49 protein-coding genes, 3 tRNA genes and 1 riboswitch (2 of these 53 running past the window's edge) are annotated in these 57,671 nt (G+C 61.1%); of the genes, 14 read left to right on the top strand and 38 right to left on the bottom strand.

Going from position 1 to position 57,671, the window contains the following annotated elements:
* The 5 genes from rnr to rpmG form a co-directional block, all read left to right on the top strand.
* Window positions 1-272 carry the end of a ribonuclease R gene (gene rnr / locus BC363_RS23355; RefSeq protein WP_065787112.1) on the top strand. It extends 2,098 nt beyond the left edge of the window, so the window shows 272 of its 2,370 coding nt (coding positions 2,099-2,370); its start codon lies beyond the left edge, outside the window; its stop codon occupies window positions 270-272.
* 37 nt (window positions 273-309) lie between these two features.
* Window positions 310-771: a DUF983 domain-containing protein gene (locus BC363_RS23350; RefSeq protein WP_139109987.1), complete on the top strand. Its 462-nt coding sequence runs from the start codon at window positions 310-312 to the stop codon at window positions 769-771.
* 77 nt (window positions 772-848) lie between these two features.
* Window positions 849-1,472: an NUDIX domain-containing protein gene (locus tag BC363_RS23345; protein ID WP_244519937.1), complete on the top strand. Its 624-nt coding sequence runs from the start codon at window positions 849-851 to the stop codon at window positions 1,470-1,472.
* A gap of 13 nt (window positions 1,473-1,485) precedes the next feature.
* Window positions 1,486-2,670, top strand: a complete 1,185-nt coding sequence (locus tag BC363_RS23340; protein WP_065787115.1) for an MFS transporter — start codon at window positions 1,486-1,488, stop codon at window positions 2,668-2,670.
* Window positions 2,671-2,763: 93 nt separating this feature from the next.
* Complete coding sequence (rpmG, locus tag BC363_RS23335; protein WP_003547442.1) at window positions 2,764-2,931, top strand: 50S ribosomal protein L33; 168 nt, start codon at window positions 2,764-2,766, stop codon at window positions 2,929-2,931.
* Window positions 2,932-3,590: 659 nt separating this feature from the next.
* Here the strand turns inward: rpmG and BC363_RS23325 are convergent.
* Together BC363_RS23325 and BC363_RS23320 are read right to left on the bottom strand one after the other, a co-directional pair.
* Window positions 3,591-4,958 carry a PleD family two-component system response regulator gene (locus BC363_RS23325; RefSeq protein WP_065787117.1) on the bottom strand — a complete coding sequence of 456 codons (1,368 nt, stop codon included), beginning with the start codon at window positions 4,956-4,958 and terminating at the stop codon, window positions 3,591-3,593.
* Between the two features lie 17 nt (window positions 4,959-4,975).
* Window positions 4,976-5,347, bottom strand: coding sequence for a response regulator (locus BC363_RS23320; protein WP_025426610.1), 372 nt, complete (start codon window positions 5,345-5,347; stop codon window positions 4,976-4,978).
* Window positions 5,348-5,503: 156 nt separating this feature from the next.
* Between BC363_RS23320 and BC363_RS23315 the strand changes: the two genes are divergently transcribed.
* From BC363_RS23315 to BC363_RS23300, 4 genes are all read left to right on the top strand, one after another.
* Window positions 5,504-5,776, top strand: a complete 273-nt coding sequence (locus BC363_RS23315) for a DUF3572 domain-containing protein (RefSeq protein WP_065787118.1) — start codon at window positions 5,504-5,506, stop codon at window positions 5,774-5,776.
* A 2-nt stretch (window positions 5,777-5,778) separates the two neighbouring features.
* Window positions 5,779-6,420, top strand: a complete 642-nt coding sequence (locus BC363_RS23310; RefSeq protein ID WP_141690401.1) for a hypothetical protein — start codon at window positions 5,779-5,781, stop codon at window positions 6,418-6,420.
* 162 nt (window positions 6,421-6,582) lie between these two features.
* Window positions 6,583-7,875 carry a DNA polymerase IV gene (locus BC363_RS23305; protein ID WP_065787120.1) on the top strand — a complete coding sequence of 431 codons (1,293 nt, stop codon included), beginning with the start codon at window positions 6,583-6,585 and terminating at the stop codon, window positions 7,873-7,875.
* A gap of 209 nt (window positions 7,876-8,084) precedes the next feature.
* Complete coding sequence (locus BC363_RS23300) at window positions 8,085-9,323, top strand: L,D-transpeptidase family protein (protein ID WP_065787121.1); 1,239 nt, start codon at window positions 8,085-8,087, stop codon at window positions 9,321-9,323.
* 103 nt (window positions 9,324-9,426) lie between these two features.
* Here BC363_RS23300 and dnaE read toward each other — a convergent pair whose 3' ends face one another.
* The gene (dnaE, locus tag BC363_RS23295; RefSeq protein ID WP_065787122.1) at window positions 9,427-12,924 is read right to left on the bottom strand and encodes a DNA polymerase III subunit alpha; all 3,498 of its coding nucleotides are present in this window, start codon (window positions 12,922-12,924) and stop codon (window positions 9,427-9,429) included.
* A gap of 446 nt (window positions 12,925-13,370) precedes the next feature.
* On the opposite strand from dnaE, the gene BC363_RS23285 reads away from it, so the two are divergent.
* Window positions 13,371-13,943 carry a hypothetical protein gene (locus BC363_RS23285; protein WP_065787124.1) on the top strand — a complete coding sequence of 191 codons (573 nt, stop codon included), beginning with the start codon at window positions 13,371-13,373 and terminating at the stop codon, window positions 13,941-13,943.
* A gap of 80 nt (window positions 13,944-14,023) precedes the next feature.
* Complete coding sequence (locus BC363_RS23280) at window positions 14,024-14,491, top strand: DUF5680 domain-containing protein (RefSeq protein WP_065787330.1); 468 nt, start codon at window positions 14,024-14,026, stop codon at window positions 14,489-14,491.
* A gap of 57 nt (window positions 14,492-14,548) precedes the next feature.
* On the opposite strand, the gene BC363_RS23275 is transcribed toward BC363_RS23280, so the two are convergent.
* The 25 genes from BC363_RS23275 to BC363_RS23155 all read right to left on the bottom strand — a co-directional run bounded on the left by BC363_RS23275 (window position 14,549) and on the right by BC363_RS23155 (window position 38,523).
* A complete protein-coding gene (locus tag BC363_RS23275; protein WP_025426602.1) occupies window positions 14,549-15,235 on the bottom strand; it encodes an ABC transporter ATP-binding protein in 687 nt (228 codons plus the stop codon).
* Between the two features lie 16 nt (window positions 15,236-15,251).
* Entirely contained in the window at window positions 15,252-16,562 is a 1,311-nt protein-coding gene (locus tag BC363_RS23270; RefSeq protein ID WP_065787125.1) for a lipoprotein-releasing ABC transporter permease subunit, read from the bottom strand.
* A 20-nt stretch (window positions 16,563-16,582) separates the two neighbouring features.
* Window positions 16,583-17,911, bottom strand: a complete 1,329-nt coding sequence (proS, locus tag BC363_RS23265) for a proline--tRNA ligase (protein ID WP_065787126.1) — start codon at window positions 17,909-17,911, stop codon at window positions 16,583-16,585.
* A 780-nt stretch (window positions 17,912-18,691) separates the two neighbouring features.
* Window positions 18,692-18,961, bottom strand: coding sequence for a DUF1467 family protein (locus tag BC363_RS23260; RefSeq protein ID WP_065787127.1), 270 nt, complete (start codon window positions 18,959-18,961; stop codon window positions 18,692-18,694).
* 128 nt (window positions 18,962-19,089) lie between these two features.
* Window positions 19,090-19,494, bottom strand: a complete 405-nt coding sequence (mce, locus tag BC363_RS23255) for a methylmalonyl-CoA epimerase (protein ID WP_065787128.1) — start codon at window positions 19,492-19,494, stop codon at window positions 19,090-19,092.
* Between the two features lie 66 nt (window positions 19,495-19,560).
* On the bottom strand, window positions 19,561-21,228 hold the full coding sequence (locus tag BC363_RS23250; protein ID WP_065787129.1) for a ribonuclease J: 1,668 nt from the start codon (window positions 21,226-21,228) through the stop codon (window positions 19,561-19,563).
* A gap of 23 nt (window positions 21,229-21,251) precedes the next feature.
* A complete protein-coding gene (locus BC363_RS23245) occupies window positions 21,252-22,016 on the bottom strand; it encodes a biotin--[acetyl-CoA-carboxylase] ligase (RefSeq protein ID WP_161952485.1) in 765 nt (254 codons plus the stop codon).
* Window positions 22,016-23,461 (bottom strand): NADH-quinone oxidoreductase subunit NuoN, encoded by a 1,446-nt coding sequence (gene nuoN, locus BC363_RS23240; RefSeq protein ID WP_065787131.1) that lies wholly within the window; start codon window positions 23,459-23,461, stop codon window positions 22,016-22,018. Before nuoN ends, BC363_RS23245 begins: the two co-directional genes overlap by 1 nt.
* Window positions 23,462-23,480: 19 nt before the next feature.
* Window positions 23,481-24,992, bottom strand: a complete 1,512-nt coding sequence (locus BC363_RS23235) for an NADH-quinone oxidoreductase subunit M (protein ID WP_065787132.1) — start codon at window positions 24,990-24,992, stop codon at window positions 23,481-23,483.
* A complete protein-coding gene (gene nuoL, locus BC363_RS23230) occupies window positions 24,992-26,986 on the bottom strand; it encodes an NADH-quinone oxidoreductase subunit L (protein ID WP_065787133.1) in 1,995 nt (664 codons plus the stop codon). The genes BC363_RS23235 and nuoL overlap by 1 nt, the downstream gene beginning before the upstream one ends.
* 7 nt (window positions 26,987-26,993) lie before the next feature.
* A complete protein-coding gene (gene nuoK, locus BC363_RS23225) occupies window positions 26,994-27,302 on the bottom strand; it encodes an NADH-quinone oxidoreductase subunit NuoK (protein ID WP_025426592.1) in 309 nt (102 codons plus the stop codon).
* Between the two features lie 28 nt (window positions 27,303-27,330).
* The gene (locus BC363_RS23220; protein WP_053247047.1) at window positions 27,331-27,945 is read right to left on the bottom strand and encodes an NADH-quinone oxidoreductase subunit J; all 615 of its coding nucleotides are present in this window, start codon (window positions 27,943-27,945) and stop codon (window positions 27,331-27,333) included.
* A 135-nt stretch (window positions 27,946-28,080) separates the two neighbouring features.
* Window positions 28,081-28,572 (bottom strand): NADH-quinone oxidoreductase subunit NuoI, encoded by a 492-nt coding sequence (nuoI, locus tag BC363_RS23215; protein WP_025426590.1) that lies wholly within the window; start codon window positions 28,570-28,572, stop codon window positions 28,081-28,083.
* Window positions 28,573-28,636: 64 nt separating this feature from the next.
* Window positions 28,637-29,680, bottom strand: coding sequence for an NADH-quinone oxidoreductase subunit NuoH (gene nuoH / locus BC363_RS23210; protein ID WP_053247046.1), 1,044 nt, complete (start codon window positions 29,678-29,680; stop codon window positions 28,637-28,639).
* Between the two features lie 20 nt (window positions 29,681-29,700).
* Window positions 29,701-31,782, bottom strand: coding sequence for an NADH-quinone oxidoreductase subunit NuoG (gene nuoG, locus BC363_RS23205; RefSeq protein ID WP_065787134.1), 2,082 nt, complete (start codon window positions 31,780-31,782; stop codon window positions 29,701-29,703).
* Between the two features lie 103 nt (window positions 31,783-31,885).
* Complete coding sequence (locus BC363_RS23200) at window positions 31,886-32,545, bottom strand: NADH:ubiquinone oxidoreductase (RefSeq protein ID WP_065787135.1); 660 nt, start codon at window positions 32,543-32,545, stop codon at window positions 31,886-31,888.
* A gap of 6 nt (window positions 32,546-32,551) precedes the next feature.
* Window positions 32,552-33,856, bottom strand: coding sequence for an NADH-quinone oxidoreductase subunit NuoF (nuoF, locus tag BC363_RS23195; protein ID WP_053247043.1), 1,305 nt, complete (start codon window positions 33,854-33,856; stop codon window positions 32,552-32,554).
* 11 nt (window positions 33,857-33,867) lie between these two features.
* Window positions 33,868-34,920 carry an NADH-quinone oxidoreductase subunit NuoE gene (gene nuoE / locus BC363_RS23190; RefSeq protein WP_065787136.1) on the bottom strand — a complete coding sequence of 351 codons (1,053 nt, stop codon included), beginning with the start codon at window positions 34,918-34,920 and terminating at the stop codon, window positions 33,868-33,870.
* A gap of 16 nt (window positions 34,921-34,936) precedes the next feature.
* The gene (locus tag BC363_RS23185; RefSeq protein WP_065787137.1) at window positions 34,937-35,194 is read right to left on the bottom strand and encodes a hypothetical protein; all 258 of its coding nucleotides are present in this window, start codon (window positions 35,192-35,194) and stop codon (window positions 34,937-34,939) included.
* Window positions 35,194-36,384: an NADH-quinone oxidoreductase subunit D gene (locus tag BC363_RS23180; protein WP_065787138.1), complete on the bottom strand. Its 1,191-nt coding sequence runs from the start codon at window positions 36,382-36,384 to the stop codon at window positions 35,194-35,196. The genes BC363_RS23185 and BC363_RS23180 overlap by 1 nt, the downstream gene beginning before the upstream one ends.
* Before the next feature lie 57 nt (window positions 36,385-36,441).
* Window positions 36,442-37,047 carry an NADH-quinone oxidoreductase subunit C gene (locus BC363_RS23175; RefSeq protein ID WP_065787139.1) on the bottom strand — a complete coding sequence of 202 codons (606 nt, stop codon included), beginning with the start codon at window positions 37,045-37,047 and terminating at the stop codon, window positions 36,442-36,444.
* 18 nt (window positions 37,048-37,065) lie between these two features.
* A complete protein-coding gene (locus BC363_RS23170) occupies window positions 37,066-37,644 on the bottom strand; it encodes an NADH-quinone oxidoreductase subunit B (protein WP_065787140.1) in 579 nt (192 codons plus the stop codon).
* Window positions 37,635-38,000: an NADH-quinone oxidoreductase subunit A gene (locus tag BC363_RS23165; RefSeq protein ID WP_065787141.1), complete on the bottom strand. Its 366-nt coding sequence runs from the start codon at window positions 37,998-38,000 to the stop codon at window positions 37,635-37,637. Before BC363_RS23165 ends, BC363_RS23170 begins: the two co-directional genes overlap by 10 nt.
* Before the next feature lie 295 nt (window positions 38,001-38,295).
* Window positions 38,296-38,372 (bottom strand) — tRNA-Asp (locus tag BC363_RS23160).
* Window positions 38,373-38,446: 74 nt separating this feature from the next.
* Window positions 38,447-38,523, bottom strand: a tRNA-Asp gene (locus BC363_RS23155).
* A 471-nt stretch (window positions 38,524-38,994) separates the two neighbouring features.
* Here BC363_RS23155 and BC363_RS23150 point away from each other — a divergent pair.
* Window positions 38,995-39,070: transfer RNA gene (locus tag BC363_RS23150), tRNA-Val, on the top strand.
* 312 nt (window positions 39,071-39,382) lie between these two features.
* On the opposite strand, the gene BC363_RS23145 is transcribed toward BC363_RS23150, so the two are convergent.
* From BC363_RS23145 to BC363_RS23135, 3 genes are all read right to left on the bottom strand, one after another.
* Window positions 39,383-39,781 carry a cupin domain-containing protein gene (locus BC363_RS23145; protein WP_065787142.1) on the bottom strand — a complete coding sequence of 133 codons (399 nt, stop codon included), beginning with the start codon at window positions 39,779-39,781 and terminating at the stop codon, window positions 39,383-39,385.
* Window positions 39,782-39,844: 63 nt separating this feature from the next.
* Entirely contained in the window at window positions 39,845-43,306 is a 3,462-nt protein-coding gene (locus tag BC363_RS23140; RefSeq protein WP_065787143.1) for an AAA family ATPase, read from the bottom strand.
* Window positions 43,306-44,583: an exonuclease SbcCD subunit D gene (locus tag BC363_RS23135; protein WP_065787144.1), complete on the bottom strand. Its 1,278-nt coding sequence runs from the start codon at window positions 44,581-44,583 to the stop codon at window positions 43,306-43,308. The genes BC363_RS23140 and BC363_RS23135 overlap by 1 nt, the downstream gene beginning before the upstream one ends.
* 377 nt (window positions 44,584-44,960) lie before the next feature.
* Between BC363_RS23135 and BC363_RS23130 the strand changes: the two genes are divergently transcribed.
* Both BC363_RS23130 and BC363_RS23125 read left to right on the top strand, forming a co-directional pair.
* Complete coding sequence (locus BC363_RS23130) at window positions 44,961-46,799, top strand: HAMP domain-containing methyl-accepting chemotaxis protein (protein ID WP_065787145.1); 1,839 nt, start codon at window positions 44,961-44,963, stop codon at window positions 46,797-46,799.
* A gap of 183 nt (window positions 46,800-46,982) precedes the next feature.
* On the top strand, window positions 46,983-47,456 hold the full coding sequence (locus BC363_RS23125) for a MarR family transcriptional regulator (protein WP_065787331.1): 474 nt from the start codon (window positions 46,983-46,985) through the stop codon (window positions 47,454-47,456).
* Between the two features lie 89 nt (window positions 47,457-47,545).
* Here BC363_RS23125 and BC363_RS23120 read toward each other — a convergent pair whose 3' ends face one another.
* From BC363_RS23120 to BC363_RS23090, 7 genes are all read right to left on the bottom strand, one after another.
* Window positions 47,546-49,753, bottom strand: coding sequence for an esterase-like activity of phytase family protein (locus BC363_RS23120; RefSeq protein WP_161952484.1), 2,208 nt, complete (start codon window positions 49,751-49,753; stop codon window positions 47,546-47,548).
* 84 nt (window positions 49,754-49,837) lie between these two features.
* On the bottom strand, window positions 49,838-50,737 hold the full coding sequence (locus BC363_RS23115) for a DMT family transporter (protein WP_065787146.1): 900 nt from the start codon (window positions 50,735-50,737) through the stop codon (window positions 49,838-49,840).
* Window positions 50,738-50,824: 87 nt separating this feature from the next.
* A riboswitch (FMN riboswitch) is annotated at window positions 50,825-51,078 on the bottom strand.
* A 121-nt stretch (window positions 51,079-51,199) separates the two neighbouring features.
* Window positions 51,200-51,475: a DNA-binding protein HupB gene (gene hupB, locus BC363_RS23110; protein WP_034803616.1), complete on the bottom strand. Its 276-nt coding sequence runs from the start codon at window positions 51,473-51,475 to the stop codon at window positions 51,200-51,202.
* A gap of 222 nt (window positions 51,476-51,697) precedes the next feature.
* Entirely contained in the window at window positions 51,698-54,118 is a 2,421-nt protein-coding gene (gene lon / locus BC363_RS23105) for an endopeptidase La (protein WP_065787147.1), read from the bottom strand.
* A 376-nt stretch (window positions 54,119-54,494) separates the two neighbouring features.
* Entirely contained in the window at window positions 54,495-55,772 is a 1,278-nt protein-coding gene (gene clpX / locus BC363_RS23100; RefSeq protein WP_065787148.1) for an ATP-dependent Clp protease ATP-binding subunit ClpX, read from the bottom strand.
* A gap of 294 nt (window positions 55,773-56,066) precedes the next feature.
* A complete protein-coding gene (gene clpP / locus BC363_RS23095; protein ID WP_065787149.1) occupies window positions 56,067-56,699 on the bottom strand; it encodes an ATP-dependent Clp endopeptidase proteolytic subunit ClpP in 633 nt (210 codons plus the stop codon).
* A 292-nt stretch (window positions 56,700-56,991) separates the two neighbouring features.
* Window positions 56,992-57,671, bottom strand: the 3' end of a protein-coding gene (locus BC363_RS23090) for a phospholipase D family protein (protein ID WP_065787150.1). The gene runs 880 nt beyond the window's last position; 680 of the gene's 1,560 nt are visible here — the last part of the coding sequence; the start codon falls outside the window, past its right edge — the gene reads right to left on this strand; its stop codon occupies window positions 56,992-56,994.

Here is a 57,671-nt window from a genome sequence, read left to right as displayed (position 1 = left end):
CTATATCTACGCTCGGACGAGACTACTTCATCTTTGATGAGGCGCATCAGGCCCTTTCCGGCGAAAAGACCGGCCTCGGCTTTCGTCTCGGCGATTCGGTGCAGGTCAAATTGGTCGAAGCCGTGCCGCTTGCCGGCGCGCTTCGCTTCGAGATGATCAGCGACGGGCGTAAGATGCCGACCGCTACGCGCTCCTTCCACAAGTCGGGGCGTCGTGATCGCTCGGGCCCGCGCAAGAAGCCGGGAACACGACCGCCGCGCGGAAAGCGCTAGGCCACAAGCAGCGGCCGGCGGCTTCGACAAGGAGAGAATGCACATGACGGCAACGGACAAGGAAACGCTTCACCTCGGTGGTCATGCCGCCGACGAACGTCCGGTCGGTCGGTCCATGCGCCGCGGCTTTCTCGGCACCTGCCCGGCCTGCGGCAGCGGCAAGCTGTTCCGCAGCTACGTCAAATCCGTCGATGCCTGCGCGGCCTGCGGCGAGCGCATGGACCATCAGCGTGCCGATGACTTCCCGCCCTACATCGTCGTCACCATCGTCGGCCATTTGGTGCTCGGCGGCTACATGATGACCGATATGATCCTGCCCTTGACGACCTGGCAGCACCTCGCCGTCTGGACGCCGATCACGCTGGTGAGCTCGCTCGGCTTGCTGCAGCCAATCAAGGGTGCGGTCATCGGCCTGCAATGGGCGCTGAAGATGCACGGTTTCGGCGGCCATGAGGACACGCCCGAGGACGTTCTGCCTGCGCGAGACCCCTCCGCATGACGTCAGGGCGCGAGAGCGTCGCCCGGGCCTCCGGCATCCCCGTAGGACGTGCAAGACCGCGTGACGCAGCGTCGATCATGCTGCTTGACCGTTCCGAAGGCCACGTGCGCGTGCTGATGGGCCGGCGCAGCAGCGCGCATATCTTCATGCCCGATCTCTACGTCTTTCCCGGTGGGCGCCGGGATCCGACGGACCATCGCCTCGCCTTCTCCAGCGACCTCAACCCCGCCGTTCTCCAGGCGCTGAAGAGCGTCGATGGCCAACCCGTCAGCGATGCTCGCGCCAGGGCGCTGGCCCTGGCGGCACTGAGGGAGCTCTATGAGGAAGCGGGCGTTCCGCTGGGCATGCCCCGCGCCGAGACGGAAGCGCCACTGCCCTTTCTTCCAGATCTCGCAAACTTGCGCTATATGGCTCGGGCCATTACTCCTCCGGGACACTCGAGGCGGTTCGATACGCGCTTCTTCGCGATCTTCGCGGACGAAGCCGAAGTCGATACATCGCGGGTTCTGGAAAGCCGGGAGCTCCAGGATTTGCAGTGGATCGATGTCAACGACCTCCCCTCGTTCCGGATACCGGAGATAACCGCCATCATCCTTTCGGATCTGAGAAGCGGCCTTAACGCGGACCCATCGCTCCCCTATGAGCGCTCCGTGCCTTTCTATTTCACGCGCCGTGGGCGGTTCATCCGCACGCTTCTCTAAGGACCACAGTCGCATGTCACAGCCGACGCCCGAGTGCCCCGCACCGGTTGAGGAAATTCACTGGCCGTCGTTGATCGCGGCGGTCTCCGCCATCAGCGCCGTCGGCATCGCGATCGGCCTCGGCCTGCCGCTGCTTTCGAGCATCATGGAGAAGCGCGGCATCTCGTCGACGCTGATTGGTCTCAATTCGGCCATGGCCGGCGTGGCCTCCATGGTCGCAGCTTCCTTCACGACCAAGTTCGCACATCGCCACGGTGTAGCGCCGACGATGCTCTGGGCCGTCCTGCTCGCCGCAATCAGCGCTTTCGGCTTCTACTACATTACCAACTTCTGGCTCTGGTTTCCGCTGCGCGTGGTCTTCCATGGTGCCATTACCGTACTCTTCATCCTCTCCGAGTTCTGGATCAATGCCACCGCGCCGCCAGCGAAACGGGGCTTCGTGCTCGGCATCTACGGCACGGTTCTATCCCTCGGCTTCCTGAGCGGGCCGCTGCTCTTCTCGATCCTCGGCAGCGAGGGCGTCTTGCCCTTCGTGGTCGGTGCCGGCGTCATTCTGCTCGCCGCCGTGCCGATCTTCATCGCACGGGACGAGAGCCCGGTGATCGACGAAAAGCCAGACCGCCACTTCATGCGCTATATCTTCCTGGTGCCGACGGCGACGGCCGCCGTCTTCATCTTCGGCGCGGTCGAATCGGGCGGGTTGTCGCTCTTTACGGTCTATGGGACACGATCGGGCTTCACCGAATCACAGGCGGCGCTGCTGCTGACCGTGATGGGTGTCGGCAATTTCATCTTCCAGATTCCGCTCGGCATGTTGTCAGACCAGATTAAGGACAAGCGCACATTGCTGTCGGCCATGACCGTCATCGGCCTTATCGGTGCCCTTTGTCTGCCGATGCTGGTGGAAAGCTGGTTCCTGATGGCGATCGTGCTGTTGTTCTGGGGCGGCTGCGTCTCCGGCCTCTATACCGTCGGCCTCAGTCATCTCGGCTCGCGCCTTCAAGGCTCCGATCTTGCCGCCGCCAATGCCGCGTTCGTCTTCTCCTATGCGGTCGGCACTGTCGCCGGGCCACAGGTGATCGGCGCGTCGATGGATGTGGCCGGCAACAACGGTTTTGCCTGGGCGATTGCCGGGTTTTTCGGTCTATACGTCGCGCTTTCGGTTGTAAGGATCGTTTTGAATCCAAAACGGCCTTGACTTTTCGGCCGCGATTTGTAGTTTCGCGCCAACCTTGCCCGTGGCCCGCAACCGGTTGTCCACGGCTTTCAATTTCATAAAGGCAGGACGACCATGGCAAAAGCCACCACCATCAAGATCAAGTTGCTGTCGACAGCCGACACGGGTTTCTTCTACGTCACGACCAAGAACAGCCGTACGATGACGGACAAGATGACCAAGACCAAGTACGACCCGGTCGCCAAGAAGCACGTCGAGTTCAAGGAAACCAAGATCAAGTAAGATCTGACGTTTCTCGGGATCAAGGGGCGCCAACCGCGAGGTTTGGCGCCCCTTTCCGTTACTGCATGTTTCCTTAAATCGCATGCGATTCAAGGAAACATGCAGCAGTTTAAAGCGCTACGGTGACCTTTGCGCGCCTGATAAGACGCGCGGCGCTGTAGTACGCCGTGAAGCGGGCCGAAGACAGGTCGGCGACCCGCCCCTTTTCATGCCTCCCGCGACTGTGCATGCGCACAGGCACGAATCAAAAAGCGCCGCCCCTTCCGGAACAGCGCTTTGAATGGGGGTCGGCTGGCTTCTAACCGCGGCACGAGGATTCCGCAGGTGTCAAAAGCCAACCGACCGACCCCACGACCCAGGAGATGCGGCGGACCTGAGCATCATGGGGTAACCGAAACTGGTGGAGGCTATCTCCCCGTGTTTATCAGCATCACCTGAAAATAGAAAAAAATCAACGAATTCTTAATGCGCGAAGCGGTGTTGCTCGGCACATGGTTAATTCTGTATCGTCCTAGGACATGGAAATACATGGCCATCGCGGCCACCAAACCCCTCGGTAGCATCGACGCGACGAAGAATACAACTTTAAAGGCATGCCGCAAGAGGGGGCCTGGATTTTCGTCAAGCCGCCAGCGGATGACGTGGCTCAGATGCCCCCGTCAGGCTGCAGCCGCCACCACTCTGTTGCGACCTTCGTTCTTAGCCTGGTAGAGCGCCATATCTGCGCGCTTCAACAGAGCTTCCGCCATGTCGCCTTCCAGCTTCATGCCGGCAATACCCATCGACGCGGTGATGACCAGCGCGCCGTCCGCATGCGGTATGGAAAACGGCTGACTCTCGATGATATGGCGCAACCGCTCCGCAACGGCAGCCGCCATCTCCGGCGGCGTGTCGGGCATGACCACGACGAACTCTTCACCGCCGAAGCGGCAGGCAAGATCGGCGCCGCGCACGGTCGAGCGGATGCGGCTGGCAAACTCGCGCAGCACCTCGTCGCCGACGTCATGGCCGTAGGTATCGTTAACCTGCTTGAACCGGTCGATGTCGGTCATGCAGATCGACAACGGGCGTTCGCGCGCTGCGGCGCGATCCATCAGCAGCTTCAGGTGATTGTCGAGGTAGCGGCGATTGTGCAGGCCTGTGAGGCCATCTGTGACCGCCAACTCGATCGTCTGCTGCACGCTCTTCCTCAGCATGTCGTTGCAGTGCTTACGCCTGATCTGCGTCAACGAGCGGGCAACAAGCTCATTAGGATCGACCGGCCGGATGATATAGTCGGTAACGCCCAGATCGAGGGCGCGCACGATCATCTCGTCATTGCCCTGCTCGGTGATCAGCAGGATCGGAATGAAGCGCGTGCGCTCCAGCGACCGCAACTGCGAGCAAAGCCGCAACGGATCGTAGTCGTCGAAATTGGCGTTGACGATGACGAGATCGAAATTGTTCTCGGCCGCTTCGAACAGCGCCGCCTGCGGGTCGGAGATAACAGAGACATCGGCAATCGGCTTGAGCGTGCGCTGCAGCCGCTCCTGGGAGGAGCCGCGGCCATCGACCAAGAGGACGTTGCCCGGCTCGTCCGGACGATCCTGGCGGGCCAGTTCCTGAAGGCCGATGGTCTGCGCCGTCTGGGCACGCAGCCGCAACTCGTCACTGACATTCTTCAGGCGCACGAGGCTTTTCACCCGCGACATCAACTGCAGATCGTTGACCGGTTTTGTCAGGAAATCGTCGGCACCGGCCTTCAATCCGCGGACCCGGTCGGAAGGCTGGTCAAGTGCGGTCACCATGACCACGGGAATATGTGCGGTGCGGGGATTGGCCTTCAGCCGCTCGCAGACCTCGAAGCCGTCGATGCCGGGCATCATGATGTCGAGAAGCACCAGGTCGACCGGCGTCGTCTCACAGAGCGACAGGGCCGTATGGCCATCGCCCGCAGTCAGCACATCGAAATACTCGGCGAGCAGACGCGCTTCGAGAAGCTTAACGTTGGCAGGCACGTCATCGACAACAAGAATGCGCGCAGTCATATCAATTTTCCCGCCGTTCAGGCATCGCCAAGGTAGGTTTTGATCGTCTCAATGAACTTTGGCACAGAAATCGGTTTTGAAACATAGGCTTCGCATCCACCCTGGCGGATGCGTTCCTCGTCGCCCTTCATCGCGAAAGCGGTCACCGCAATGACCGGGATGACGTGTAATTCATCGTCTTCCTTCAGCCACTTCGTGACCTCGAGCCCGGAAACCTCCGGCAGCTGAATGTCCATCAAAATGAGATCGGGACGATACTTGCGCGCCAGCTCGAGCGCCTCCATACCGTTGCGCGTCTGGATCGTCGCGTAGCCGGAAGCCTCAATCAGGTCTCGGAAGAGCTTCATGTTCAGCTCGTTATCCTCAACAATCATTACCTGTTTGGGCATGTCGATCCCTTGCTGTCCGTCGTCTTCTTGCAAGTCTTCTCAAGACATCTAAGTTGCAAAGCCAACGACTCGACCCATTTCCTCGAGTTCAACGATAATCCTATTTGGTTGAAAAATAGGTAATTCCGGGCGTAAAAACAGTAGGAGGCCAAGACATTGAAGAGCGCCGACGAAATCGCCATCGACATTCTTTCCTGGCTTGCCGGCGAGCCGGACCTGCTGTCCCGATTTCTGGCGCTGACGGGGACGGATCCGTCCTCCCTGCGCAATGCGATCGGCGAGCCGGGCTTCATGGGCGGGCTCGTCGCCTTTCTCATGGACCACGAACCGACGCTGATCGCTTTCTGCGAGGCGACCGGGACGCCCCCCCAGGATGTCGTGCGCGCGCACGAGAAGCTTTCCGGCGCCGCCGACCTGCAGGACAGCTGAACTTGAACAATACTGTCCGCGACGATGAAATCCGCCTCAGCAACCGTCCGCTGATCGTCAGCGACGTCGACGAAGTCGTGCTCGAATTCCTGGGCCCCTTCCGGGCCTTTCTCGAAAGCCGCGACCATGTCCTCCTGCCGCGCTCCTTCCGGCTGACTGGCAACATCATCCATCGCGCAACGGAACAGCCGGCGACCGAGGCCGACGTCAAAGACATGCTCGACGCTTTCTACGCCGCGCAGGATCGCTGGCAGACGCCGGCTGTCGGCGTTGTCGAGGCTCTTCACGAACTGTCCGCTCTGGCAGACATCGTCTTCCTGACGGCCATGCCGCCACGGCATGCGGCCGCGCGTCGCGCTCTGCTCGACCGGCTCGATCTTCCCTATCCGCTGCTCGCTTCCGAGGACCCCAAAGGGCCTATCGTTCAACGCCTGCATGCCGGACGGGCGCTTCCCGTTGCTTTCATCGACGACATCGCGCGCAACCTGCAATCGGTGCAGGCGCACGCGCCGTCCTGCCTGCTGATCAATCTGATGGCGAACGCCGAGTTTCGCGCGCTCGCGCCTGCGCCGGATGGGTGTGTTCACATTGCCGCCGACTGGACCGATGCCGCCAGCGCCATTCGCGCGCATTTCCAACGGTAGCACCGCCCGCTCCGACGGTGCGAGTGCCGCGCGGAGTAGCTCAAAATCCGACCTGCGGCTTGGCGTCGGCAATCTCACGTGCAAGGCAATTTCCAACGCAGCCTCCCTTGAGACTCGCTAGCGTAGAGCGTAAAATCGCGATGTTCAACATTTGTTCCAGATATGCTCGACAGTGGTTCTCAAACTCCAGGCTTCTGCCGTGATTGCCTTAGGGAACAGACCGCGACGGCGCGACGCTGCCTTGGCTGCGGCAGTCCGCGCCTCCTGCGTCATGCCGAGCTCTACGATCTGACCCTCGCCCATATCGATTGCGACGCGTTTTATGCTTCCGTCGAGAAGCGGGACAATCCGGAGCTTGCCGACAAGCCGGTGATTATCGGCGGCGGCAAGCGCGGCGTCGTTTCGACAGCATGCTACATCGCCCGCATCCACGGCGTACGCTCGGCCATGCCGATGTTCAAGGCGCTCGAAGCCTGCCCGCAAGCGGTCGTCATCAAGCCCAATATGGAAAAATACGTGCACGTCGGCCGCGAAGTTCGCGCGCTGATGCAGGAGTTGACACCGCTGGTGCAACCTCTCTCGATCGACGAAGCCTTCCTGGAACTGAACGGTACCCAGCGGCTGCACCACGATCCCCCTGCCCGCACGCTCGCCCGCTTTGCCCGCCGCGTCGAACAGGAGATCGGCATCACGGTCTCCGTCGGGCTTTCCTACTGCAAGTTCCTCGCCAAGGTTGCATCAGACCTGCAGAAGCCTCGCGGCTTCTCGGTGATCGGCCAGGCCGAGGCGCTCGAATTCCTAAGAGAAAGGCCGGTGACCTTGATCTGGGGCGTCGGCAAGGCGTTCGCCGCCACGCTGGAGCGCGACGGCATTCGCACGATCGGCCAGCTTCAGACGATGGAGGAAGCCGACCTCATGCGCCGCTACGGCACCATGGGCCAGAGGCTCTACCGCCTGTCGCGTGGCCTCGACGAGAGAACCGTCGAAATCGACGGCGAGGCGAAGAGCGTGTCGTCCGAGACGACGTTCAACGACGATCTCGCCCGCTACGACGATCTGGTCACACATCTGCGCCGGCTGAGCGAACAGGTCGCGCACCGCCTGCGCAAATCCGAACTCGCCGGCCAGACCGTGGTTTTGAAGCTGAAGACTGCCGACTTCAAGATCAGGACCCGCAACCGCCGCCTCGACAGCCCAACGCGGCTCGCCGACCGGATCTTCCGCACAGGACTGCAGCTGCTTGAGAAGGAAGTCGACGGCACGAAATATCGACTGATCGGCATCGGCGTCAGCGATCTTTCCAGCCCCGATCTCGCCGATCCCCCTGATCTTGTCGACCCAGCAGCGACCCGTCGCGCTGCTGCCGAAGATGCCATCAACAAGCTGCGCGACAAGTTCGGCAAGGCAAGCGTCGAAACCGGCTACACTTTCGGCAGCCGCAAGCGCGATCACTAAAGCGCGTCGCGATCTTTCAGATTCGCTCGCTGCGCTTTTAAGCTCTTGTCTTTGCGCATGTCGTCATCGCAAAACCGTTAACCACTTTTGCGCGACATGCTTTGGCGCGTTATCGGCAGCGGCTTGACGTTTCCTCGGTCCGATCCGGACGAATTCTTTAAAGATTACAGTCTAGTCTCGTCGGCCAGTTTACGTGTTGGGATGAGTGTATGGTATCGCGTTTCGCTCTCACGGCCAGCGTCGTCGTCTTGCTGTTTTCGCCCTCAGCCGGTTTTGCCGGCAGCAGCGCACCGCTGCAGATCATCGTCTCAAAGGACCAGCAATCCCTCGTCGTCTATGACGGCGACGCGGTGATCGCAACGTCGGCGGTCTCCACCGGCAAGGCCGGTCATTCGACACCGACGGGCATCTTCTCGATCCTCGAAAAGCGGCGTCATCACAAATCCAACATCTATTCGAATGCGCCGATGCCGTTCATGCAGCGGCTGACCTGGTCCGGCATCGCGCTGCACGGGTCCAATCATGTGCCGGCCTACCCCGCCTCGCACGGATGTGTGCGCCTGCCGAGCAAGTTCGCCGCCAGTCTCTTCAAGATGACGTCGCGCGGCATGCATGTCCTGATAACGGACCGGCAGGTCAGCCCCACCGAAGTGTCGAGCGCCATGCTCTTTCAGCGCGAGCCGGCGCCAGGCGAGAACCCCGCGCCACTGTCGGATGTTCCGCTTCGTCCGGCGATCAGCCAGGCCGAGAACGTGCCGGTCGAAGTGGCGATGACAGAGGCCTCGACCGCGACGGCCGCCATCGTCGCAGAAGACCGCGAGCCGATCCGCATGCTGATCACCAGACGCGGCGAACGTGATATCAGGCGTGAAGTACAGTCCGCGCTGAACCAACTTGGCTATGTCGCCGGCGTGCCGGACGGCCACATCGGCCCGGACACAATCGCCGCCATCAACGCGTTCCAGACCGCCGAGGGATCGACCGTCGACGGCAAGCTGACGCCGGAACTAACCGACGCCATTTTCAAGAAGGCGGGCCGCGACACTCTCACCAATGGGGTGATCCTTGTCCGCCAGGGTTTCAAGCCGATTTTCGAGGCAGGCATCACAATCGACAGGCCGGAGCAGGCGCTCGGTACCCATTTCCTGCAATTTCAGGAGATTGACAGCGAAAAGGCCGAAGGAAAATGGTTCGGCGTTTCGCTCGAAAACCATTTGCCGTCATCGGCGAAAAAGCGCCTCAGCATCACCACCGACGCCGACCCATCCGCCGTCAACGCCGTGCAGCGCACGCTTGGCCGCGTGACGGTCCCCGACGATGTCCGCAAGCGGATTGGCGGCCTGCTTGCCGACGGCTCGTCGCTGTCGATTTCCGATATGGAAAGCGGACTTGAAACCGGCGACGGTACCGATTTCATCACCATCACCCGCGCATCACCACGGGGCTAACGCCCCGCTTAACCGATACGACACGCAAAACAATGCTGCGATCGCGGCTAACGTGCCGTGCCGTCCCTGAAGCGACGTTTATTCAAGCAATCATGCGGCGCGGTCAGACGAGTTCGACGTCGACCACACCCGGGGCCGAACGAAGTGCTGCGGCGATCTCCGGCGAAATCCGGAACTTCTCGCTGAGCTCGACCTCGATCTCGCGCTGACCGTTGTCCTTGATGACGATGAAGGAGACGAGGCCCTCACCCCGCGCATTCAAATGGGCGGCGATGGACTTCAGCGGCCCGGCATCGCGCACATAGACGCGCAGCGCCTTCTGCATCTGCAGCGATTCTTCCTCAAGCGAGCGCAGGGTCTGGATGCGAAGGCCGATACCTTCCGGGCGTTCCTCCGCCTGCACGGTCATCACCAGCGATTTGCCGGGCTCGAGCAGGTCACGATACTGGTGCAGCATCTCAGAAAACAGCACGGCCTCGAACTGGCCGGATGAATCGGAGAAGGCGATGATGCCCATCTTGTTGCCGGTTCGGGTCTTGCGCTCCTGCTTGGAGGTAACGGTGCCGGCGAGGCGGCCTGCCGTTGCCCCCTTCTTCACCGCACCGGCGAAATCGCCAAAGGTCTGGACGCGCATCTTGGCGAGCAGCGGATTGTAGGTATCGAGTGGGTGGGCCGAGAGATAGAAGCCCAGCACCTGGAATTCGCGGTGCAGCTTTTCCGAGGCGAGCCAAGGCGTGTAGGTGGGAAGCGCGATCCGTTCCGGTCCGGTCGCTGCCCCTGCCCCGAACATATCGCTCTGTCCGCTTGTCTTGTTTTCCTGCGCGCGCTGGGCAAAGCCCAGAATGCGATCGAGACCGCCGACCAGTTCGGCCCGATCGTAGCCGAAGCAATCGAAGGCGCCGGCGGCGATCAAGCTTTCGAACACACGCCGGTTGAGCAGCTTCGGATCGATCCTCAGGCAGAAATCCTCAAGGCTTGCAAACTCGCGGTCGCCGCGAACGGCAACGATGTGCTCGACCGCCGATTCGCCGACGCCCTTGATGGCCGCCAATGAATAATAGATGCGCTTGTCGCCGGTCTGGAAGTGCCGGAAGGACGACTGGACCGATGGCGCGATCACCTGGATCCCCAAGCGCCCAGCATCCTGACGGAAGTCGTTGACCTTTTCCGTGTTGGCCATGTCGAGCGTCATCGACGCCGCCAGGAACTCGACCGGATAGTGCGCCTTCATATAGGCCGTCTGGTAGGAGACGATGGCGTAGGCAGCAGCGTGCGACTTGTTGAAGCCGTAGTTGGCGAACTTGGCAAGAAGATCGAAGATCAGGTCCGCCTGCGGCTTCGACACCTCGTTCTTGACCGCGCCGTCGACGAAACGGGCGCGCTGCTTGTCCATCTCCTCCTTGATCTTCTTACCCATGGCGCGACGCAGAAGGTCGGCTTCGCCGAGCGAGTAGCCCGAAAGAACCTGGGCGATCTGCATCACCTGTTCCTGGTAGACGATAACACCCTGGGTTTCCTTGAGCAGATGGTCGATCTTGGGATGGATCGATTCGATCTCTTCTTCGCCGTGCTTGCGGGCGTTGTAGACCGGGATGTTTTCCATCGGGCCCGGGCGATAAAGCGCCACCAGCGCGATGATGTCCTCGATGCAGTCAGGCCGCATGCCGATCAGCGCCTTGCGCATGCCGGCACTTTCCACCTGGAACACGCCGACCGTTTCGCCCCGCGACAGCATCTCGTAGGTCTTTTCGTCATCGAGCGGAATGCTGGCGAGATCGACCTCTATGCCGCGGGTCTTGACGAAATCGACCGCGACCTTCAGCACCGTCAATGTCTTCAGGCCGAGGAAGTCGAACTTCACGAGGCCAGCCTGCTCGACCCACTTCATGTTGAACTGGGTGACCGGCATGTCGGAGCGTGGATCTCGATACATCGGCACGAGTTTCGACAGCGGCCGATCGCCGATCACGATACCGGCGGCGTGGGTCGAGGCGTGGCGATAAAGGCCTTCGATCTTCTGCGCGATATCAAGAAGACGGGCGACGACCGGCTCCTTTTCCGCCTCCTCCTGCAGGCGCGGTTCTTCCTCGATCGCCTTTGATAGGGGCGTCGGGTTGGCCGGGTTGTTGGGTACGAGTTTGCAGATCTTGTCGACCTGGCCGTAGGGCATCTCAAGCACGCGGCCGACGTCGCGCAGCGCCGCGCGCGCCTGCAGCGAACCGAAGGTGATGATCTGGGCGACCTGCTCGCGGCCGTATTTCGCCTGGACGTAACGAATGACTTCTTCGCGCCGGTCCTGGCAGAAGTCGATATCGAAGTCGGGCATCGACACGCGTTCAGGATTGAGGAAGCGTTCGAACAGCAGCGAGAACCGCATCGGATCGACGTCGGTGATCGTCAGCGCATAGGCGACGAGCGAACCTGCGCCGGAACCGCGGCCCGGGCCGACGGGAATGTCGTGCTGCTTGGCCCATTTGATGAAGTCGGCAACGATCAGGAAGTAGCCGGGGAACTTCATGCGCTCGATGACACTGAGTTCGAACGCCAACCGTTCGCGGTACTCTTCCTCGGTATAGCCGGGGGCCATGCCAAGCTTGCGCAAACGATCGTCGAGCCCCTCTTCCGCCTGTCGGCGCAGTTCGCTGGACTCGGCGCGCTCGGCCTCCTCCGGATCGTCGGAGGCGCCGGTGAAGCGCGGCAGAATGGGCCCGCGCGTCTTCAGCATGAACGAGCAACGCCGCGCGATCTCGATGGTGTTTTCAAGCGCTTCGGGCAGATCGGCGAAAAGCGCCGCCATCTCCTTCCGGCTCTTGAGGTAATGATCCGGCGTCAAGCGGAAGCGGCTGTCGTCGGAAACCATGGCGTTATGGGCAACAGCCATCAACGCGTCGTGCGCTTCGTAGTCGGATGGCGAGGGAAAGAACGCCTCGTTCGTCGCAACCAGCGGCACATCGAACTTGTACGCCAGGTCGATCATCCGGCTTTCATGCCGGAGGTCGAAGTTGCCATGCCGCTGCAGTTCGATATAGAGCCGATCGCCGAAGAGATCCTTCAAGGCCTCAAGACGCGCCTCGGCCAGGGCCGTCGAGCCGGACTTCACCGCCATGTCGATCGGGCCGCCGCCGGCACCTGAAAGCGCGATCAACCCATCGGTACCAGCCTCTGCAAGCCACGACCGCGTGATCCTCGTGACCTGACTGCCTTCCCCGCCGAGATAGGCGCGGCTCACCAGATCGACCAATCGCGTGTAGCCGTCGTCGGTCGCTGCGATCAGGACGATGGCCGGCAGCTTGGCAAGCTGCTGGGCGTGGCCGCGACGATCACTGTCGACCTCGTCTTCCATGTCGATCGACAGTTGACAACCGGTAAGAGGCTGCAAGCCGTCTTCGGCCGCCTTCTGGGAGAATTCGAGAGCCGCGAAAAGATTGTTGGTGTCGGCGATGCCGATCGCCGGCTGGGCGTCAGCTACAGCCTTGCCGATCACCTTCTTCAGAGGCAGTGCCCCTTCGAGCAACGAAAAAGCCGAGTGAACACGCAGATGCACGAACTGCGGATCCGCAGCCGTCTGATCGTTCCGTTCCACGCTGCCTTGATCCGCCATTTCGACACCCTGATTCCTGCCAGTGTGTCAGGATATCCCGCTTATCACCCGCCATGTCCAGTTTTGCATCGTGGGCCGGCGTTCTTTTCAACGGTGCGCTGCCGGGATGGTATCGAGCGACCCCGAATCGGGATCGCGCCGCTTCGAAAATATGCCCTCAGATCAAAGCCCGAGAGCGATGAAGGCAACGCTGGCGACGAACAGGCCCATCGATGTGAAGGCGGCGAGGTCACGAACAAAATCAGTCATAACATGGCTCCTTTTCCGTTATGTTTTTACTTTGTTCTATTTTTGTTCTCTCGTCAACCACCGTCGGGCACAGCGCCCGCTTTCCACCGCGCATGGTTAACTGCGTCGGCCATGACCGCTCGAGACCATTAACCGAAACCTTGAGTGCTCCGTGCATTGCGCCTATGACGAGAGCAACCACACGGAGCACCAGCGACATGAATGCACGCCTGACCCTGCCCCTCGTTTTCCTGCTTCCTTCGCTGGCCATTGCCGCCGAGGCGATCGACCCCGGCCGCATCGTTTCGGCGGCGACCGGCGACTGGGACAAAGACGGTGCAAGCGACCTGGCGCTGCTGGTGAAACCTGGCGACGGGACTGACGAGGACAACGCCGTCTATATCTACCTCGCCGGGGAAGACGGCCCGCTGGCTCTCAAGTCAGCCATTCCGAACAAGGTCTGGGGTCAATACGGCCTTGTCGGCCAGGCCCCGTCCATCACCGCGCTCCCGAATGGCTCTCTGCTGATTACCACGCACAACGATTCGGTCGGCCGCGACCGCTGGGAGCAGAAGCTGACGGTCGCCTACCGTAATTTCGACTTCGTCGTCGCCGGTTACACCTATTCGTCCTACGACACGCTCGATCCCAACAACACCTCGCAATGCGATCTGAATGTCCTGACCGGCAAGGGCAAATCGAATGACAAGCCCGTCAGCGTCAAAGGCGAACTTGTGCTTCTCAAGGATTGGACCGACAACCGCGGGCAGCACGCCTGCGGCATCTACTGATCGAGCCGTATGTTCCCTTTTTGTTCTTTACATCGATGCGATGTCGCGCCATGCTGCCACCGAACAAACAGGGTGTTCTCATGGCCAGCATCGAGCAGCTCAAAGACTTCATCGTGGAAGCCAAATCGAAGACATATGTCGGCGGTGGCATAGCGCGTGCTCCGTCGCGCGCGGGATCCCGCGATATCGGCTATCAGCGCGATCAGTGGCGGTATCTCGACAGTTACTTCGGTGGAACCGACTTTGCCGGACAGGAGACGGTGTGGCTCGAGGACGATACCCGTTGGGCCATGAATTACTTCGGCCGCGTCATCCGGCCCGACCTGATCGATGCGGAAAGAGCTGGCATCGTCATCAAGGCCGCGCTCGAAACCATGTATCGTGAGAAGCAGCACTTCCTCGGCGGAATGGAATATCGGCACGCCTATGGCTATTACATCGACAGCAGCCGTGGCGACACAGGGCACTTTTCCGGACGCGAGGTCATTTTTGTCGACGGCGACGAAGCCTACGAGCTCGACTATCGCGGCGGCCTCATCGTGCCGTAAGCCAAGGGACCGAGCGTGATGGCGCCGTTTCGTCGAAACTGGGCGTTGCCGCGAGCGTTACTTCAGCTCGACAACCTTGCCATCTTCGATCGTCACCCGTCGGTCCATCAGCGACGCCAGTTCGTGATTGTGCGTAGCGATCAGCGCTGCGAGGCCTGACTGGCGAGCCAATGCCTCGAGCGCCTCGAAGACGTAGCCGGCGGTTTCCGGATCAAGATTGCCGGTCGGCTCGTCGGCCAGCAACACCAGCGGGGCATTGGCAACCGCACGGGCGATCGCCACGCGCTGCTGCTCGCCGCCCGATAGCTCCGACGGGCGGTGGTCGGCTCGGTGGCCGATGCGCATATAGTCGAGCAGCGCCCTCGCCCGTTCAGCGGCCTCGGCCTTGCCGAGACCGGCGATCAGCTGCGGCATCATGATGTTTTCGAGAGCGGTGAACTCCGGAAGCAGATGATGGAACTGGTAGACGAAGCCGATCTCGTTGCGACGGATCGCGGTGCGCCTGTCGTCGTTGAGACCGTCGCAGGTCACGCCGTTGACCACGACCTTTCCGCCATCAGGGCGCTCGAGCAGGCCGGCGACGTGCAGCAGCGTCGACTTGCCGGTGCCCGACGGCGCCACAAGCGCAACGGTCTCGCCGCTTTTCAGCGTGAAGTCCGCCCCCTTGAGGATCGAGAGAAAAGTGTCCCCCTGCCCGTAATTACGCTCGATGCCCGAAAGCTGCAGTGCCACGCGCGCATTCATTCAGATGATGTCCTTGTCATTCGTACCGCAGGGCCTGCACGGGATCGAGACGCGAGGCGCGCCATGCCGGAAAGATCGTGGCGAGGAACGACAGGCTGAGGGCCATGACGACGACGAGGATCGTCTCGTCGGCGTTCATGTCTGCCGGCAGCTGGCTCAGGAAATAGAGCTCGGGGCTGAACAGCGTCGTACCTGATATCCAGGAGAAGAACTGGCGAATGGACTCGATGTTCAGGCAAACGACGACACCAAGCAGTACGCCGGCAACGGTTCCGGCCACGCCGATCGCGGCCCCGGTCATGAAGAAGATGCGCATGACCGATCCGGAGGTCGCGCCCATGGTGCGGAGGATGGCGATATCGCTGCCCTTGTCCTTCACCAGCATGATCAGCCCGGAGATGATGTTCAGCGCCGCGACCAGAACGATCAGAGTCAGGATCATGAACATCACGTTGCGCTCGACTTCGAGTGCGGAAAAGAACGTCTTGTTGCGGTCGCGCCAGTCGGTGATGAAGATCTGCCGTTCCGCAACGTCCTCGACCGGCTTGCGCAGCTCGTCGACCATATCAGGGTGCTCGACGAAGATCTCGATCTGCTGCGCCAAACCTTCCGCATTGAAGAAAAGCTGGGATTCCTCGAGCGGCATGAAGATGATCGACGCGTCGTATTCCGACATGCCGATCTCGAAGATTGCCGAGACCGTATAGGCCTTGACCCGCGGGTTCATGCCCATGGGCGTCACGTCGCCGTTCGGCGATGTCAGCGTGATGATGCCGCCCACCTGGATACCGAGCTGCTCGGCCATGCGTGAGCCGATCGCCACGCCGCTGCCGGAGGCGAAGCCGACGAGATCGCCGGATTGAATATGGTCGGAGACCGACTTCATCTTGCCGAGGTCGTCGGCGCGAATGCCGCGCACGAGCGCGCCGGTCGAGGCATCGCCAACGCCCTGGGCCAGAACCTGACCCTCGACAAGCGGGATCGCCATGGTCACGCCCTTCACACCGGAAAAACGCGTGGCGAGATCGGCGTAGTTGTTGAGCGGACCGTCGATCGGTTGCACGATCATATGGCCGTTGATGCCGAGAATGCGCGAGATGAGTTCGGTGCGAAAGCCGTTCATCACCGCCATGACGATGATCAGCGTCGCGACGCCGAGCATGATGCCGATGAAGGAGAAGCCGGCGATCACCGAAATGAAGGCTTCCTTGCGCCGCGAACGCAGATAGCGCCAGGCGACCATGCGCTCAAAGGCGGAAAAGGGGCGGCTGGCGGACTTTGCAGACTGGCCAGCAGCCTGCACCTGATCTTCCGTCACGGCGGTCATCCTGCCTCCCCTTGCCTCACTTACTTCGTCGCGATCAGCTTGTTGAGGGCCGCCTCGACAGTCATGGTCTCGCGCTCACCGGTCTTGCGATCCTTGAGCTCGACTTCGCCGTTGGCGATCGAACGTGGCCCGACGATGATCTGGACCGGCACACCGATGAGATCGGCGGACGCGAACTTGGCGCCAGCGCGGTCGTCCGTATCGTCGAGCAGCGCGTCGAATCCCGCCGCGCCCAGCTTCGAGTAGAGCGTCTCGCAAGCTGCGTCGCAAGCTGCATCGCCCGTTTTCATGTTGATGATCACGCCATCGAACGGCGAGATCGACTTCGGCCAGATGATGCCGTTGTCGTCATGCGACGCCTCGATGATCGCCGGAACCAACCGCGTCGGACCGATGCCGTAGGAGCCCATATGGACCGTATGTTCCTTGCCGTCCGGGCCGAGAACCTTCGCGCCCATTGCCTCGGAATACTTGGTCCCGAAGTAGAAGATGTGGCCGACTTCGATGCCACGCGCCGAAAGACGATCGCCTTCGGCGACTTCGTTGAAGGCAGCCTCGTCGTGCATTTCGGAGGTGGCAGCGTAGCGCGACGTCCACTTGTCGAAGATCGTCTTCAAACCCGCGACATCGTCGAAATTGGTGTCTTCGCCGGGAATGTCGAAACCGAGGAAGTCCTTGTGGCAGAACACTTCGGATTCGCCGGTTTCGGCAAGAATGATGAATTCATGGCTGAGATTGCCGCCGATCGGGCCGGTGTCGGCGCGCATCGGAATGGCGCGCAGCCCCATGCGCGAGAAGGTGCGCAGGTAGGCGGCGAACATCTTGTTATAGGCGTGCTCGGCACCTTCGCGGTCGAGATCGAACGAGTAGGCATCCTTCATCAGGAACTCGCGCGAGCGCATGGTGCCGAAGCGAGGACGGATCTCGTCGCGGAACTTCAGCTGGATGTGATAGAGATTGAGCGGCAGATCACGATAGGACTTCACGTAGGAACGGAAAACGTCCGTGATCATTTCCTCATTGGTCGGACCGTAAAGCATCGGCCGATCCTGCCGATCCTTGATGCGCAGCATTTCCTTGCCGTAGGCATCATAACGACCGCTTTCCTGCCAGAGTTCTGCGGATTGCAGCGTCGGCATCAGCAGCTCGATTGCGCCGGAGCGGTTCTGCTCTTCGCGAACGATCGCATTGACCTTGTCGAGAACCCGCTTTCCGAGCGGCAGCCAGGTATAGATACCCGAGGATTGCTGCCGGATCATGCCCGTCCGGAGCATAAGGCGGTGGGAAACGATTTCCGCTTCCTTCGGATTTTCCTTCAAGATGGGCATGAAAAAGCGGGACAGGCGCATGACGGGTTCCAGAACTTGATGAACGTCGCACTATCGACGGATTCGGGCGAAATGACGTTGAGCTCAGGCACGCCGGTCTCACCGAAAACTGGCAAAGGCGACCATTGCTTCTTGGGGTCGGCTCTCAAATTTCCGTCACCGACAAATCGGCCGGAACCTTTCCGAGCCCTGCGTTCATAGCCGCTTCGCGCCCGGATGAAAACCCTGCTTGCGGCGGGAACAGTACAGAGCGGATCGAGAGATTCGGAGGAGAAACCGCGGGCCGAGACCTGCGTCAAAAGAGCACGCTAGTAACAGGATTGCGACGATGCTTGTCAACGGGGAAATTTTATCCAACTGTAGCAAAAATGCAAAAAAACAGAGTGACATCGCCCAATGTTTGGGCTAATTTCGGCTCACAAAACAGGCAAGAAGTCTAAATTCTTGCCGACTTTCGCGGTCAAGTCTTGGGAGGATAAGATCTTAGGCGCGCTTCGTCGCTGCCGCCGGAAACGGATTAAAGATCACGCGATACTTGAAAAACAAGGCTTTTAGCCTTGTTTTTTTTTGCCTTTCGCCAAGCGAAATCTTCGCGAAGCACCCGCGCACTCTTCAACTATGTCAATTTCTGGGCGGTCAATCGTAGGATTGCCCTGGTTTCTGGCGTACTGCCTTCCGGTAGCCCGTGCACGGAGCTCCGCACCAAAAATCGGGAATACTTAACTGGGGATTTGTCAGTCAGCGAACGTCTTCGCCCGATATCCGTCGGCGCACGGCGTCCACGTACGCCCGGTGACCGTCTCAGTAAAACTTCGGATAGAAGCGCGGAATGCTGTCGATGCCGTAGCCGAGCCGCACCGATACAATATACCAGGCGAACTGGATGACCGCCGCGATCGCCGTCGTCAGCAGAATGACGCGCTTGGCACGGAACCGCGCCGGCGCACTCTCGACGGTGCCGGGCACGACCTCGTTCTCCTCCGCCTGCGTGCGCACGCCGAGCGGCAGAACGGCAAACAGCGTCAGCCACCAGATAATGAAGTAGATGGCAAAGGTGGAAAAAAGCGGCATTTCAGGCTCCCGATGAAGACCTGCCCCGACATGGCCTCCGGCCATCGACGGAACGATCCTCGCGACATTCCGGCCGACTTATAACGCCACGGGCGCGATCACACAAATCCGCATCGCGCGATCAACTGTCACACCTGTTCAAGCTCGATCAAAGTGCCTTGAAAATCCTTCGGGTGCAGAAAGAGCACCGGCTTGCCGTGAGCGCCGATCTTCGGCTCGCCGTCCCCGAGAACACGCGCGCCGGATGCCTTCAAGGTGTCACGGGCTGCGATGATGTCCTCGACCTCGTAGCAGATGTGATGCATGCCGCCGGACGGATTCTTGGCAAGAAACGCTGCGATCGGCGAGGTGTCGCCAAGCGGCTCCAGCAGTTCGACCTTGGTGTTGGGAAGCGTAACGAAGACGACGGTGACACCGTGCTCGGGCAAGACCTGCGGCTCGGTAACGGACGCGCCGAGTGTTGCCCGGTAACTCTGCGCCGCGGATGCCAGGTCCGGTACGGCAATTGCCACATGGTTCACACGTCCGAGCATCGCGATCCTCCAACCTTCCTGATTTCATGCCCCCGGACATCTACAACGCCGGGGGCATGAAGAAAATCAGACTTTGGTGACGAACACGGTCACCACGGGCTTCTTGCCCCATATCTGGTTTACGGTGCTGCGCACAGCGCGGCGCACTGCCTCCTGCAGCATGGCCAGATCCTTGCGCTTGGCGCGCGGAATGCTTTCCACAGCGCCGAGCACGGCGTCATAGAGCGTGTCCTCCATGTCCTCGCCCTCGTCGTCGAACTCGGGCAGGCCGATGGCAACGAGGTCCGGATCACCGAGGAAGTCGTAGCGATTGTCGAGCACGACATTGACGGAGACATGTCCAGCAAAGGAGAGCTTGCGCCGCTCGCCGATACCCATCTCCTCGAAGTCGCCGATCAGCGAGCCATCCTTGTAGATGCGGCCATGCGGCGCCGTGTCGATGACCTCGGCCGGCCCCGGTGCCAGCCGCAGCATCTCGCCGTTTCGAAGACGCGGGACGCTGGCGATACCCGACTGCAGGCCGAGTTCTGCATGCGCCGTCAGGTGCGCCGCTTCACCATGCACCGGAACGAGGATCTGCGGACGGACCCATTGGTACATCTGCTGCAGTTCGCTGCGCCGCGGGTGCCCCGACACATGTACCAGCGCTTCACTGTCGGTGATGATGTGAATGCCCTGTTCGATCAGGCCGTTCTTGATGTCGTTGATCGCCTTCTCGTTGCCGGGAATGGTGCGCGACGAAAAGACGACCGTGTCGCCGGCGGAGAAGGCGACGTTGCGCATCTCATCGCGGGCGATCTTGGCAAGCGCTGCGCGCGGCTCGCCCTGGCTGCCGGTGAGGATCACGACGACCTTGTCGCGCGGCACGTAGCCGAATTCGTCTTCGGCGAGGAAAGGTTTGATGCCTTCCATCAGGCCGAGGTCGCGGGCGACGGCCACGACGCGCTTCATCGAACTGCCGAGAAGCAGCACGTCCCTGCCCGCCTCCTCCGCAGCTTCGGCGATCGAGCGGATACGCCCGACATTCGAGGAGAAGGTGGTGATCGCCACGCGACCTTCAGCCTTGGAGATGATCTCAGTCAGGCTGGCGGAAACCTCCTGTTCCGACGGTGAGACACCGTCGCGCAGGGCATTGGTCGAATCGCAGACAAGCGCCAGCACGCCTTCGTCGCCGATCTTGCGGAAGCGCTGCTCGTCGGTGAGCGGCCCGAGCGACGGCTGAAGGTCGATTTTCCAGTCACCGGTATGCACGACCGCGCCAAGCGGCGTGCGGATGATCAGCGACATCGGCTCGGGGATCGAGTGGTTGACGCCGACCGCTTCGATTTCGAACGGGCCGACATTGATGCGATCACCCTGTTTGAAGATCGTCACCGGAATTTCGCCGCGGCTCTTTTCGAAGTCGCGCTTGGCTTCCAGCATGCCCGCGGTAAACGGCGAGGCATAGACCGGGACATTCAGGCCCGGCCAGAGATCGTTGAGGCCACCATAGTGATCCTCATGGGCATGGGTAATGATGATGCCCTTGAGATTGCGGCGCTCTTCTGCCAGGAAGCCGATATCGGGCAGAACCAAATCCACCCCCGGAAGCTCCGGGCCTGGGAAAGTGACGCCGCAATCGACCATTATCCACTGTCGCTGACCGGGTTTGCCGTAGCCATAGAGGCCAAGGTTCATCCCGATTTCGCCGACGCCGCCGAGCGGCAAGAACACCAGTTCTTCTTCTTGCGCCATGTTTTGATGCGCCCTTGTTTTGATTATCCAAAAAATACGTCGCCGGCGGCGATCGTCTGCATCGTGTGCGAGCCCGTGTCGAGCATCAACCGGCCGTCCTGATCAATACCGGCAAAGCGGCCGGAAAGCGACCGATCCGGCAGGTTCACCGTAATGGTCTCGCCGATGCCGCGCGCTGCCGCCCGCCATTGGTCTATGATGTGTGCCACACCCCTGCCCCGGTCCCAAACGGCAAGCGTTTCGGCCATGGTCAGGAACAGATGGGCAAACAGTTCGTCCGGCGATACCGACGCCCCTTCGTTGCGAAGCGAAGTCACCGGGTAGAGCGCCTCGTCGGGCTGGACGGCAATGTTGATGCCGCAGCCGATGACCAGTGCGCGACGGCCGTCCGCCAGACTCTCGCCTTCAAGCAGGATGCCGCAGGTCTTCTTGCCGTCGATGAGGATATCGTTCGGCCATTTGATCTCGACCGGAGCGCCGGCAGGCGGCATCACCTGCCGAATGGCCCTGTGAACCGCCACGGCCACGGCCAGCGGCAGAGAATGCAGCAGCTCGATCGGGGCCGGCTCGATCAGCAGGAGCGAAGCATAGAGATTGCCGGGCTCTGAAAACCAGGCCCGGCCGCGTCGGCCGCGTCCGCCCGTCTGGCGGGCGGCGGTGATCCAGAGATTTCCCCTGTCTCCCTCGCGCGCCCGCACCAGGCATTCGCTGTTGGTGGAACCGACCTCATTGAGCGCGACGTGCCGGAAATCGTCGAGCGAAACCCGGCCGCCGCCTTCAAGGCCGATCAAAAGAAGGTCCGCGCCGCGACTTCAGCAGCGTTGCCGAGCGGACCGCCGATCAGGACATATCCGGCCACGAACAGGCCCGAGAGACCGAAGACCAGGCGAAGCTCGCCGGCGGTGCGGGCAAACTCACCCTTGGCATCGTCGAACCACATCACCTTGATGACGCGCAGGTAATAGTAGGCGCCAACGACCGATGCGAGCACGCCGATGATGGCGAGCGCGTAGAGATGCGCTTCGATCGCCGCCATGAACACGAAGTACTTCCCGAAGAAGCCTGCCATCGGCGGAATACCGGCGAGCGAGAACATCAGGATGGTGAGGACCGTGGCCATGAAGGGGTTGGTCTGCGACAGGCCCGCGAGGTCGTCGATGCTTTCGACGTTCTCGCCGTCCTTGCGGCGCATGGCGAGGATGCAGGCGAAGGTGCCGAGCGTCATGACCATGTAGATGAGCATGTAGAGCAGAACGCCGCGAACGCCCGCCATCGAGCCGGCGGCAAGACCGACAAGCGCGTAGCCCATGTGGCCGATCGAGGAATAGGCCATCAGGCGCTTGATGTTCTTCTGACCGATCGCAGCAAAGGCGCCGAGCAGCATCGACGCGATCGAGATGAAGACGACGATCTGCTGCCACTGGACAACGACGGGCTCGAACGCGTTGATGACGACGCGAACGAAGATGGCCATGGCGGCAACCTTCGGTGCAGCAGCAAAGAACGCCGTCACCGGCGTCGGCGCGCCTTCATAGACATCAGGCGTCCACATGTGGAACGGCACGGCAGAGATCTTGAAAGCGAGACCGGCAAGAATGAAGACCAGGCCGAAGATGAGGCCGAGCGACGGCGTGCCCGTCGTTGTCAGTGCAGTGGCAATCTCGTCAAAGCCGGTGTGGCCGGTGAAGCCATAGACCAGCGACATGCCATAGAGCAGCATGCCCGAAGACAGCGCGCCGAGGACGAAGTACTTCAGGCCGGCTTCGGTCGAGCGGATGCTGTCGCGGTTGATAGCGGCAACGACGTAAAGCGCCAGAGACTGCAGCTCGAGCGACAGGTACAGCGACATCAGGTCGTTGGCCGAGATCATCAGCAGCATGCCGAGGGTGGCGAGCAACAGCAGCACCGGAAACTCGAAACGGTCGATCTGCGCCGAACGGGCATGGCCCACCGTCATTACCATGGCGGTGATGGAGCCGATCAGAGCCAGCACCTTCATGAACTTGGCGAAGGGATCGGACAGGAAGGCGCCGCCATAAGCTTCGCCCTCGCCCGTCTTCAGGACGAGCCAGAGACCGGCGATGATCAGAACGGCAACCGCAAGGCCGGTGACGGTCGAGGTCGACTTTTCACCGGCGAACACGCCGATCATCAAGAGCGCCATCGCGCCGACCGCGAGGATCAACTCGGGGATCGAGAGCTGCAGGCTAGCGAGGAGGGTTTCAGCAGTCATGTCCAATCACGTCCTGTGGTCATTGCACCGAAAGCGCAACGTTTTGCGCTGCCTGCAGGGCTGCGGAGTAGTTGTTGACGAGCAGATCCACGGAGGCTGCGGTCGCATCGAAGATCGGCGCCGGATAGACACCGAAGAAGATCGTCAGGATCACCAGCGGGTAGAGGATCGCCTTCTCACGTCCCGAAAGATCGAGCAGAGCCTTCAGGCTTTCCTTTTCCAGCGCACCGAAGATCACTCGGCGATAGAGCCAGAGCGCGTAGGCAGCCGAGAGAATGACGCCGCTCGTTGCAAAGAACGCAACCCAGGTATTGACGCGGAAGACGCCGACGAGGGTCAGCACTTCGCCGACGAAGCCGGACGTACCGGGAAGACCGACGTTGGCCATGGTGAACACCATGAAGGCGACGGCATATTTCGGCATGTTGTTGACGAGACCGCCATAGGCCGAGATCTCGCGGGTATGCAGACGGTCATAGACAACGCCGACGCAAAGGAAGAGCGCGCCGGAGACAATGCCGTGCGACAGCATCTGGAAAATCGCCCCCTGGACACCCTGCGTGTTGGCCGCGAAGATACCCATCGTCACATAGCCCATGTGCGCGACGGACGAATAGGCGATCAGTTTCTTGATGTCGGACTGCATCATCGCCACCAGCGAGGTGTAAATGATTGCAATGACCGACAGCGTGAAGACGAAGGGCGCGAAATAGTCGGATGCCAGCGGGAACATCGGCAGCGAGAAGCGCACGAAACCGTAGCCGCCAAGCTTCAGGAGGATGGCGGCCAGGATGACCGAACCCGCCGTCGGCGCCTGAACGTGCGCGTCGGGAAGCCAGGTGTGCACCGGCCACATCGGCATCTTCACCGCGAAGGACGCGAAGAAGGCAAGCCATAACCACGTCTGCATCTCACGCGGGAAGTTGTAGGCGAGCAGTTCGGTGATGTCGGTGGTACCGGCCTGCCAGTACATCGCCATGACGGCGAGCAGCATCAGCACCGAGCCGAGCAGCGTGTAGAGGAAGAACTTGTAGCTCGCGTAGACGCGATCCTTGCCGCCCCAGACACCGATGATGAGGAACATCGGAATGAGGCCGGCTTCGAAGAACACGTAGAACAGCACGATGTCGAGCGACACGAACACGCCGATCATGAACGTTTCCAGGATCAGGAACGCGATCATGTATTCCTTCAGCCGCTTTTCGACCGACAACCAGCTTGCGAGTACGCAGAACGGCATCAGGAAGGCGGAGAGGACGACGAAGAGCACCGAGATGCCGTCGATGCCGAGATGATAGGAAATCCCGGTGCCGAGCCATTCGTGCTTCTCGGTCATCTGGAAACCCGGGTTCGAGCTGTCGAACTGGTACCAAATATAGACCGACACGGCGAAGGTGAAGATCGTCGTCAGCAGCGATACGTTGAGGATGTTGCGGCGGCCGTAGGCGCTGTCTTCTCTTGTCAGCAAGAGAAGCAGGACGCCGACGAGCGGCATGAAGGTGACCGCGGAAAGTACGGGCCAATCGGTCATCAGAAGGAACTCCCGAGCATCATCCATGTAACGAGCGCTGCAATGCCGATCAGCATGGCGAACGCGTAGTGATAGAGGTAACCGGTCTGCAGCCGGACAACACGATCGGTGACATCAAGCACGCGTGCCGCAATCCCGTTCGGACCGAGGCCGTCGATGACCCGACCGTCGCCTTCCTTCCACAGGAAGACGCCGAGGCGCTTGGCGGAGCGCACGAACAGGAAGTCGTACAGCTCGTCGAAGTACCACTTGTTGAGCAGGAACTGGTAGAGGCCGCGATGCTGCTCCGCCAGGTACTTCGGCAGCTCCGGCCGGCGGATGTACATGTACCAGGCCGTGAAGAGACCGAGCGCCATGGCGCAGAACGGGCTCCACTTAACCCACAGCGGAACATGGTGGTATTCCTCGAGGATTTCGTTCTCGGCGGACGTGAACAACGCACCCTGCCAGAATTCGGCATAGTGGTGGCCGAAGAAGTAGTCGTGGAACAGGAAGCCTGCGACCAGCGCGCCGGCCGCCAGGATGTAGAGCGGCACCAGCATGACCTGGGGCGATTCATGGACGTGATGCATGACATCCGAGGAAGCGCGCGGCCTGCCGTGGAAGGTCATGAAGGTCAGACGCCAGGAATAGAAGCTGGTGAACAGCGCGGCGATGACCAGCATCGCGAAGGCGAAACCCGAGACGACGCTGTGCGAAGCGAACGTCGATTCGATGATGGCATCCTTCGAGAAGAAGCCGGCAGTACCGATGACGGTGCCGGGGATGCCGACGCCGGTCAGCGCGATCGTGCCGATGAACATCAGCCAGTAGGTGACCGGAATGTGCTTACGCAAGCCACCCATGTAGCGCATGTCCTGTTCGCCATCGACGGCGTGGATGACCGAACCTGCACCCAAGAACAGCAGAGCCTTGAAGAAGGCGTGCGTGAACAGGTGGAAGATGGCCGCGCCATAGGCGCCGACGCCGAGTGCCACGAACATGTAGCCGAGCTGCGAACAGGTCGAATAGGCGATGACGCGCTTGATGTCGTTCTGGACGAGGCCGACGGTCGCTGCAAAGAACGCCGTGATCGCGCCGATCAGCGTGACGACGGTGAGCGCATCCGGCGACAGTTCAAACAGCGGCGACATGCGGGCGACGAGGAAGACGCCGGCGGTAACCATGGTTGCGGCGTGAATGAGGGCCGAAACCGGCGTCGGGCCTTCCATCGCGTCCGGAAGCCAGGTGTGGAGCAGGAACTGCGCCGACTTGCCCATCGCGCCCATGAAGAGCAACAGGCAGGCAGCCGTGATGGCATCAGCCTTGTCGAGGTGCATGCCGAACAGCGTGACGACCGCCTCCCCTGCTGCGGCACCTTCGGCCGGCAGGTAGGTCTGGGCTGCTGCGAAGATCGTTTCGAGATTGACCGATCCGAACAGGACGAAGACGAGGAAGATGCCGAGCGAGAAGCCGAAGTCGCCAACGCGGTTGACGATGAACGCCTTTATCGCGGCGGCGTTCGCCGACGGCTTCTTATACCAGAAGCCGATCAGCAGGTAGGATGCCAGACCCACGCCTTCCCAGCCGAAGAACATCTGCAGCAGGTTGTCGGACGTGATCAGCATCAACATCGCAAAGGTGAAGAGCGAGAGATAGGCAAAGAAGCGCGGACGGTGCGGATCGTGGTGCATGTAGCCAATCGAATAGACATGCACGAGCGTCGACACCGTGTTGACGACCACGAACATGACTGCTGTCAGCGTATCGACGCGGAACGCCCATTCGACGTCGAAGCTGCCGGACTGGATCCAGCGCAGCACCGAAACCTTGATCAGTTCCTGTTCGCCCATCGCGACGTCGAAGAAGACGTACCACGACAGCGCGGCGGCGATGATCATCAGTCCGCAGGTGACATATTCAGAAGCCTTGGCGCCGATCGAAGTGCCGAAAAGGCCGGCGACCAGAAAGCCGATCAAAGGCAGGAAGACGATAGCCTTGATGATGGTATCCATAGCCCAATCAGCCCTTCATCATGTTGACGTCTTCAACAGCGATCGAGCCGCGGTTGCGGTAGAAGACGACGAGAATTGCAAGCCCGATGGCGGCTTCCGCAGCCGCGACGGTCAGAATGAACAGAGCGAAGACCTGGCCCGTGATGTCGTTCAGGAACGACGAGAAGGCGACCATGTTGATGTTGACCGCAAGCAGGATCAGTTCGACCGACATCAGGATGACGATGACGTTCTTCCGGTTCAGGAAGATGCCGAAGACACCAAGCGTGAACAGGATGGCGCTGACGGTGAGATAGTGGGAAATTCCGATTTCCATTTTTTAGTTCCTCGACCTCGCGTCCGAATTAAATGCCCTGCCCGGGCTTGACCGTGATCACCTCGACAGCGGTCTCGGGCGTGCGGGCAACCTGCTGCGGAATGCTCTGGCGCTTGATGTTCACGCGGTGACGCAGCGTGAGGACGATGGCGCCGATCATGGCGACCAGCAGCACGAGGCCCGCGATCTGGAAGAAATAGACATAGTGGGTATAGAGCACGTCGCCGAGGGCGGCCGTGTTCGTCCGGTCGGCAACCGCCGGGATCGGCATCGAGATACCCTTGGCAATCTCCGGCGAGAAGGTCGCGCCGCCGACGACGATGATCAGTTCGGCAGCCAGGATCAGACCGATCAGCGCACCAACCGGCGCGTATTCAAGCACGCCCGCGCGCAGTTCCGCGAAGTCGATATCGAGCATCATGACGACGAACAGGAAGAGCACCGCAACCGCGCCGACATAGACCACAAGCAGGATCATCGCCAGGAACTCGGCGCCAGCCAGCAGGAACAGGCCCGCCGAATTGAAGAAGGTCAGGATCAGGAACAGCACCGAATAAACGGGGTTCCTGGCCGCAATGACCATAAATGCCGATGCCACCGCGATGAAGGCAAAGAGATAGAAAAAAAGAACCTGCAGACCCATGATCGGTGCCTTTTTCGTCTTGCACGGCGTGAGGCTCTTGCAGCCCCACTCCACTGGCAAAGCCGGACGCGTGTCCGGCCTTTGCCCCAAACTGTTTCACATGTGCCGCCTTAAGGGCGGCACCACGCCTTGGTCTCAGCGATAGGGCGAGTCCATTGCGATGTTACGTGCGATTTCCCGTTCCCAACGGTCGCCATTGGCGAGGAGCTTGTCCTTGTCGTAGTACAGCTCTTCACGCGTCTCGGTGGCGAATTCGAAGTTCGGTCCCTCGACGATGGCGTCAACCGGACAGGCTTCCTGGCAGAAACCGCAATAGATGCACTTCACCATGTCGATGTCGTAGCGCACCGTGCGGCGGGTGCCGTCGTTGCGGCGCGGGCCAGCCTCGATGGTGATGGCCTGGGCAGGACAGATCGCCTCGCAGAGCTTGCAGGCGATGCAGCGCTCTTCGCCGTTCGGATAACGACGCAGGGCGTGTTCGCCGCGGAAGCGCGGGCTGACCGGACCCTTTTCGAAGGGATAGTTCAATGTCGCCTTCGGCTTGAAGAAGTAGCGCATCGACAAAAAGAATGCGCCGACGAATTCCTTGAGGAACAGCGAGCTGACGGCTTGCGAAAGACCGGCCATCATTTACCTCCAGACTTGCCGGCCTCAGAGCGGCCAGCGGTATGCAACCGAGCGAAAGCCAACATCATGCGGCTCCCGTCAGCTTGAGAACGAATGCAGTGATCACGACCATTGCGAGAGAGATCGGCAGGAAGACCTTCCAGCCAAGACGCATCAGCTGGTCGTAGCGGTAGCGCGGAACGAAAGCCTTCACCATCGCGAACATGAAGAACACGAAGGATGCCTTGAGAACGAACCAGATGATGCCCGGGACCCAGTTCAGGAACCAGACGTCAACCGGAGGCAGCCAGCCGCCGAGGAAGAGAATGGTCGTCAGCGCGCACATCAGGCAGATGGCCGCATACTCGCCGAGCATGAACATCATGTAAGGCGTGGAGCCGTATTCGACCATGAAGCCGGCGACGAGTTCGGATTCCGCTTCCGGCAGATCGAAGGGCGGGCGGTTGGTTTCAGCCAGCGCCGAAATGAAGAACACGATGAACATCGGGAACAGTGCCAGCCAGTGCCAATCAAGGAACGATGCGGGCAGGCCCAAGTTCGTACCGATGCCATTGCTCTGCGCATTGACGATGTCGGTCAGGTTCAACGAGCCGACGCACAAGAGGACGGTGACGATGACGAAGCCGATCGAGACTTCGTAGGACACCATCTGCGCGGCAGACCGAAGCGCGCCGAGGAAGGGATATTTCGAGTTCGACGCCCAGCCGCCCATGATGATGCCATAAACTTCAAGAGAGGATATGGCGAACACGAAGAGGATGCCGACGTTGATATTCGCGATCACCCAGCCGGCGTTAAGCGGGATAACAGCCCAGGCAGCCAGCGCCAGCGTCACGGAGACGAGCGGTGCCAAGAGGAAGATTGCCTTGTTGGCGCCAGCCGGAATCACCGGCTCCTTGAAGACGAACTTCAAAAGGTCGGCGAAGGACTGGAAAAGCCCCCAGGGGCCTACCACATTCGGACCACGGCGGAGCTGGACTGCCGCCCAGATCTTGCGGTCGGCCAGCAGAATGTAGGCGATGAAAAGCAGCAGCGCGACCAGCAGCAGCAGCGACTGGGCGACCATGATGATCGCAGGCCAGACATAGGTCGAAACGAAAGCGTCCATGATACTCTATTCCCTCGCGCTCATTCCGCCGCAGCTTTGAAGTTGTTGCGTGCCAAAGCCGAGCATTCGGCCATGACGGCGGATGCGCGCGCTATCGGGTTCGTCAAATAGAAGTCTTTGACCGGAGACGCAAACACGGATTTGCCCATCTCACCGGCTTTTTGAGCAATTGCGGCAATTTCGTCGCCACTGCCGACGGCAATCGCGTCGACATCGGCGAAATGCGGGTGCGCGGCATAGAGCCTCGAGCGCAATTCGCCAAGCGAATCAAAGGGCAGCTTCTTGCCGAGAACGTCGGAAAGCGCACGGATGATCGCCCAGTCTTCGCGGGCGTCGCCCGGAGCGAAGCCGGCGCGGTTGCCGATCTGCACGCGGCCTTCGGTGTTGACCCAGGTGCCGGACTTTTCGGTGTAGGTGGCGGCCGGCAGGATGACGTCGGCTGCGTGTGCGCCGTTGTCGCCATGCGAACCGATATAGACGGTAAAGCCGGACTTGCGGCCGGCAAGATCGATCTCGTCTGCGCCGAGCAGGAAGAGAACGTCGGAGACCGAAACCATTTCGGCAGCCGTCTTGCCATTCTTGCCCGGGACGAAGCCGAGGTCGAGACCACCGACGCGGGACGCCGCGGTGTGCAGAACGGCAAAGCCGTTCCAGTCCGCGGTCACCGCACCGACTGCGCCTGCGAGCTTGGCAGCGGCAGCGAGAACGGCAGCACCCCCCTCCCCTGCGACGGCGCCCTGGCCGATGATGATCATCGGACGCTGCGCCTTCTTCAGGGTCGCTGCGAACTTACCCTTGCCGGACACGAGTTCGGCCAGCGTGTCGGTGCCCGCACCGAGGTATTCGTATTCGTAGCGCAACTCACCCTGCTCGCCGATGACAGCGATCGGGAAATTGCCCATCCGGTAACGCTTGCGGATGCGTGCGTTGAGAACGGATGCTTCGAAGCGCGGGTTCGAGCCGATGATCAACAGCGCGTCGGCGCTTTCGATGCCCTGAATGGTCGGATTGAAGATGTAGCTGGCGCGGCCGAGCGACGGATCGAGCGCTGCACCATCCTGGCGGCAGTCGATGTTTTCCGAACCGAGCGAAGCAAGCAGTTCCTTCAGCGCGTACATTTCTTCGACGGAAGCAAGGTCGCCGGCGATGGCGCCGATCCTGTCGCCGGAGGTCGAAGCGACGGCAGCCTTGATCGCCTGGAACGCCTCACCCCAGCTTGCTGCCTGCAGACGGCCATCCTTCTTGACATAAGGACGGTCGAGACGCTGGGTCTTCAGGCCATCCCAGATGAAGCGGCTCTTGTCGGAAATCCACTCTTCGTTGATGTCCTCGTTGACGCGCGGCATGATGCGCATCACTTCGCGGCCGCGGGTATCGACGCGGATGGCCGAACCGAGCGCATCCATCACGTCGACGGATTCGGTCTTGTTCAGTTCCCACGGACGCGCCGTGAAGGCGAACGGCTTCGAAGTCAGCGCGCCGACCGGGCAAAGGTCAACGACGTTGCCCTGAAGCTCGGAGGTCATCGCCTGTTCGAGATAGGTGGTGATCTCGGCATCTTCGCCGCGGCCGATAAGGCCGAGCTCGGCAATGCCGGCGACTTCCGTGGTGAAACGAACGCAGCGCGTGCAGTGGATGCAGCGGTTCATCACTGTCTTGACCAGCGGGCCGATGTACTTGTCTTCGACGGCGCGCTTGTTTTCCTGGTAGCGCGAACTGTCGATGCCGAAGGCCATCGCCTGGTCCTGCAGGTCGCATTCGCCACCCTGGTCGCAGATCGGGCAATCGAGCGGATGGTTGATCAGCAGGAATTCCATGACGCCTTCGCGTGCCTTCTTGACCATCGGCGTGGTCGTGAAGACTTCGGGCGTTTCGCCGTTCGGGCCGGGGCGAAGATCGCGCACGCCCATGGCGCAGGAGGCGGCGGGCTTGGGTGGCCCTCCCTTCACCTCGATCAGACACATGCGGCAGTTACCGGCGACCGACAGCCGCTCATGGAAACAGAAGCGCGGAACCTCGGCGCCGGCTTCTTCGCACGCCTGAAGCAGCGTGAAATGATCCGGGACCTCGATCTCTTTTCCGTCGACTTTCAGCTTTGCCATCTTCGTACTCAATCCTGTCTTCCATCCGTCCACCTTCAGGCGACGGACAATTCCAACACAGCCATGCTGCTTGCCGGTGGCAACCTCTGCCGGTCACCGCCTCTTATTCTTTTGCGCCTTTCAGCGCCTTTGCCTGCTTTACCCAGTCGTCGCGCAAGATACGTCCGCCAAAGCCCAGCTCGTCGTCGAAACGGGTAATGTCGGCGTCACTCCATGCGGCGATATCAGCGAATCGGCGAACGCCCTTGCCGTTCAGAACCTGCTCGAGCTTCGGGCCAATGCCGGAAATCCGCTTGAGGTCGTCGGCGGCACGGGCCTTGGCCTTTGAAGCGGCCGGCGCCTTGACGGGCTCTGCCGGTTTTTTCTCAGCCTTCGGCTTCGATACCGTGCTCTTCATCGCGACAACGGGCTTCACCGTCTCCAGCAGTCTTGCTTCCGCCTGAACCGAAGCAGCCTTGGCCGGAACGCCTGCCTGCGTCTGGCCAACCAAGGCCGAGCCCTTCTGCAACGCTTCGACGGCGCCCTGCATCGCGCCGAGCATGACGCCGGCGATATGGCTCGACAGACCGAAGCCAAGCGCTGTCGCCGCCGCAACGGCTCCTGCCGGATGCGCCATCAGCGGATGCAACGGCACCTGCGGCATGCTCTTCATCCATTCGGCCATGCCGAACGGATCGGCCGGGTCGCCGCCAAACGGACGCGCGGACGAAATGCCGCTCTCGGCCTCTCCCCTCACCTGCCCATCCTTGTCTGCGCCGGCCATGGCCTGTTACTCCGCCGCTTCCAGCACCGCGCCGTGCGACGTCGCGTTGCGGGTATATTCGTCGATGCGCTTCTCGATCTCGGGACGGAAATTGCGGATCAGGCCCTGGATCGGCCAGGCGGCCGCATCGCCCAGAGCACAGATCGTGTGACCTTCGATCTGCTTGGTAACGTCGAACAGCATGTCAATCTCGCGCTTCTGGGCGCGGCCCTGCACCATGCGTTCCATCACGCGCCACATCCAGCCGGTGCCTTCGCGGCACGGCGTGCACTGGCCGCAGCTCTCGTGCTTGAAGAAAGCCGAGATGCGGGCGATTGCCTTGATGATGTCGGTGGAGCGGTCCATGACGATGGCAGCAGCGGTGCCGAAGGACGACTTGACTTCGCGAAGTCCGTCGAAATCCATCGGGCAGTCGATGATGTCTTCGGCCTTGACCACCGGGCACGATGCACCGCCGGGGATGACGGCGAGCAGGTTGTCCCAGCCGCCGCGAATGCCGCCGGCATGCTTGTCGACGAGTTCACGGAAGGTGATGCCCATCGCTTCTTCGACCGTGCACGGCTTGTTGACGTGGCCGGACAGCATGAACAGCTTGGTGCCGACATTGTTCGGACGGCCGATCGACGAGAACCAGCCTGCGCCGCGGCGCAGGATCGTCGGGGCAACGGCGATCGACTCGACATTGTTGACGGTCGTCGGGCAGCCGTAGAGACCCATGTTCGCCGGGAACGGCGGCTTCAGGCGCGGCTGGCCCTTCTTGCCCTCAAGGCTTTCGAGCAGCGCGGTTTCTTCGCCGCAGATGTAGGCGCCGGCGCCGTGATGGACGAAAATGTCCATGTCCCAGCCAAGCTTGTTGTTCTTGCCGAGCAGGCCGGCATCGTAGCATTCGTCGATCGCAGCCTGCAGCGCCTCGCGCTCGCGAATGTATTCGCCGCGCACATAGATATAGGCGGTGTGCGCACCCATGGCGAAGCTGGCGATGACGCAACCTTCGATCAGCGTATGTGGATCGTGACGCATGATGTCACGGTCCTTGCAGGTGCCCGGTTCGGATTCGTCGGCGTTGACGACCAGATAGTGCGGGCGCCCGTCGCTTTCCTTCGGCATGAAGGACCACTTGAGACCGGTCGGGAAGCCTGCGCCGCCACGGCCACGAAGACCCGAAGCCTTCATCTCGTTGACGATCCAGTCGCGACCCTTTTCAAGGATCTGTTTGGTGCCATCCCAATGGCCGCGGCTCATCGCGCCCTTGAGAGACTTGTCCTTAAGGCCGTAGATATTGGTAAAGATGCGATCTTCATCTCTGAGCATGGTTCACCTCTTTACCGCGGCTTCTTGCCGAAAACTTTGATGTATTCGGCTTCGCCACCCTTGGCGAGCGCCTTGGCCTGCTTGACCCAATCGTCACGTTCGATCCGGCCCTTGAAATTGAGATAGCCGTCGACCCATTCGCGCTCGGCCTTCTTCCACGACGCGACTTGCGCGAACGTGTAGATGCCGAGTTCGTGCAGCGTGCCCTCGATCTTCGGGCCGACACCGGAGATCAGCTTGAGGTCGTCGACAGCAGCCGGCTTGGCGATGCCTGCCGGGCGGTTCTTGTCTTCGAGCGAAGGCTTGCCGGAAACGTCGGCCGCCTTGGCGGGCTTCGACTTGTCGGCGGTGTCGCCTTCGATCTTGGCGTTTGCGGCATTCGACGGCGGAACGCTGACGGTCGGCGCATCGCTGACCTTCTTCGCGCTCGCGGGAGCCTTCTTCGCCAGTGCGTCCGGCGTTGTCAGCGTGGTCGGGCCACCTTCCGGCGCCGAGAAGACGCGATCGATCTGCGGGCCGGTGGCGACTTCTGCGCCCTTGCCTGCATCGAAGCGGTCGATGATCTGCTCGAGCTGCTCGGGCGTCAGATCTTCATAGGTGTCCTTGAAGATCATGACCATCGGCGCGTTCACGCAGGCGCCCTGACATTCCACTTCTTCCCAGGAAAGCGTGCCGCTCTCGTTGAGGGTGAAGGGGTCGTGGGCGATCTTGCTCTTGCAGACCCGGATCAGGTCTTCAGCGCCACGCAGCATGCACGGCGTCGTGCCGCAGACTTGAACATGGGCGCGCGTTCCGACCGGCTTCAGCTGGAACTGGGTATAGAAGGTCGCGACTTCGAGCACGCGGATATAGGCCATGCCGAGCATGTCGGCGATCGACTCGATCGCGGCCTTCGTTACCCAGCCGTCCTGCTCCTGCGCCCGCATCAACAGCGGAATGACCGCGGACTGCTCGCGGCCTTTCGGATACTTCTGGATTGTCTTTTGTGCCCAAGCGGCGTTTTCGCGATTGAACGCGAATGCGGCCGGCTGGACATTGTCTTCGGCTAGTCGACGAACAGACATTCTTCACGACACCTTATCAGTTAATCGACCCACACCGCGATTTCGTCACCGAAACGAATTCGCAGGCATAGGCTGACTGGTCTTTTTGTAAAAATACGATGTAGCGCGTGCCGTTGGCCACGGCCGCCTTGATCTCGTAGCCCTTGGCCACGAGATCGGCCATCGAGCCCCCACGCATCGCGGCGGACGACGCTTCGCTGTTGACGGAATCCTGGGCGGACGCCGTCGCTGCGAGCGTAAGAAATCCTGCCATAGCCAGGGGCGCGAAACGCATCAGCGATCCACCTCACCGAACACGATATCGATGGAGCCCAGCACGGCCGAAACGTCGGCAAGCTGGTGTCCGCGACAGAGGAAGTCCATCGCCTGCAGATGCGCGTAGCCCGGGGCACGGATCTTGCAACGATAGGGCTTGTTGCTACCGTCGGAGACGAGATAGACGCCGAATTCGCCCTTGGGCGCTTCGACGGCTGCATAAACCTCGCCGGCCGGCACGTGGTAGCCTTCGGTGTAGAGCTTGAAGTGGTGGATCAGCGCTTCCATCGAGCGCTTCATCTCGCCGCGCTTCGGCGGAACGATCTTGCCGTCCATCGACGAGACCGGGCCGACCTTGGCATCGCCGAGCAGACGGTTCACGCATTGGCGCATGATCTTGGCCGACTGGCGCATTTCGATCATGCGGATGAGATAGCGATCGAAGCAGTCGCCGTTCTTGCCGATCGGAATGTCGAATTCCATGTCCGAATAGCATTCGTAGGGCTGCGCACGACGCAGGTCCCAGGCAGCGCCGGAACCGCGAACCATCACGCCCGAAAAGCCCCAGGCCCAGGCATCTTCCAGCTTGACGACGCCGATGTCGACGTTGCGCTGCTTGAAGATGCGGTTGCCGGTCAGAAGCTCGTCGATATCGTCGACGGTCTTCAGGAACGGGTCGATCCACTTGCCGATGTCCTCGACCAGTTCGTGCGGCAGATCCTGATGCACGCCGCCGGGACGGAAATAGGCCGAGTGCATGCGCGCGCCGCAGGCACGCTCATAGAACACCATCAGCTTTTCGCGCTCTTCGAAGCCCCAGAGCGGCGGCGTCAGCGCGCCGACGTCCATGGCCTGCGTGGTCACGTTCAGCAGATGCGACAGGATACGGCCGATCTCCGAATAGAGAACGCGGATCAGCTGGCCGCGGATCGGAACTTCGGTTCCGGTCAGCTTTTCCACGGCAAGCGCAAAAGCATGCTCCTGGTTCATCGGCGCGACATAGTCGAGCCGATCGAAATAGGGAATTGCCTGCAGATAGGTCTTGGTTTCGATCAGCTTTTCGGTGCCGCGATGCAGCAGACCGATATGCGGGTCGACGCGCTCGACGATTTCGCCATCAAGCTCGAGCACCAGACGAAGAACGCCGTGCGCTGCCGGATGCTGCGGGCCAAAGTTGATGTTGAAATTGCGGACGTTATGTTCGGTCATACCGATTGCTCCAGGCCGGACGGCGCCCTCAAAGGGTCGCCGCGGGCCGACTTAGTCTCACCGTGCTTTCGCCTTCTCGTCGCCGGGCAGGACGTATTCCGTCCCTTCCCACGGGGAGAGGAAGTCGAAGTTACGGAATTCCTGCTTCAGTTCGACAGGCTCATAGACGACGCGCTTGGCTTCGTCATCATAGCGAACCTCGACAAACCCGGTAACCGGGAAGTCCTTGCGCAGCGGATGCCCTTCGAAACCGTAGTCCGTCAGGATGCGACGCAGGTCCGGGTGGCCGGTAAACAGAATGCCATACATGTCGTAGGCTTCGCGCTCGAACCAGTCGGCGCCGGGAAAGACGCTGGTGGCCGACGGCACGGGCTCGCCCTCGCCGGTCGCCACCTTGATGCGCACGCGCAGGTTCTGGCGTGGCGACAGCAAGTGATAGACGACGTCGAAACGATCCGGCCGCTGGGGCCAATCGACACCGCAGACATCGACGAAGTTGATGAAGGCGCACTGCACGTCGTCGCGCAGGAACGTCAGCAATTCGATCAGGTTTGCAGCCGTCGTCGTCAGCGTCAGTTCGCCGTATTTGATGGCGGCATCCGAAATCAGCTGGCTGCGCGTCTCGCGCAGATAGGAGGCAAGCTCGTTCAGGGCTTCAGTCATGTTAAGAACCCCCTACCCTTAGCGTTCGATCGTGCCGGTCCGGCGGATCTTCTTCTGCAGCAGAAGCACGCCGTAAAGCAGCGCTTCTGCTGTGGGAGGACAGCCTGGCACATAGATATCAACGGGCACGACACGGTCGCAGCCACGCACGACGGAATAGGAATAGTGATAATAGCCGCCGCCATTGGCGCACGAACCCATCGAGATCACGTAACGCGGCTCCGGCATCTGGTCGTAGACCTTGCGGAGCGCGGGCGCCATCTTGTTGGTCAAGGTGCCGGCAACGATCATCACGTCGGACTGGCGCGGCGAAGCGCGCGGCGCAAAACCGAAGCGCTCGGCGTCGTAACGCGGCATCGACATCTGCATCATCTCGACAGCGCAGCAGGCAAGACCGAAGGTCATCCACATCAGCGAACCGGTGCGCGCCCAGTTGATGAGCTCATCGGTCGACGTGACCAGAAAACCCTTGTCGGCGAGCTCATTGTTGATCTCGCCGAAGAATGCATCATTGCTGCCGATCGGCTTGCCGGTCGAGGGATCGATGATCCCCTTCGACTTGGGCGCAACGAGCGTGGTGCCGGATGCTAGTTCCATTCCAGCGCTCCCTTCTTCCATTCATAGACAAAGCCGATCGTCAGCACACCAAGGAAGACCATCATGGACCAGAATCCGAACCAGCCCAGCTGGTGGAACGAAACGGCCCATGGGAAGAGGAATGCGACTTCCAGGTCGAAGATGATGAAAAGGATCGACACAAGATAGAAACGAATGTCGAACTTCATGCGCGCATCATCGAACGCATTGAAACCGCATTCGTAGGCCGACAGCTTTTCCGAATCGGGCGCCTTGAACGCGACAGCGAAGGGAGCAATCAAAAGTGCCAGGCCGATCACAAGTGCGATTCCAATGAAAATCGCGATCGGAACGTAGGAACCGAGAAGTTCAGTCATTGTTATCCGTCCCTGCCTGCGGGAGGGCGCCCGGGGAGCGCCAAAACAACAAATCTCGCAGGCCGAAAAATATGTTGCAACGCCAGAGTGGTTAGCGCAGCCCGCGCCTGCGCGCAAGCCTTCGAGGGCCATTTAAACCGGTTCGCGACACAGGATTGGACGGCATGCCGCGGCAAAGCGCTGATTTGCAGGCATGGGGAGACTTTACCGTAAAAGCGAAGCCCGGAGGGCAGATTGCCGCACTGCAAAAGACGCTATCTGCAGTCATGCTATCTCGGAGGGATATAGCGGTAAATGGCGCGAGTGACGGGGCTCGAACCCGCGACCTCCGGCGTGACAGGCCGGCACTCTAACCGACTGAGCTACACCCGCGCATATGACCACTAGGGTCAGTATTACCACCATCGGCGCTTCGTGAGAATGCCTAGGTCTAACCATATCAAGAATGGCGCGAGTGACGGGGCTCGAACCCGCGACCTCCGGCGTGACAGGCCGGCACTCTAACCGACTGAGCTACACCCGCATCATCTTGAAGTGGCTGGAGCGTTTCCGCCCCGGCACCGAGCGGGCTTGCCCGTTCGATGAGCGGCTAACTAAGCGGTTCGCATTTGGGTGTCAAGCGTGTTTGGAGACAAATCCATGACGGAGCCAATTTTGATCCACAGGCAATGTCAAAGCCGGCTTCTCCCTCCCCCATTACTAGGAAGCCCCTGCCCTTTGCGCAGCGGCGATCGCCGGCCTGGGGGAAGACAACGCACAGATAATGGGCCCGGCCGACAGAATCGGATCAGCGTTGCCGCGACCCCCGTCACCCTTTTCCCCAAGTGCCGCTCTCCGCTTTTTTTCCACAATGGGAAAACCCGACAACTCCTGCACTTCTGTCGGCTCACGCAAAAAAAATCAAAAAAACGACGGAAATGCTCTTGCGGTTTTTTTCGGTTACGCCTAGATCACGGCCACCGACGCGGCGGACACAACCGGTCCGAACGCTGAAGGGCGATTAGCTCAGTTGGTAGAGCGCCTCGTTTACACCGAGGATGTCGGGAGTTCGAGTCTCTCATCGCCCACCATTTTCTTCCCTAGAATTATCGATACCTACCCCGGCAGCAACGCTTGCTCCTGCACGTTCGCTTCCAAACGATGGCCAGCCAAAATTCGGCGTTCCATGTCATCAGCAAATCAAAACATCGAACCGTCAGCACCGTGGCCCGAGGCAAACTTGCATCTGGGCGCCCGATAATCGAGCGTGTAACCGCCTTCCGCGTGGTGCAGCCGAACCTGTTGAAAGTGGATCCTTACTCCCGTAGCGCGCTGCGAACACGCGCCGGAAGACCGATTCGTCGTCCGATCGCCAAACTGCGGTCGATGCGCATGAAAATCGTCTAGGCGCCGCGATACTGTTCGTCGGTGACATGCTCCAGCCAGTCGACCGCCTTGCCGTCGAGCGCTTCCTGAATGGCGAGGTGAACCATGGCAGTATCCGGCGCGGCGCCGTGCCAATGTTTTTCGCCAGGCGGAAACCAGACGACGTCTCCTGTGCTTATCTCACGCACCGGGCCGCCCCAGACCTGCGCCAGGCCCCGGCCTGATGTCACTACCAGCGTCTGCCCAAGCGGATGCGTATGCCATGCGGTCCGGGCGCCGGGCTCGAACGTCACGTTCACGGCGCGCACGCGAGCCGGTTCCGCCGCCTCGATGACGGGATCCTGCCTGACCGTGCCGGTAAAGTACTCGGCCGGGGGTCGTGTCGACGCCCGCGTTCCGCTGGGTATGATTTCCATCTGCCGAGCCTCCCGGTTCCCGTTGCAATAATTCGCCAGCCGAATGCCGACCGCGCAGCCGCATCATAGTCTGTGGATAGTCACTTCCGGACACGCCGTTCGGGCAATATCGCACAGGTGCTCATGGTGCGTCAGGTAGATCACCTGCCCGACGCGGGCCATATCCGCCATCAGCTCGAAGGCGCGACCGGCGCGACCGTCGTCAAACGTCTCCATGATATCGTCGGCGATGAAGGGCAAGGTTTCCCGCGCCGCAGCAACCTCGTGATAGCCCGCGATCCTGAGCGACAGATAGAGCTGGAAGCGCGTCCCCTTGGAAAGATCGCGCGCCAGCTTGGAGCCACCTGCCGCGGCGTTGGCAATCAGGAACTCCTGACCCTTGTCGGCCTGCGCCGACAGGCTGGAATATTCTCCGCCGCTGATGCGGCTGAAAGTCTCCGATGCGCGCCGCATCATGGCACTGCGATGGCGCTCGCGAAAAAGCCGGAGCGCCTGCTCGGCGGCGATGACGCCGGCCTTCAGCTTGAGATAGCCGAGCGCCTTGGCCTCGATCTCCAGAAGCAGCGTGCGGCGGCGCTGGTCGAGCGCTGCAACGGTGTCGTCGCCGGCGATATTGGCGAGTGCTGCTTCCTTCGTCCGCACATCCGCATGCAATTCGCTGACATCGCGGTCGCTCTCTTCAAGGAGCGCCTCGACGCGAGCCAGCTCCAGCCGCACCGTTTCGTCATCAAGCGTAGCCAGCAACGCCTCGGCGTCTTCGCTGCCGGCGACACCGAGGCGGGACGCGAGATCAGCCTCCGATTCGGCGATGCGCTGGCGCAGCCGCTCCTGTTCGCGGGCAGCGTCGAGCCGCAACCCCGCTTCGTCCAATGTCTCGCAGTTGAAGAAATCGAGCACGAGACGTTTGCGAGCGGTGTGGAGATCCTGCTCGGCAGCGATGGTGCGTTTCTCCTCTTCAACGCGGAGAAGTTCCGCCAACAGCGCCGCGCGCCGATCCTCTTGTTTCTCCGCGTCGGCGACACGCGCCCTCATGGCAGCAAAGGTCGCAAGCGTGTCTTCGATGCCCGGCATACCAGCAAGGTCTGCGACCGCCGTCTCAAAGGCCACCTGGTCCTTGCGCATGCCGGCGACGCGGTGATCGAGATCGGCCTTGCGCTGGACCAACTTGTCGAGATCCTGCAAGACCGCGAGCATGGGAGCGACCCGATCCGGCAGAGGCCGCTCCTGCCTGTCGGCAAGCCAGGTGGCTGAGAGCGGATCGTCCCATTGCTCCTGCCAGGAGGACAAGGCGTCCTCGGCTTGCGCCAAGGTCGACTGCCGCTGCTCCAGCATGTCGCCGGCTCGCCGGACCGCCTCGCGCGCAGCCTTGCCGGCAGAGAAAGCCGCCTGCGCCTGCGCGACAGCATTTTCGGCAAACGCCAGCAGATCATCAAGCCGCTTGGGCAAACGCTCGATCACACCGATCTCGGCAAGCGATTCCTTGAGAACATCGCGCGCGTCGTTCTCGTCTGCCTGGGCGCGGTCGAGATCCAGCCGCGTAGAGCGCTGTTGTTCACGAATATCGAGCGCCACAAGCCGCGCTGCAAGCCAGGCCTCCAGTTGCGGCAATTGCGTAACGTGAGGTAATCCACAGACTGCGGCGGCCGTCGTGACAGCTTTTGCCAATGGGGACGATTCCTCGGCGAGGGAGAGCTGCTGTTTCCGAAGTGCGTCAAGGCGGGCTCGGCGCTCGGCGATCGAAAAAGTGAGCGACCGCATATCCGCGACCTTTGCCGCCTCGGCAAGCCGCAACGCCGTCGCATCGTCGTCCAGATTCAGTGCGTCTTCAAAGAGCGCCGCAGTCGTCGTGTCCAACCGAGCCCTGTGTTGCTCCCAGGCGTGCTGCCGGTGCTGGCGAAGCGCAGCGGATGCCCTGTCGTCAATTGCGCCGCCCGAGGCAACCAGGGCGGCCAGACGCGCCTCCTCGCCGGCCAGTTGCTCGGTCTCGCTGGCGACACGATCGGCAAGGCGCAGACGCTTTTCGTCCTGTGTTGCCAAGTCACGACGCCAGGTCTCGATCGTGCCGGCAGCGGGCACCGGCAGGCCAAGCAGATCATCGGCACTGCCGGAATAGGGCTTCAAAGCCTCCAGCTTGCAGGCCAGCTCCGCATCCAGGCGCTCGAGCGATTGTCTGGCGGCCCGCAGGCGCAGCCCACAATCGTCCTGCCGCAGGCGGCGCAGCCGCTCGGCAAGCGCACCCGAATCGACATACGGACCGCCTTCGGCCTGCAGCCGCGCCAACTCACTGGCCGTCTCCCGCTCCGCACGTTTTGCCCCATCCGCCTCCTGTCGGGCCGATGCCGCACGCTCCTGCAGCGCGGAATGTTGCCGAGAGAGTTCCTGCAGCCGGGCGTTCGTGGCCGTCGGCAACAGCAGCGATGCCGGATCCCGGTCGCCGGGCTCGCCGAGCCTGATAAGGCAGGCGGCAATCTCCGTTTTCGTCCGCGACAGTTCCTCGATCCGTGCAGGCATATCGCGCGCCGCCGTGACATAGCGCGCATCGAGCGCCACCTCCTGCAGCGCGTTCAAACGCTCCATCAGAATGAGTGCCGCCTCGTCACGCGGCAGGTCCTCAAGCTCCTCCTGCCGACGCCGGGTTTCGTCATCGAGCTGACGAAGCTTCGTTGCGATCTCGACGTCACGCCGACGCAGTGCCGGTAATTCCGTTGCCCACTCGGCAGGAGCAAGCGGCAAGGTAGGCGTCTTGGCCAGATCGGCGCGCAAGCCACAAAGGCGACGGAAGAGCGGCAAGGCATCGATCTGTGCCTTTAGCCGATCACGCTCCACCCGCAGCTCGACACGCCGAGCCATGGCCGCGTCGTGGCGCTCGCGGGCGGCAAGCAGCGTCTTGCGCAGCGACGCATATTCGCGAGCATTGACGTCCAACCCGTTGCGCTCGACTTTCAGCGCGTCGAGTTCGGCCTTCAGCTCCGAAAGCTGATGCTTGCGTGCCTGGGGCCGGTAGAAGGCATCCGCCTCGGCGCGCAGGGTAGACAGGATCGCGGCACTGTCCGGCAGACCTGAACTTGCGGAGAAGAGCAGTGAGCCGAGTTCGCCTTCGCTTTTGAGGATCGCCTCTCCTCCCTGCTCGATACTGTCATCGTCGAGCGAGAACATCATGCGATAGGTCGCGCGGTCGATCGAGCCGAGCGAGGCGGAAAACAGATTGTCCGGTAGTGGCTGGTCGTCGGCGCCCACCAGCGTATTGGTCTTGCGTTTTATCCGGAAGGCCTGGTGGGTGCGGCCGGCGGCCTCGATCGTGCCGCCGACCCGCATGGTCTGGTATGGGTGCAGAAAACCGTACGAGCTGTAGTGCTCGATGCCGAAGAGCAGGTCGAGGAAGCCGGAAAACAGCGTCGACTTGCCGGCCTCGTTCGGACCGTAGACGATATGCAGGTCGGGCCTGCCCGCTGTCGCCGGGCCGAAGTCGAGGCGGCGCTCGGTAAACTTGCCGTACCGCACCAGGTCGAGTTCGCGCAGCCGCATCAGCGTGAACCCTCGCCCGCACCGCCATGGAGATGTGCGAGCACCTCTGCCGCGCCGGAAACGCCGGCGTCGAACGCCAGCCTTTCGACCGCCACTTCATCCGGCGCCAGAGCCTGGCGCAGGTCCGGCGGCAACTGCTGCAACAACTCCTCGACGGCGGCGCGCACTTCCTGACGAAAACCATGAGCCGGCAGGACATCGCTGCCGACAAGGGCCGCCAATTCGTCGACCGGATCGGCGATAGCCGTCCCGGTCTCGGCATCCGGACTGCGGCAATCCAGCTCAATTTTCTCAACCCAGCAGCCACCGATGCCGGCAGCGACATTGTCGATCTCCGCCTGGAGCAGGTCGGCATCGCGGCGCAGGCGCCAGGCAAGCGGCGTCGCACCGGTCAAGGTCAGACGGAGAATCACGTTGTCGGCAGCGGTCGTCTCGCGAGACTGCAGGAAGGCGTTCCTGACCGCATCAAGCATATCACCCCAGTCCGAAACATCGGTGAGATCAAGGTTCATTCTCTCGAAGGTGGCAAGCCCGATCGCCCGTTCCTCGATCGACAAACGCCCCTCGTCGGTGACCGTCACCAGCGTCACGCCCTTGGTGCCGGCTTCGTTGATATCGCGCCCCTGCGGCATGCCCGGCATGACGACGAAGGGCTCACTGGCGTGCACCTGGCGCTGATGAACGTGGCCGAGCGCCCAATAATCGAACCCGTGCGCCTGGAGATCCGCCACGCTGCAAGGCGCATAGAGGTCATGGCCGGCAGCGCCGGCAAGGCTCGTATGCAGCATGCCGATATTGATCGCGTCGGCGGCCGGCGGCTGAAACGACGGCAGCAGGCTTTCCGGTGCATGGGGGCTCGCAAAGCTCATGCCATGGACAAGGACGCCGCGGCCACTCTCCAGCGTCTTTGCCAGAACGGCCTTGCTGCGGCCCTTGAAGACATGCACTGACGGCGGCAGCGTCAGCTCGTTCGTCACCTGCGATTGGGCATCGTGATTGCCGCGGATGATGAAGACACGGATGCCGGCCTCGTCGAGCCGGCGCAGCTCGCCCGCGAGAAACAGCGCGGTATTCATCGAGGTCTGGCTGCCATCATAAAGGTCGCCAGCGACCAGCAGGGCATCGACCTCTTCGGCAAGGCAGAGGTCTACGATCCTCACAAGCGCTTGCCTGGTCGCGCTGCGCACGATTTCGGCGAGATCGGCATTTCTAAGCGCAAGGCTGCGCAGCGGCGAATCAAGATGAAGGTCGGCGGTGTGAACGAAGCGGAAGGGCATGGCCGACCATGGCCCGCGAAAGCAGCACCCGTCAATGCGCCGGACACCGTCATCCACGCGAACACGCCTGTCGCTCACCGTTATTTCAGGCCGCCCAAGTAAAGACAGTTCTAAATACGTGCGGGCTGCAGTTTCGACATGAAACGCCCGCCGGAAAATGTGCGCACGCCTATGTGCAAATATCAGATTATACTCACTTTAATCGATTAGCGCTTTTGTAATAACTTGTTGGCTAGGTTTCGCGCGGCTGCATTTTGCGTGCGGCCAAGCACAGGAATGACTCCCTGCTTCGGCATCCGCTCCGTCATGACGATCAAGAGCCGGAACGACTTATTCATGCACAAGCTTTTACGGACGCCGTTCCTCCGGAGTTATTCATGTCGCGCCTAAAGATATCACACACCCTTATTGCCCTCTTCCTGATGGTTGGCCTCATCGTCGCCGTGCTGGCGGTCGCTTCGCTTGGCGGCATCAAGATGATGAACGAACGCAACAACGAGATCGCCACCACCTGGCTGCCACGCGTCTCGCTCTCACGTGCGCTTGAAACCCAGCTTTCGGACACGCGCATGTCGTTTGCCCGGCACCTGATCTCGCTGACGCCCTTCGAGAAGAAGGCGGCCGAGAAGGTCATCGGCGAAACCGTGGATGGCTTCAACAAGCTTTCGGACGAATACGCCGCACTGATGGTCAGCGACGCCGACAGGGCAGCGCTCGAAAAGGTCAAGAGCGCCTACGAGGCCTATCTCTCGGTTTCCGCCGGCATGGTCAAGCTCTCCAACAATCTCGAAAACATGAAGGCGCAGAGCGTGTTCAAGGTCGAGATGCGCGAGACGGAACAACTGGTCGACCAGGCGATCAAGGAAATGCGTGCGCTTAACCTTGCGGGTGCCGATGCTGCGGTTGCCGCCAGTTCCACCACGCACGACCAGATCCGTGCGATCGAAATCGCGGTCATCGCGGTTGCGGCCCTCATCGTGCTCGGCGCAATCCTCTACGCGATCCGCGGCATCGCCCGTCCGATCCAGATCATCACCCGGTCGATGGCAGGTCTCGCAAATGGCGATACCGCCACCGCCATTCCCTATGGCGTGCGCAAGGATGAGATCGGCGAGATGGCGCGCGCCGTCGAGGTCTTCCGCCAGGCAGCGATCTCCAATCTGCAGCTCGAGGAAGACGCCAAGGTACAGCGCTCTCAGGCAGAGGCCGAGCGCCGGCGCGTGACCGAAGAGGCCGAAGCCGCCGCACAGCTGCGTCTGCAGGAAGCAACCGCGGGCCTTGCAACCGGTCTTCGCCGTCTGGCAGCCGGCGACCTTGCCTTCCAGCTCAACGAACCTTTCGCGCCGGACTTCGAACAGCTGCGTCACGACCTCAACCAGGCCGTTGCCCAGCTGGCCGATACGCTGGCTGCCGTCTCCTCCAGCTCCGGCAGTATCGACAGCGGCGCACGCGAAGTCAGCCAGAGCGCCGACGATCTGTCGCGCCGCACCGAACAGCAGGCCGCGTCGCTCGAAGAAACGGCCGCCGCACTCGACCAGATCACGGTCAATGTCGGAAGCTCGTCCAAACGCACCAATGAAGCCCGCGCCGTCGCCAGCCAGGCAAACGAAAGCGCACACAAGTCCGGCGCCATCGTTTCCGGCGCAATCGACGCCATGGGCCGCATCGAGCATTCGTCGAGCCAGATCTCCAACATCATCGGCGTCATCGACGAAATCGCCTTCCAGACCAACCTGCTGGCGCTCAATGCCGGCGTGGAAGCCGCTCGCGCCGGTGATGCTGGCAAGGGCTTTGCCGTCGTTGCCCAGGAAGTGCGCGAACTGGCACAGCGCTCGGCCAATGCCGCCAAGGAGATCAAGGACCTGATCCGCAATTCGGCCGTCGAAGTGCAGAGCGGCGTCAAGCTCGTCCGCGAAACCGGCGAGGCTCTGCGCACGATCGAAGGCTTCATCGTGACGATCAACCAGCACATGGATGCGATTGCGGTGTCGGCGCAGGAACAGTCCGCCGGGCTTTCCGAGGTCAACACCGCCGTCAACCAGATGGACCAGGTGACCCAGCAGAACGCCGCGATGGTCGAAGAGGCGAACGCCGCAAGCGCGACGCTGGCGCAGGAGGCCGGTCGTCTGCGCGAGCTTATCGCCCGCGTCACCCTGGCCGAGGCTTCGGGCTACGGCTACGCGCCTTCGGCCGGCTCATCGCGCTGGGCGGCATAGTCCGAACGGGCGAAATTCTTGAGCGTACAAGTGAAACGGCCTGCGGAAACGCGGGCCGTTTCTTGGTTGTGGAGGTAGTTCCCGTGAAATTGCAGAGGTTTTAGTCGACAAATGTAGCAATTGTAACTATCAATAATGTTGCTGCCATTTGACATGGCACCTCATAATTTTCCAACGATGATCATGAAGAAGACATTCGAAGTTTCTGACAGGCTGTTTGAGCTTTATCACCGCGTCCACCGGCTGGTGAACGAGTCGATGACCGAGGAAGGCGTTTCGCTGGCGCGAAGCAAGTTCCTGTTCTTCCTGAGCAAGCTCGGTCCCTGTCGTTCGACGGATATCGCCTGTGCCCTGAACTTCGCGCCACGCACGGTCACCGAAGCGATCGACGGCCTCGAGCGCGATCGTCTCGTCATGCGCAAACCGGACCCCGAGGACCGTCGCGCCAAGATCGTCTCAATCACCGACACCGGGCGCGTCATTCTGGAAGCAGCCGAACATCCGCGCAAACAGCTGATCGAGGAAATCTTCTCGGCGCTCGACGACAAGGAACTCGACCAGCTCTTCGATATCGTCGGCAAACTCGTGGACAAGACCGACGAGATCCGCAAGCGCAAGGACGAGGCCGAAGCGGCCGAGATCGCGGTCGTTCGCTAAAGATCGCTCAGTCAATTACCGATAGCTGAAACAGAAAGAGGCCGGGACGTCATGTCCCGGCCTCTTCCGTTTTTCCCCTGGCCCGACGCTTACATCGCGTCGATGGCACCGATGGAGAAGAACAGCGTTTCGCCGGAAGAATCATCGACACCGTCGTTGTCGGTGACGACATAGCCGTTGCCGGCGGCATCGACGGTAAGGCCTTCGACCTTATCGACGACGTAACCGTTCAAAGCCTTCAGATCGGGAACGAGGTCGCGAACCTCTTCCTTCTTGACGACGGGGAGCTCGCTGCCGAGGGCTGCCGGCTTCAGGTCGGCAAGCGCGACACGGTAGAGCTTCTTCAGCTTGGCGGCCTGGCCGATCAGGTTGTCGCGTTCGATGATGTAGGCATAGTCGCCGTGGACCGAGATTTCGGACAGACCGACCCAACCGCCGTCCGCCTTTTCGAGCGGATAGCGGACCGCACCCCATTCCTCGCTCGACGGCTTGTAGGAGACGAGCTTGACGAAGCCCTTCTCGTCATCCTTCCATTCGCGCTGAACGGCCATCCAGAGCACCTGGTCGTCGCCTGCGCCGACGACTGTTACGCCCTCAAAGCCGAAGCGGGTCTCGCCGGCCCGCAGAGCTTCAGGCAGGGCGATCTCCTTCTTGATCTCGCCCTTCTTGTTCACGCGCAGCAGCGCGTGGCTGTAGAGCTTGTCGGAGTTACCCTCCGAGGCGAGCCAGAAGCCCCCTTCCCCATCATTGGCTACGCCTTCGATGTCGAGCTTCTGTGCCGGTGCGCCATCGCGGGTAATGCGAAGCGTTTCGGTGATCAGCGCCGGCTTCTGGGTCGCGTCGATGGTGAAGATCGTCGGCTGCGACGAATGGACTGAATCGTTGACGGCGCGCAGAAAACCGGGCTTGTCGGCAACCGCTGCCAGGCCGGAAAGCGCTCCGAACCCGACAGGCAGACCATCCTTGTCGGCCGAGCGGATCTGCGGATAGGCAGCTTCGCCTTCGCCGCGTTCGTAGATCATCACATGCGAGCGGGCACCGCCGTCTTCACCGAGATCGACTTCGTTGGCGGTGGCAAGCAGATTGCGGGACGGGATCGCGACAGCACCTTCCGGCGAAATGCCTGATGGCAGCAATTGCAGCAGTTCCGGCTCGGCGCCGGTGTCCTTGTAAACGCCGACGACAGATGCGCGTTCAGCAAGCACGAAGAACAGATTGTCGTCGCCGAACTTGGCGGCCTCGAGGCCCTCCGGCTCGACACCCTTGGCCGACGAGCGCTTCTCCGGATAATGGCCGATCGACGCGATCGCGTGCTCGAAGCTCGCGCCCGATTCGAACAGGACCTTACCGGCCGTGTCGAAGATCGTGAAGCCGCGCGAACCACCCTCATAGTCACCTTCGTTGGCAACGACGATGCGATCGTCGTCAAGCCACTTGACGGCGTCAGGTTCGCGCTTGCGGCCCGACTGCTCGTCCTTGAAGGCGATAGCACCGTCGCGCTTGGTGTCGATGTCCTTGAGGTCGGCTGCGCCGGCGGAGAAATGCGTCTTTACCGCCGCGGACTTGGCGTCGATGATGACGATGTGGTTGTTTTCCTGCAGCGTCAGCGCGATCTCGTCCTTGCCGTTGAAGGAGACGAATTCCGGCTCTGGATCGTCGCCAGCAACTTCGGCAAGACCCGTCAGAGTCACGTGCTTGATCGTCGCGCAATCGGCAACGCCGTCCTTCAGAGACAGGATCACCAGATCGCCGGCAGGCATCTGCGGGATCTTGCCGTCGTTGACCTCCTCATCACGCTCGTTCTCGATGGCGATCGCGGCAAGCGTGCGGTCCTTGTTGACAGCGACAGAGTCCGGCTGACCGCCGAGATCACAGGTCGCCTCGACCTTCTTCGAGGCAACGTCGACGGTGGCGAGGAAGCCGGAAGGCTTTGTGAAGCTTTCGCGCGTATTGACCGCAACCAGCGCCTTGGCACCGGCGACAGTCACCGATGTCGGCTCTCCCTCGAACGAAACAGTGCCGGCGGCCTTCGGCGCCTTGGCCTCGGTGATGTCGATGAGGCCGATGCGCTTGCCCGGGCTATCGGAGTAAATCAGCGTGTTGCCGTCTTCGGTTGCGGTGATGATTTCCGCGGATGTGGCTTCCTTGCGGGCATCACCCTCGGGCAGGTTGTCGGCAACGGCGAAGGACGCAATACGATTGAACACCGGTTCGGCGGCAGCCGGAAAAGCAACGGACGCGAGAAGCATGGCGGCGAGCGCCGTTCTGCATGATGAAATGGTCATGAAATCCCCCATATCGAATATTCAAAACAAGGGGGTTCTGCGGGATGGCGATGACAGGCGCATGACAACCCTGCGCCTTTGTTCTGCAGCGTTGCGCTACGCGGTCGCGCGCTCGCGTTTCATCTCGTTGCGCATGATGAAAAGCGAGGCGCCGAGGATCAGGACGGCCCCTAGCCAGAGATAGCCGCTCGGCGCATAACCGAAAACGATCCAGCCGGCCAACACGTTGAGCGGCAGCTTGAGATCGTCGAAAGGCTGCACATAGGCGGCGTCGGCGACGGTATAGGCCAGCGTCAATAGATATTGCGCCACCACCGTCAGCAGCCCCGCCAGCACCAATAGCGCAAGGATGCTGCCGCTTGGCACGGCAAATCCTGTCGACAGCGCCAGCACGCCGTTGATCGGCGTCAGAAGCACAAGCAACCAGACCGTTATCGTCTCCGGACGCTCGATGCCCGTCAGGCTCTTGGTGATCAACGACGACGCCCCCCAGAGCAGTGCCGAGAGGATGGGCAGCAAGGCTGCCCAGGTGAAGCTTTCCGACCAGGGCTGCAGGATGATCGTGGCGCCAGCAAAACCGACTGCCGCCGCAGCCCAGCGCGCAGCACCGACGCGTTCGCCGAGGAAGAGGCGCGCACCGAGAATGATGAAGAACGGCGACGTCATCACTAGCGCGATGGCCTGCCAGATCGGAACCGAAGCCAGCCCCGAAACCCAGGCCCCCACACCCAGCGCCGCAAGGGCAACGCGAACGACGTGACGCCAGGGATAATCGGTGCGCATCGCCGACAAGCCGACCCGAAACAGGAACGGCAGGGAGAAGACGAGCGCGAATTCATATTGCCAGAAGGCGGTCGAAGTGGCGGAAAAGCCGAGCTGCATCGTCATCCATTGCGTGACGACATTCAGCAGAGCGAAGGCGACGCCGGCCAGTATCATCCAGGCGGCACCGGCCATGGCGCGGGAGGTGAAAAGTGCTTGGGTAGTCTCGCTCATGTCCTTCATCCGCAAACAGGGACCAACACAAATCAGGACGCATGAGCGCAGGGCGCGACAACGGACAGCGCTGCCCTTCGCACCAACGATCATTCTCTTTCATCCGGACTATGACCGTCGGCTCCGGAGTTGCACCGGATCTGCTACCTTCCGGCGCAAAACCGCCGGAAGCGCTCGCGGGCTTGGGCTTACTGCATAATTCCTTAAATCGGATCCGATTTAAGGAGAAAATTATGCAGCAACTTTCAAGCGTCACAGCGTCCTTTGCGCGTCATATTTGACGCGCGGCGCTGTAAGCCCTTACCGCCGGTGGGGACTTTCACCCCGCCCTGAGAACAGGCTGAGCCCTAGACCAAAGACCGCCCTGCCGCAAGGCCACCCGAAAAGCAAAAGGGCCCGGCGTGAGCCGAACCCTTCAAGACTTGGACTGCCGGCCTCGTATCCGGCCGTCAAGCAAACTCATCAGCCGTTAACGGCATCCTTCAGGCCCTTGCCGGCCGTGAACTTCGGAACGTTGCGTGCCGGGATGTCAACTTCAGCGCCCGTGGACGGGTTGCGGCCCTTGGAGGCTTCGCGACGCGAAACGGAGAAGTTGCCGAAACCGACGAGGCGAATGTCGCCGCCGTTCTTCAGTTCAGCCTGGATGGTCTCGAAAACTGCATCAACTGCGGAAGATGCGTCGGTCTTGGAAAGTCCGGCCTTCTCAGCAACGGCAGACACGAGCTCATTTTTGTTCATGTTTCCACCCCTTTCAAAATGGTTCGAAACAACTGTGTTTTTAAGCCGCGGCGGCTTGCGCATCGCCCGCGTCTTGCCATTCCCAATTGCGCCTAATCCCTTGGAATGCAAGGCTTGCGGCATGCTTTTACAACAAAAAAGACCGGCCAAAGGCCGGTCTTCCTTGTTTTTCCACCAAATGGGCTGCCGGGGAGCACAATTGCACCCACCCGTGCCTGTCGATCAGTGGGCGATGGAAGCGCCCGCTTCATCCTGCGAATCAACGGCGGCGACTGGTGCCGGCTCATTTGCAGGGTCCCATTCGATCGGCTCCGGGACGCGGACCAGAGCGTGCTCAAGCACTTCACCCATCCGCGAAACGGGGATGATCTCGAGCACGTTCTTCACGTTGTCCGGAATTTCAGCGAGATCCTTGGCGTTCTCCTCAGGGATCAGCACCTTCTTGATGCCGCCGCGAACCGCCGCCAGCAGTTTTTCCTTCAGGCCGCCGATCGGCAGCACGCGGCCGCGAAGGGTGATCTCACCCGTCATCGCCACGTCCTTGGAGATCGGGATGCCGGTCATCACCGACACGATCGCCGTCGCCATGGCAACACCGGCCGACGGGCCATCCTTGGGCGTCGCACCCTCCGGCAGGTGCACGTGGATGTCGCGCTTGTCGAACAGCGGCGGTTCGATGCCGAAGTCGATCGCCCGCGAGCGCACGTAAGACGCCGCCGCCGAAATCGATTCCTTCATCACGTCGCGCAGGTTGCCGGTAACGGTCATCCGGCCCTTGCCGGGCATCATGACGCCTTCGATCGTCAGCAGCTCGCCGCCGACCTCAGTCCAGGCAAGCCCTGTGACCACGCCGACCTGATCGTCGCGTTCGGCTTCGCCGTGACGGTAGCGCGGTACACCCAGGTAATCCGGGATGTTTTCCGCGGTGACTGCTACTGCCTTGGCCTTGCCCTTGATGATCTCGGTTACCGCCTTGCGGGCCAGCTTCATCAGTTCGCGCTCGAAGTTACGAACGCCCGCTTCACGGGTGTAGGTCTGGATGACCGCCATCAGCGCACCGTCGGTGACCGAAAACTCTTTCGGCTGCAGCGCGTGATCGCGGATCGCCTTCGGCAGTAGGTGCCGCTTGGCGATTTCCAGCTTTTCCTCTTCCGTGTAGCCGGCGATGCGGATCACTTCCATGCGGTCCATCAGCGGCGCCGGAATGTTCAGCGTGTTTGCCGTGGTGATGAACATGACGTTGGACAGATCGTATTCGACTTCCAGGTAGTGATCCATGAAGGTCGAGTTCTGTTCCGGATCCAGCACCTCCAGCAGAGCCGAGGACGGGTCGCCACGGAAGTCCTGGCCCATCTTGTCGATCTCGTCGAACAGGAAGAGCGGGTTGGACTTCTTCGCCTTCTTCATCGACTGGACGACCTTGCCGGGCATCGAACCGATGTAGGTGCGGCGGTGACCGCGGATTTCCGCTTCGTCGCGAACGCCGCCCAGCGCCATGCGCACGTATTCGCGGCCGGTCGCCTTGGCGATCGACTTGGCAAGCGACGTCTTGCCGACGCCCGGAGGGCCGACGAGGCACAGGATCGGGCCCTTGATCTTCGTCGAACGCGCCTGGACGGCGAGATACTCAACGATTCGTTCCTTGACCTTGTCGAGGCCGAAATGATCGACGTTGAGCACTTCCTCGGCATGGTTCAGGTCGGTCTTGATCTTGGACTTCTTGCCCCACGGCATGCCAAGCAGCCAATCCAGATAGTTGCGCACGACGGTTGCTTCCGCCGACATCGGGCTCATCTGGCGCAGCTTCTTCAGCTCCGCGTCAGCCTTTTCGCGCGCTTCCTTGGAAAGCTTGGTCTTTGCGATACGCTCTTCGATTTCGGCCATCTCGTCGCGGCCGTCTTCGCCGTCGCCGAGTTCCTTCTGGATCGCCTTCATCTGTTCGTTGAGGTAGTACTCGCGCTGGGTTTTCTCCATCTGGCGCTTGACGCGCGAGCGGATACGCTTTTCCACCTGCAGGACGGAGATCTCGCCTTCCATGAAGCCGAGCGCCTTTTCGAGACGCATCTTCACGCTGGTGGTTTCCAGCATTTCCTGCTTTTCGACGATCTTGATCGACAGATGCGACGCGACGGTGTCGGCGAGCTTCGAATAATCCTCGATCTGGCTCGCGACGCCGACGACTTCCGGAGAAATCTTCTTGTTGAGCTTCACGTAGCTTTCGAACTCGGAGACGACCGAGCGGCTGAGCGCCTCGATCTCGACCGGATCTTCTTCCGGCTCGTCGAGCGCCTGTGCTGTCGCTTCGTAGAATTCCTCGCGCGGCGTGTAGCTGTCAATCTTGGCGCGCGTGCGCCCTTCGACCAACACCTTGACGGTGCCGTCGGGCAACTTCAGCAGCTGCAGAACGTTGGCGATCGTACCCACATGGTAGATCGCGGAGGGTTCCGGATCGTCGTCCGTCGCGTTGATCTGGGTGGCAAGCATGATCTGCTTGTCGGTCCCCATGACTTCTTCCAGCGCACGGATGGACTTTTCACGGCCGACGAAGAGCGGCACGATCATGTGCGGGAAGACTACAATGTCGCGGAGCGGCAAGACCGGATAGGTCGCGCTTTCAGTCGCCGGAGACGTTTTGCTCGTCATGTCATTTCCTTTCCGTCCCGATTTCGGGCCCGTTCCCGGGAGCCACAGCGGCACTCCCGGTTGTCATATTTTCCACATGAAAGTGGAGTGCTAGAGAGTCCTTTTCAAGGCTCGACGCGACATCCACGATCAATGGCCGGGTCCTTCTGACTACGCTTTATTGCTGTTGCGTACCTTGCGACGGAAAACGAGGCTTCAAGGATAGGCAACGGCCGAGGCCCTTTACTGAATCGTCACATCATTGCGTTGTTAAGACACTTTAGCAACAACCGAATTGTTAAATCGCCTGCTGCGGAAGCCATCTCAACAACTAAGTGTAAGGTCATGAAAAAGCCCGCACGAGGCGGGCTTTTCAGATCCGATCTGCGTGCCTCGATCAGGCCGAAACGTTGGTCTTCTCTTCCGAGCGCTCGGAATAGATGTAGAGCGGCCGTGCCGAACCCTTCACGACCTCGTCGGAGATCACGACTTCGCGAACGCCTTCGAGCGTCGGCAGCTCAAACATCGTGTCGAGCAGGATCTTTTCCATGATCGAGCGGAGACCACGGGCGCCGGTCTTGCGCACGATGGCACGACGGGCGATCTCGCGCAGCGCGTCCTCGTGGAAGGTCAGCTCGACGTCTTCCATCTCGAACAGGCGCTGGTACTGCTTGATCAGAGCGTTCTTCGGCTCGGACAGGATCTGGATCAGCGCATCTTCATCGAGGTCTTCGAGCGTCGCCAGAACCGGCAGACGGCCGATGAATTCCGGGATGAGGCCGAACTTGACCAGATCTTCCGGCTCAAGTTCGCGCAGAACCTCGCCGACGCGGCGATCTTCCGGGGAGCGAACCGTTGCACCGAAACCGATCGACGTCTTCTCGCCGCGGGCGGAGATGATCTTGTCGAGGCCGGCGAAGGCGCCGCCGCAGATGAACAGGATGTTGGTGGTATCCACCTGCAGGAATTCCTGCTGCGGATGCTTACGGCCACCCTGAGGCGGCACCGAAGCGACGGTGCCTTCCATGATCTTCAGGAGCGCCTGCTGCACGCCCTCACCCGAAACGTCACGGGTGATCGACGGGTTGTCGGACTTGCGCGAGATCTTGTCGACTTCGTCGATGTAGACGATGCCGCGCTGGGCGCGCTCGACATTGTAGTCGGCAGCCTGGAGCAGCTTCAGGATGATGTTTTCGACGTCTTCACCGACATAGCCGGCTTCCGTCAGGGTCGTCGCATCGGCCATCGTGAAGGGCACGTCGATGATGCGCGCAAGTGTCTGTGCGAGATAGGTCTTGCCGCAACCGGTCGGGCCGACGAGCATGATGTTCGACTTCGCCAGCTCCACATCGCTGCCCTTGGCCGCGTGGGCCAGGCGCTTGTAGTGGTTGTGCACCGCGACCGAAAGAATGCGCTTCGCCTGCTGCTGACCGATGACGTATTCGTCGAGGACCTTGATGATTTCCTGGGGGGTCGGAACACCATCGCGGGACTTGACCATCGAGGTCTTGTTCTCTTCGCGAATGATGTCCATGCAGAGCTCGACGCATTCATCGCAGATGAAAACCGTCGGTCCGGCAATCAGTTTGCGGACTTCGTGCTGGCTCTTGCCGCAAAACGAACAATAAAGCGTATTCTTCGAGTCACCGCCGTTGCTACCGCTGACCTTGCTCATTTCCATTTCCTTCCAGCACGCCGGACACCTTCGGAAAGATATCACGGTCCACTCAATTCGCCCCGCGCAAAGACCTGCGCCGCATTAAGAGGGCTTCCGGGAGTACCCACCGTATCAGGGCATTTTGCCCTAGATTCGGCCGCAACGACTCTCCCACCTAACTCTGAACCCTATGCCTTCACAGCTCAACATAGCATTAAGGGTTCATCTTAGCGGCTTTACCCCCTCGATAAAGCCCTTATCACCATTACAATTGTGTCACAATTGCATCTGTCGTGACACAAAAGCGCGCTATCACGCCTGCTCTGCAGCCTCGGTCGCTTCGCGCGACGTGATGACCTTGTCGATCAGACCCCAGTCGAGCGCTTCGTCGGAACTCATGAAATGGTCGCGATCGAGCGTCTGCTCAACCTCTTCGTAGGTCCGGCCGCAATGCTTGACGTAAACCTCGTTCAGGCGACGCTTCATCTTGAGGATGTCCTTGGCGTGACGCTCGATATCAGAGGCCTGGCCCTGGAAGCCGCCGGACGGCTGGTGCACCATGATGCGCGAATTCGGAGTGGCGAAACGCATGTCCTTGTGACCTGCAGCCAACAGGAGCGAGCCCATCGAAGCGGCCTGGCCGATGCACAGCGTCGAAACCGCCGGCTTGATGAACTGCATGGTGTCGTAGATCGCCATGCCGGCGGAAACGACACCGCCCGGCGAATTGATGTAGAGCGCGATTTCCTTCTTCGGATTCTCCGCTTCAAGGAAAAGAAGCTGGGCGCAGACGAGCGTTGCCATCTGATCTTCAACCGGGCCGGTCAGGAAGATGATGCGCTCTTTCAGAAGGCGCGAAAAGATGTCGTAGGAACGTTCGCCGCGGTTGGTCTGCTCCACAACCATCGGCACCAGCGCCATGGCGGTATCAACTGGATTTCTCATATCGAACCTTCATCAATCGGGCCCGCAAAACCTTTGCGAACCGGGAATCACAGGATTAGCCTTCTGCCCCTACATAGAGTGTCAACACCCTTCACTTCAAGTCGCCAACGTCCGATAACCTTAATCGGCGGCACCCTTCCGGCCGAAGAACAGCGGTCCTCCACCCTTGATTGCTGATAGAACATTTTTTCGCCGCCGCCTTTGCCAACGCCCCGGCTTTTGCGCTTTCCGCACAGCATTCGCCACCGCTGGGTAAACGGACGGTAAACGGGGGCGCGCGCCGCCACTGACGTCAGAGCTGCGATTCGATCGGCAGAATACGGATGATCCTGGCGATGACGCGCCTCAGCAAGCTGGCGTCGGGCTCGCGCCGCAGCAGCCGCTCGGTCCCGTTGGTTCGGTCGCGCCAGACGAGCCGCGCACCCTCAAGGCTCAGCCGGTAGCTGACGGACGGGGCCGTCTCCTCCTCGAACATCGCGGCGAGTTCGCCGGCAAGTGCTGCATCCGCAAACACGACGCCCATTTCGGTGTTCAACGATGCCGATCGTGGGTCGAAGTTCATCGACCCGACGAAGCCGTTCAGGCCATCGACGACAAAGGCCTTGCTGTGCAGGCTCGCATTGCGCCGGCCAAACAGCGACATGCGATGGCTTTCGACGGTATCGCCCTGCTCTTTCAGTTCGAAAAGCTCGACGCCGGCGCGTACGAGGTTTCGACGATACTTCACATAGCCACCGTGAACGGCCGCGACGTCGGTCGCAGCCAGTGAATTGGTCAGCACCGCGACCCTGGCGCCCTTCTTCACCAGAGCTGTCAGTTCGCGCGTCCCGGCCATGCCGGGAATGAAGTAAGGCGAAATGATGCGCAGATCGTTCTTTGCCGCCTGGATCAGCGGGAAGAGTTCGCGCAGCAGCCAGTTCTGCCGCTTCTGCATCAACGCCTTCTCGGGCGGGTCGGACTCAAGGCGAACGT

The organism is Ensifer sp. LC384 (assembly GCF_001695865.1).
In the GTDB taxonomy this organism is placed as follows: Bacteria; Pseudomonadota; Alphaproteobacteria; order Rhizobiales; family Rhizobiaceae; genus Ensifer.
The sequence above is the reverse complement of the archived record's forward strand: the minus strand, read 5'-3'. Positions and strand labels throughout refer to the sequence as shown.

Bases quoted from the DNA above. Each gene is read 5' to 3' on its own strand.
- BC363_RS23350 (WP_139109987.1), top strand. From the start codon at position 310: ATGCACATGACGGCAACGGACAAGGAAACGCTTCACCTCGGTGGTCAT.
- BC363_RS23325 (WP_065787117.1), bottom strand. From the start codon at position 4,958: ATGACTGCGCGCATTCTTGTTGTCGATGACGTGCCTGCCAACGTTAAG.
- nuoE (WP_065787136.1), bottom strand. From the start codon at position 34,920: ATGTCTGTTCGTCGACTAGCCGAAGACAATGTCCAGCCGGCCGCATTC.
- BC363_RS23120 (WP_161952484.1), bottom strand. From the start codon at position 49,753: ATGGGGGATTTCATGACCATTTCATCATGCAGAACGGCGCTCGCCGCC.
- BC363_RS23250 (WP_065787129.1), bottom strand. From the start codon at position 21,228: ATGGCGCAAGAAGAAGAACTGGTGTTCTTGCCGCTCGGCGGCGTCGGC.
- BC363_RS23285 (WP_065787124.1), top strand. From the start codon at position 13,371: ATGAATGCACGCCTGACCCTGCCCCTCGTTTTCCTGCTTCCTTCGCTG.
- hupB (WP_034803616.1), bottom strand. From the start codon at position 51,475: ATGAACAAAAATGAGCTCGTGTCTGCCGTTGCTGAGAAGGCCGGACTT.
- BC363_RS23140 (WP_065787143.1), bottom strand. From the start codon at position 43,306: ATGCGGCTGCGCGAACTCGACCTGGTGCGGTACGGCAAGTTTACCGAG.
- BC363_RS23165 (WP_065787141.1), bottom strand. From the start codon at position 38,000: ATGACTGAACTTCTCGGTTCCTACGTTCCGATCGCGATTTTCATTGGA.
- nuoK (WP_025426592.1), bottom strand. From the start codon at position 27,302: ATGGAAATCGGAATTTCCCACTATCTCACCGTCAGCGCCATCCTGTTC.
- BC363_RS23180 (WP_065787138.1), bottom strand. From the start codon at position 36,384: ATGACCGAACATAACGTCCGCAATTTCAACATCAACTTTGGCCCGCAG.
- BC363_RS23220 (WP_053247047.1), bottom strand. From the start codon at position 27,945: ATGGGTCTGCAGGTTCTTTTTTTCTATCTCTTTGCCTTCATCGCGGTG.
- nuoN (WP_065787131.1), bottom strand. From the start codon at position 23,461: ATGACTGCTGAAACCCTCCTCGCTAGCCTGCAGCTCTCGATCCCCGAG.
- BC363_RS23175 (WP_065787139.1), bottom strand. From the start codon at position 37,047: ATGACTGAAGCCCTGAACGAGCTTGCCTCCTATCTGCGCGAGACGCGC.
- BC363_RS23125 (WP_065787331.1), top strand. From the start codon at position 46,983: ATGAAGAAGACATTCGAAGTTTCTGACAGGCTGTTTGAGCTTTATCAC.
- BC363_RS23345 (WP_244519937.1), top strand. From the start codon at position 849: ATGCTGCTTGACCGTTCCGAAGGCCACGTGCGCGTGCTGATGGGCCGG.
- BC363_RS23300 (WP_065787121.1), top strand. From the start codon at position 8,085: ATGGTATCGCGTTTCGCTCTCACGGCCAGCGTCGTCGTCTTGCTGTTT.
- clpX (WP_065787148.1), bottom strand. From the start codon at position 55,772: ATGAGCAAGGTCAGCGGTAGCAACGGCGGTGACTCGAAGAATACGCTT.
- nuoL (WP_065787133.1), bottom strand. From the start codon at position 26,986: ATGGATACCATCATCAAGGCTATCGTCTTCCTGCCTTTGATCGGCTTT.
- BC363_RS23340 (WP_065787115.1), top strand. From the start codon at position 1,486: ATGTCACAGCCGACGCCCGAGTGCCCCGCACCGGTTGAGGAAATTCAC.
- BC363_RS23145 (WP_065787142.1), bottom strand. From the start codon at position 39,781: ATGGAAATCATACCCAGCGGAACGCGGGCGTCGACACGACCCCCGGCC.
- rpmG (WP_003547442.1), top strand. From the start codon at position 2,764: ATGGCAAAAGCCACCACCATCAAGATCAAGTTGCTGTCGACAGCCGAC.
- BC363_RS23130 (WP_065787145.1), top strand. From the start codon at position 44,961: ATGTCGCGCCTAAAGATATCACACACCCTTATTGCCCTCTTCCTGATG.
- BC363_RS23135 (WP_065787144.1), bottom strand. From the start codon at position 44,583: ATGCCCTTCCGCTTCGTTCACACCGCCGACCTTCATCTTGATTCGCCG.
- BC363_RS23270 (WP_065787125.1), bottom strand. From the start codon at position 16,562: ATGACCGCCGTGACGGAAGATCAGGTGCAGGCTGCTGGCCAGTCTGCA.
- BC363_RS23275 (WP_025426602.1), bottom strand. From the start codon at position 15,235: ATGAATGCGCGCGTGGCACTGCAGCTTTCGGGCATCGAGCGTAATTAC.
- nuoG (WP_065787134.1), bottom strand. From the start codon at position 31,782: ATGGCAAAGCTGAAAGTCGACGGAAAAGAGATCGAGGTCCCGGATCAT.
- mce (WP_065787128.1), bottom strand. From the start codon at position 19,494: ATGCTCGGACGTGTGAACCATGTGGCAATTGCCGTACCGGACCTGGCA.
- nuoI (WP_025426590.1), bottom strand. From the start codon at position 28,572: ATGGCCGGTCTTTCGCAAGCCGTCAGCTCGCTGTTCCTCAAGGAATTC.
- clpP (WP_065787149.1), bottom strand. From the start codon at position 56,699: ATGAGAAATCCAGTTGATACCGCCATGGCGCTGGTGCCGATGGTTGTG.
- BC363_RS23260 (WP_065787127.1), bottom strand. From the start codon at position 18,961: ATGCCGCTTTTTTCCACCTTTGCCATCTACTTCATTATCTGGTGGCTG.
- nuoH (WP_053247046.1), bottom strand. From the start codon at position 29,680: ATGGACGCTTTCGTTTCGACCTATGTCTGGCCTGCGATCATCATGGTC.
- BC363_RS23185 (WP_065787137.1), bottom strand. From the start codon at position 35,194: ATGCGTTTCGCGCCCCTGGCTATGGCAGGATTTCTTACGCTCGCAGCG.
- BC363_RS23235 (WP_065787132.1), bottom strand. From the start codon at position 24,992: ATGACCGATTGGCCCGTACTTTCCGCGGTCACCTTCATGCCGCTCGTC.
- nuoF (WP_053247043.1), bottom strand. From the start codon at position 33,856: ATGCTCAGAGATGAAGATCGCATCTTTACCAATATCTACGGCCTTAAG.
- BC363_RS23305 (WP_065787120.1), top strand. From the start codon at position 6,583: ATGCTCGACAGTGGTTCTCAAACTCCAGGCTTCTGCCGTGATTGCCTT.
- dnaE (WP_065787122.1), bottom strand. From the start codon at position 12,924: ATGGCGGATCAAGGCAGCGTGGAACGGAACGATCAGACGGCTGCGGAT.
- BC363_RS23280 (WP_065787330.1), top strand. From the start codon at position 14,024: ATGGCCAGCATCGAGCAGCTCAAAGACTTCATCGTGGAAGCCAAATCG.
- BC363_RS23170 (WP_065787140.1), bottom strand. From the start codon at position 37,644: ATGGAACTAGCATCCGGCACCACGCTCGTTGCGCCCAAGTCGAAGGGG.
- BC363_RS23200 (WP_065787135.1), bottom strand. From the start codon at position 32,545: ATGGCCGGCGCAGACAAGGATGGGCAGGTGAGGGGAGAGGCCGAGAGC.
- proS (WP_065787126.1), bottom strand. From the start codon at position 17,911: ATGCGCCTGTCCCGCTTTTTCATGCCCATCTTGAAGGAAAATCCGAAG.
- BC363_RS23320 (WP_025426610.1), bottom strand. From the start codon at position 5,347: ATGCCCAAACAGGTAATGATTGTTGAGGATAACGAGCTGAACATGAAG.
- BC363_RS23115 (WP_065787146.1), bottom strand. From the start codon at position 50,737: ATGAGCGAGACTACCCAAGCACTTTTCACCTCCCGCGCCATGGCCGGT.
- lon (WP_065787147.1), bottom strand. From the start codon at position 54,118: ATGACGAGCAAAACGTCTCCGGCGACTGAAAGCGCGACCTATCCGGTC.